The organism is Methylobacterium sp. W2 (assembly GCF_020662345.1).
Taxonomy (GTDB): domain Bacteria; phylum Pseudomonadota; class Alphaproteobacteria; order Rhizobiales; family Beijerinckiaceae; genus Methylobacterium.
Window position 1 is genome coordinate 54,752 of sequence record NZ_VMOA01000015.1, and the last position, 57,671, is coordinate 112,422.

The window sequence follows — 57,671 nt, forward strand, 5'->3', positions numbered from 1 at the left end:
ACGAAGGTGCGGTGGGGCCGCATCTTCAGCAGCATCCATTAGGACGATCGATCGTGGGTGAGGAGGCGCGTCCTTCCAGCCGGGCGCGTCGCGCACCGCGACCGAAGCCCGGCCTGAACGTGCTCGAGGAGCGGATCGGCCATGTCTTCGCCGACCGGGCCCTCCTGTCCCTGGCCCTGACCCATGTCAGCAAGGCCGGCGGCGGCGGACGGGTGGGAAGCTACCAGCGCCTCGAATTCCTCGGCGACCGCGTGCTCGGCCTCGCCATCGCCGATCTGCTCTACGAAGCGTTCCCCCAGGCCGATGAGGGCGACCTGTCGCGGCGTCTCGCCGGGCTCGTGCGCCGGGAGACCTGCGCCTCGGTGGCGACGGCCTGGGATGTGGGACCGCATCTCGCCTTGGGCCCGGGCGAAGTCCAGAGCGGCGGCCGCCGCAACCAGACGATCCTGGCCGATGCCTGCGAATCGATCCTCGGCGCGGTCTTCCTCGATGCCGGATACGAGGCGGCGAAGGCCATCGTCCTGACCGCTTTCGCGCCCGGCACCGACACGGCGGCGCCGCGCGGACGCGACGCGAAATCCGCTCTTCAGGAGTGGGCGATGGGCCGCGCCCTGCCGATCCCGGTCTACGACGTGGTGGAGCGGTCCGGCCCGGACCATGCCCCCGTCTTCCGGATCGCCGCGCGTGTGGAGGGCCTGGAGCCCGGATACGGCACCGGTCCTTCGAAACGCCTCGCCGAGCAGGAGGCCGCCCGCCTCGTCCTCGACCGCGAGGTTCACGGTGTGAGTCAGCAGGCTGGCACGACCCCCCTCAATGGAATGGAGACGTCGGCGGACGTCGGTGAAGAAAGCGACTCCGATGCCTGACGACCACAACGATTTCGACGACGAGGACAATCTGCCCCCTCAGGCCGCGCTGCCCGAGATCAAGCCGCTGCCGGTCATTCCGGCGGATTCGAGTGCCGGGTTCGTCGCCCTGATCGGCGTGCCCAATGCCGGCAAGTCGACTCTGCTCAACAGTCTCGTGGGGACCAAGGTCTCCATCGTCTCGCGCAAGGTCCAGACCACGCGGGCGCTGGTGCGCGGCATCGTCATGGAGGGCAGCGCCCAGATCATCCTGGTGGACACGCCCGGCATCTTCGCGCCCAAGCGCCGCCTCGACCGGGCGATGGTGCATTCCGCCTGGAGCGGCGCTGCCGATGCCGACGCGATCTGCCTGCTGGTCGATGCGCGTAAGGGTGTGACCGAGGAGGTCGAGGCGATCCTCGCCCGCCTGCCCGAGGTGCGCCGCCCCAAGGCCCTGATCCTCAACAAGATCGACCTGATCCCGCGTGACCGTCTGCTGGCCCTCGCCGCCTCGCTCAACGAGCGCATCGCCTTCGCCCATACCTTCATGATCTCCGCCCTCAACGGCGACGGCATCGATACGCTGCGGAAGACCCTGGCCGGGATGATGCAGCCCGGCCCCTGGCTCTACCCGGAGGACCAGGTCTCCGACGCGCCCCTGCGCATGCTCGCCGCGGAGATCACCCGCGAAAAGCTCTACGACCGGCTCCACGAGGAACTGCCCTACCGCTCCACCGTAGAGACCGACCAGTGGGTGGCCAAGACCGATGGTTCGGTCCGGATCGAGCAGACGATCTTCGTGGAGCGCGAGAGCCAGCGTTCCATCGTTCTCGGCAAGGGCGGACAGACCATCAAGGCGATCGGGCAGGCGGCGCGGCGCGAGATCGCCGAGGCGGCCGATCAACCCGTCCACCTGTTCCTGCACGTCAAGGTGCGCGAAAACTGGGCCGACGACCCGGCGCGCTATCGCGAAATGGGACTCGAATTTCCACGCGGATGACGGCAGGCCCGATGTGGCACGGCATGATTCGAGGTAACCGATGCGCATCTCGTGCTGCGCTGCCGCATAAATCACAGTATCGTCTTGCGGAAGGGCGTGGTTCTCGAAGCGTGGGTGCAAGTGAACGGCTTGCTTTGAACGATTCCGTACAGAAGAGCTTGGCAATGACTTGACAGGCTGTTGCCAACCGATTCGCTCGATTTTGCGAATTTAGCGGATGCGGCGAAGATAACCTTTCCAACGAGGCCATCGCCGGCTACCAATCGCGAAGCCGCATTCGGTTCCGAGTCGCGGAACCCTCTATCTTCCTCTCAACGCCCGACTCTCGAGGCGCGCGTGCTGTCGCGCCGGATCCGTCAATGATGCCTTCTCCCTCCGTCCCGGATGCCGTCTATGGTTCACCTCCCGCCGAACTCGCCGACGTGTCCGCAGGGGCGGCTCAACTCTCGCCGCTGATCCCCGGATCGGTCCGGCTCGAGGACATTGCCGAAGGCAGCCTCGAGAGCGTGACCATGCTGGCCCCGGCGGGGACGATCGAGCGGCGCTACGCCCTGTCTCTCTCTCTGCGCGCCCTGCGTCCGGGCGGTCGCCTGCGCGCGCTCGCGCCGAAGGACAAGGGCGGCGCCCGCCTCGGTCGCGAGTTGAAGGAATTCGGCTGCGAGCCGGCCGAGACGGCCAAGCGGCATCACAGGATCTGCGACGTCGCCCGGCCCGCCGCGATCATCGACCTCGACGAGGTGATCCAGGAAGGCGCCCCCCGCCACATCGACAACCTCGCTCTGTGCACGCAGCCCGGCGTCTTCTCCTGGGACCGGCTCGATCCGGGCACGGCGCTGCTCCTGGCCAACCTGCCGGCCCTGTCCGGCCGGGGCGCCGATTTCGGCTGCGGGATCGGGGTTCTCGCCCGTGCCGTCCTCGCCTCGCAGGGCGTCACCGCGCTGACCCTGATCGACATCGACCGACGCGCCGTGGAGATGGCCCGCCGCAACGTGGGCGATCCCCGCGCCGACATCCGCTGGGCCGATATCCGCTCCACCGATGTCACCCTGGAGCGTCTCGACTTCGTGGTGATGAACCCGCCCTTCCACGACGGCGGGACCGAGGATCGTTTTCTCGGCGAGGTCTTCATCCGCCGCGCCGCCGAGACGTTGAGGCCCGGCGGCACGCTCTGGCTCACTGCCAACACGCACCTGCCCTACGAGGCGCCCCTGAAAGCCGCCTTCAAGGCCGTTACGCTGAAGGCCTCGGCCGGCGGCTACAAGATCTACGAAGCCCGCAAATGAGCGCGGCTCTGTGAGCAAGAGTCCGAGCCTCAGGCTCGATCGCCTGCTGGCGAATCTCGGTTACGGTTCGCGCCGGGAGATCGGCCTTCTCGCCAAGGCCGATCTCATCGTGCTCGACGGGGCGCCGCTGCGCGACGCCAACCAGCGCATCGCCGTGACGCCCGACCTGTCCGGGCGCATGGTCGTCGATGGCGATCCCCTCGATCCGCCGCCCGGCCTCGCTTTGATGATGCATAAGCCGCTGGGCGTGACCTGCTCCCACAAGGAGGTCGGTCCCCTGGTCTACGGCCTGCTGCCGGAGCGCTGGCGCCGGCGAGATCCGGCCCTGTCCACCATCGGCCGTCTCGACAAGGAGACCTCCGGCCTCCTGCTGCTCACCGATGACGGGGCTCTCCTGCACAAGGTGATCGCCCCGAAATCGAACGTGGCCAAGCGCTACCGCGTGGCGCTCGACCGTCCGCTTAAGGGCGACGAGGTCATGGTGCTGGGCAGCGGCTCGATGCTGCTCGACGGAGAGGACAAGCCACTCCTTCCGGTGGAGATGGAGGTCGAGGACGAGACCCACGTGGTCGTGACCCTGCATGAGGGACGCTACCATCAGGTCCGCCGCATGTTCGCGGCCCTCGGCAATCACGTCACCGCCCTGCATCGCGACCGGATCGGCGGCCTGACCCTGCCGGACGACCTCGAAGCCGGCGCGTATCGCATCCTCACCGAGGACGACATTCGTGCCGTCCTGGGCGCGCCCTCGCTAGCCTGATCGATTGACCAGCGCCGCGAGCGCGACTGAACTCCCATCGTCTTGCCTCGGCGGATATCCTCTGCTAAGGCCCCGCCCATTCCACACGCGGAGCCGGCCTCATGCCTGAATGAGGCGTTTCCGGTGATCGTTCCTTTCGAGGGGCGTTCGCTTCCTCCGCGGCGGCATCAACCGGAAGAGAAACAAGATCATGGCCGTTGATTTCACGATGCGTCAGCTCCTCGAAGCGGGCGCCCATTTCGGACACCAGTCCCACCGCTGGAACCCGAAGATGCAGACCTACATCTTCGGTACCCGCAACAACATCCACATCATCGATCTGGCCCAGACCGTGCCGGCCCTTCACCAGGCCCTGCAGGCCGTGAGCGACACCGTCGCCAAGGGCGGCCGCGTGCTGTTCGTCGGCACCAAGCGTCAGGCCGCCGACACGATCGCTGAGGCCGCCAAGCGCTCGGCCCAGTACTACGTCAACTCCCGCTGGCTCGGCGGCATGCTGACCAACTGGAAGACCATCTCGGGCTCGATCGCCCGTCTGCGCAAGGTCGACGAGACCCTCGAAGGTGGTGGCCAGGGCCTCACCAAGAAGGAGCGCCTGATGCTGTCCCGTGAAAAGGACAAGCTCGAGAAGGCGCTGGGCGGCATCAAGGACATGGGCGGCGTGCCCGACCTGCTGTTCGTGATCGACACCAACAAGGAGCAGCTCGCGATCAAGGAGGCCCAGCGCCTCGGGATCCCGGTGGCGGCCATCGTCGACACCAACTGCAACCCTGACGGCATCACCTACGTCGTCCCGGCCAACGACGATGCCGGCCGCGCGATCTCGCTCTATTGCGACCTCATCGCCCGCGCCGCCATCGACGGTATCTCGCGTGGCCAGGGCTCCAGCGGCGTCGATCTCGGCGCCTCCGAGGCCCCCGTCGCCGAAGAGCTCCCCCAGGAAGAGGCCGCCCTCTCGGTGGAGTCCGGTGCTCTCGATCCGGCCGACGTGGCCGCCCTCGTCGAGTCCACCGAGCATTTCGAACTGCTCTCCGCTCCCCGCGGCGCTCCGGACGACCTGTCCAAGCTCCACGGCGCCGGTCCGCAGATCGTGCAGAAGCTCAACGATGCCGGCGTGTACCATTACTGGCAGATCGCCGCGATGACCGACGCGGAAGTCGCCAAGGTCGATGCCGACCTGAAGCTCAACGGCCGCATCAGCCGCGACGGCTGGGTCGATCAGGCCCGTGGCTTCGCCGAGGCAGCTGCCGCCGCCTGATCGCACAGGCATCCCGGCAACGGGATGCCGCCGCAGACGTCGAACCCATCCACGAAGCCCGGCGCTCCCCCTAGCGTCGGGCTCCTTTATCATTTGAGACAGACCCGAAGAAAGGACTCGCCATGGCCAACATCACCGCCGCATTGGTGAAAGAGCTCCGCGAAAAGACCGGCGCGGGCATGATGGACTGCAAGGGCGCACTCAACGAGACGGACGGCGACATCGAAGCCGCGGTCGACTGGCTGCGCAAGAAGGGCCTCGCCAAGGCCGCCAAGAAGGCCGGGCGCGTCGCCGCCGAGGGCCTCGTGGCCGTCGAATCGTCGGGCCATCACGCCGCCATCGTCGAGGTGAATTCCGAGACCGACTTCGTCGCCCGCAACGACAGCTTCCAGGGCTTCGCCCGCGAGGCCGCCAAGCTTGCCCTCGACACCGACGGCTCGCTGGAAGGCCTTGAGGCCGCGCACTTCCCCGGCGGCTCCACGACGATCAAGGAGACGCTGTCGAGCCTCATCGCCACCATCGGCGAGAACATGACCCTGCGCCGCGTCGCCAAGCTCGACGTGACCAAGGGCGTGATCGCGTCCTACGTCCATGCCCAGGTCGCCGACGGCCTCGGCAAGATCGGCGTGCTGGTGGCTCTCGAATCGGAGGGCGACGTGGACGTCCTCTCCACCCTCGGCCGTCAGATCGCCATGCACGTCGCGGCCACCAACCCGGTGGCCCTGGACGCGGCCGGCGTCGATCAGGCCGTGCTCGAGCGCGAGAGCAACATCCTGCGCGAGAAGAACGCCGGCAAGCCGGACCACGTCCTCGCCAAGATCGTCGAGAGCGGCCTGAAGAGCTACTACAAGGAGGTCACCCTCCTGGAGCAGCCCTTCGTCCATGACGGCTCGAAGACGATCACGCAGGTGCTGAAGGAAGCCGAGGGCAAGGCCGGCGCGCCGGTTAAGCTCACCGCCTTCGTGCGCTACGCCCTCGGCGAGGGCATCGAGAAGGAAGAGGCGCCCGACTTCGCCACAGAAGTCGCGGCTGCCGCGCGCGGCTGACGCCGTCTTCCAGCTGGATCGATACTCATCTCGTGGAACGGGCGGTGGCAGCGATGCCGCCGCCCGTTCTGCGTTTCCCGGACGACAATCGTGCCTCGTCTCTCCACAGGACCGGAATGCACCCGACAGGATGACAGCTAAGACCGTCCTGCCCCTCGACCTTCGCGACCGCCTTGCGATAGACAGCGGGCGCTTCCGATTGAATCGTTCGGCCTTGCGCCGGTGCTCGAGGGGACTGGCGCCATGCCGCAGACCAAACCGTTTCGCCGCGTGCTCGTGAAGCTGTCGGGCGAGGCTCTGGCCGCCCCCGACGGGTACTGGCTGCATCCCCCGCTCCTGGCGGCCCTGGCGGACGATATCGCCAAGACCCTGGAGGCCGGCTTCCAGGTCGCCCTGGTGGTCGGGGGCGGCAACATGATCCGGGGCGCGCGCATCTCGTCGGCGGGCTGGATCGACCGCGCCACCGGCGATTCGCTGGGCATGATCGCCACCGTGATGAACTCCCTCGCCCTGGAGACGGCGCTCAATGCCGCCGGCGTGCCCGCCCGCACCATGTCCGCCGTGTCGATGCCGACGATCTGCGAGACTTATGCGCGCCAGCCGGCCCTGCACCATCTCGACAAGGGCCAGGTGGTCGTCCTCGCCGGCGGCACCGGCAACCCGTATTTCACCACCGACACCGCCGCCGTCCTGCGCGCGGCCGAACTGCGCTGCGGAGCCGTGCTCAAGGCGACGCAGGTGGACGGGGTCTATTCAGCCGATCCGAAGAAGGACCCGTCGGCGGTGCGCTACGATCGCCTGACCCATGACGATGCCATCGCCCGCGATCTGAAGATTATGGATACCGCCGCCTTCGCCCTGGCCCGCGAGAGCCGCATCTCCATCGTGGTTGGCTCGGTCCACGCTCCGAGTTCGGTGACCGCGATCCTCACCGGGAACGCCCCTTCGACGCATGTCGTGCCCTGACGGCACCTCATCTCAAGTATCGGCCTGGCTGTGCCGAGTTGATGCGCGGCGGTCTTTCAGTCGATCGCTTGCATTCGCCATCAGGGTTTCTTGAGGATTTTAGTTCGTCCTGTGAAAGGGAACGCCTGCCGCTCGCCCGAAGCGGCTACCGAGCATAGTCGATGCCCCTGTCGCAGATCGTTTTCTATAGCCGGAATCTCGTGAAGCTGACGGGCGGTTCGATGCGCGACATGGTCAGGGACATCCTAGCCTCCTGCAGTCGCTACGATCGTGCGTCGGGCATGACCGGAGCCCTCGTGTTCAACGAGGATTTCTTCCTCCAGGCCATGGAGGGCGAGTCATCGACGATCTCGGAGCAGCTCTGGAATCTGGCAGCGGACAGCCGTCACAGCGGGATGGTCCTCGTCTCGGCCGCCCCGGTGCAGCAGCGTTCGTTGGGGGGATGGACGGTGGGCTATGCCGGCCGTTCGGAGGTCCTCAACGCCCTCTATCTCCAATACGGTCCCACTGCGAAGTTCGACCCCACGGAGATGTCGGCGGCGGCCATCATCGCCCTGCTCCGGGCGTTCACGGAGCTCGATGCGAGCCATTTCGTCCAGCGCTCCGGCCAGCCGGGGATCGTGGCGATCAAGCCGGTCGCGCGATAGTCCGATCCCGAACCCGGCTCGCACCGGCGATTTGATCCGCCGCGGCTGCGAACGCCATTTGCGACCTGTCGGATTTTGGTTCATTGAGGCCGCACGCACGGGCCCCGGCGGCCCCACGCCCTTTCTCCCCAATTTCGTCGGGACACACAGTATGGCGACCCCAGAGTTCGACCTGAACGATATCAAGCGCCGGATGCAGGGCGCCGTGAGCGCCTTGTCGAAGGATCTCGGCTCCCTGCGCACAGGACGCGCCACCCCGAGCATTCTCGATCCGATCAACGTCGATGCCTACGGGTCGTCGATGCCGATGGCCCAGGTCGCCACGGTGAGCGTGCCCGAGCCGCGCCTCCTGTCGATCTCGGTCTGGGACCGGAGCATGGTCGCCGCCGTGGAAAAGGCCATCCGTGAATCCGATCTCGGGCTGAACCCTCAGACCGAAGGCCAGACCATCCGCCTGCGCGTGCCGGAGATGAACGAGCAGCGCCGCAAGGAAATGGTCAAGGTCGCCCATAAATACACCGAGGAGGCCCGCGTCGCGGTCCGCCACGTCCGCCGCGATGCGCTCGACCATCTCAAGAAGCTCGAGAAGGACAGCGCCATCAGCGAAGACGACGAGAAGCGTCAGGCCACCGAGGTGCAGAAGGTGACCGACCAGCACATCGCCGAGATCGATGGCGTTCTCGCCACGAAGGAAAAGGAAATCATGCAGGTCTAAGTTTCGGACGGGTATGGAATCGACGGAATCACGGACGGGGAGAAGCGCGTTGGGTCGCTCAGAGGGCGCGCGTCAGATCGAGGTATCTGCGGCCGGGGATAGGGATGCGGCCGCCGCCACGGTCGGCCTCGCCTCGCGCGATGCCGCGCCGTCGGGGTCCGGCTCGTCTCCCGCTACCCGTCCGGCGACGCCCGCCCATGTGGCCATCATCATGGATGGCAACGGCCGCTGGGCCGCGCGCCGCGGTCTGCCGCGGGTCGAGGGGCATCGCCGCGGCGTCGAGGCCGTCCGCCGCGCGGTCCGCTCCGCCATCGACCTCGGCGTCTCCTATCTGACGATCTACAGCTTCTCTTCCGAGAACTGGCGCCGGCCGCCGGCCGAGATCGCCGATCTCATGGGCCTGCTGAAGCTGTTCGTGCGGCGCGACCTCGCCGAGCTTCACGGCAACAACGTGCGCGTCAAGATCATCGGCGCCCGCGAGGGCTTGAGCGCCGATATCGCCGCATTACTCGATGAGGCCGAGGCGCGGACCCGCGGCAATACCGGTCTCACCCTGATCATCGCCTTCAATTACGGCGGGCGCCAGGAAATCCTGCGGGCGGTGCGGACCCTGGCCCAGGCCGTGGCCGACGGGCGGATGAGCCCCGCCGAAATCGGCCTCGAAGCCATCGCCCAGGCCCTCGATACCACCGGCATTCCTGATCCCGACCTCGTCATCCGCACCTCCGGTGAGCAACGCCTGTCGAACTTCCTCACATGGCAGACGGCCTACGCCGAATACGTCATCGTGCCGGAATTCTGGCCGGATTTCGATCACGCCTGCTTCCATGCGGCCATCGACGAGTACCATCGCCGCGACCGCCGCTTCGGCGGCCTCAGCGGCAAGGCCGGGTGATGGTGTCGCCCGGCGACGCGGCATCCGCGCCGAGGCGTGGCCCCCTCGGCGGCCGCGAGTTCCAGCTTCGGACCGCGTCGGCCATCGTGCTGGCGACCATCGTGCTCACCACGCTGTTCCTTGGCGGCTGGGCCTTCGCAGCCATCTGGCTCATCGCCGGCATCGTCTTCGCGGGCGAATGGATCACGATCAGCCGGATCGCGCCGCTCAGGCTCACCGTGGCGCTCACGGGCCTGGGGTTGGCCGGCCTCGCCCTCTGCCTGCGTCTGGATGCGTCGCTGCCGATCTGGCTCGCGGTCACCATAGCCGCCCTCGTGGCGCTCCTCGTCACCGTGCGGGATTCCGGCGGGCGGGGTCGCGTCGTCATCGGTTTCCTCAGCGCCGCCGTGCTGGTCCTGGTTCCCCCGGCCCTGCGCGACGACCCCGCCATCGGCATCTTCGGCCCGGCCTGGATGTTCGCCGTGGTCTGGTCCACCGACATCGTCGCCTACATCACCGGACGCACCTTCGGCGGGCCGAAGCTGATGCCGTCGGTGAGCCCCAAGAAGACGTGGTCGGGCTCCCTCGGCGGCCTCGCGGCGGGCATCGCCGCCGGCACCCTGCTGGCGATGGCCGCGCGCTCGCAGGGGTGGAGCAGTCTCGCCGACGCCCCCCTCGCCGTAGTCGCGCTCACCGCCGCCGCCGCCTCCATCCTGAGCCAGGCCGGCGATCTCGCCGAATCGGCGCTGAAACGACATTACGGCGTGAAGGATTCGGGCCGCTCGATCCCGGGCCATGGCGGTGTCATGGACCGCCTCGACGGCTTCTTCGCCGTGGCCGTCCTCGCCGGCCTCTATCTCATCGCCCACCGCTACGCCGTGGTCTGAAGGAATCGATCCGTTGACCCATACCGTCACCATTCTCGGCGCCACCGGGTCCATCGGTCGTTCCACAACGGATCTGCTCGCGCAGCACCCGGAGCGGTTCCGGATCGGCGCCCTCGTGGGCGGTCGCGACGTCGTGGCCCTCGCCAAGCTCGCCCGCGAGATCGGGGCCGATTTCGCGGCGCTCGCCGACGAGAGCCAGGGGTCGGCCCTGCGCGAGGCGCTGTCCGGCACCGGCATCGCCAACGGGGCGGGGGAGGGCGCCGTCCTCGAAGCGGTCGCTCGTGACGCCGACATCGTCATGGCGGCGGTGAGCGGCGCGGCGGGTCTGCGCCCGACCCATGCGGCCCTGCGCCTCGGCCGCACCGTGGCGCTCGCCAACAAGGAGAGCCTCGTCTGCGCCGGCGACGCCTTCATGCGCGACGCCGCGCGGTTCAAGGCGACGCTGCTGCCCGTCGATTCCGAGCACAACGCCCTGGCGCAGGCTCTCGGCGACGGCCGGGTCTCGGACGTGACCAAGATGACCATCACCGCCTCCGGCGGCCCGTTCCGCACCTGGACGCGGGAACGCATCGCGGCCGCCTCGCCCACCGAGGCCGCGGCGCATCCGACCTGGTCGATGGGGATGAAGATCAACATCGATTCGGCGTCGCTTATGAACAAGGGCCTCGAACTCATCGAGGCGCATCACCTGTTCGCCATCGAGGCCGAGCGCCTCGACGTGATCGTGCATCCGCAATCGATCGTGCACGGCCTCATCACCTGGCGCGACGGCGCCGTCACGGCCGGTCTCGCCATGCCGGACATGCGCGTCCCCATCGCCCATTGCCTCGGCCTCGGCGACCGCCTGACCATCGAGCGGGGACGTTCCCTCGATCTCGCCTCCGTCGGCAGCCTCACCTTCGAGGCGGCGGACGAGGCGCGCTTCCCCTGTCTGCGCATCGCCCGCGCCGCGCTCGCGGAGGGAGGCGCCGCACCGACGGTGATGAACGCCGCCAACGAGATCGCCGTGGCCGCCTTCATCCGGGGCGAGATCGGCTTCTACGGCATCGCCGAACTGGTGGAGCGGGCCTGCGAGCATTTCGCGGCCGAGTACCGAAATGCCCCCGCCGATGTGGACGAGGCTTTGGCCATCGACGCCCATGTCCGCGCCTGGAGTGCCAAGGCGCTCCCATCGGCTGCCTGAGCGTCCGTCAGAACAACGCGAAGCGCGGTTTCGCCGTCATCAGCCAGACGATGCCGAGTATGGCGGCGAAGGCGGGAAAACCGCAGGCGAACCAGATCCGGTACAGCCTGTGATAGCGCGGCGGCAGGGGCATCCCCGATGCCGCCGCAGCCCCGGCGAGATCGCGCAAGGTCATCTGGATCCTGACGACGGGTAGCCAGAACAGGCCGATGACCACGTAGAGGGCGAGCGACAGGGCGATCCATCCCTCGGACAGGGGCCAGCCCACCGCGCGTGCCAGGAGCCAGCCCGTCAGTGGTTGGATGACGGCGGCTGTCGCCGTGAAGAGTGCGTCGGCGACGACCACCGTCCCCGCCACATGGGCGATCAGGTCGGGCCGTCCCGTGCGATGCGCCATCGTCATGAAGAAGGCGATGCCGGTCCCGGTGCCGAGCAGGATCGTCGCACCGATGACGTGCAGCCAGCGCAGGAGGTCGACATGCTCCATTGGGGTCAACGCTCGTCGGCCAGCGCGTAGGCTACGAGGGCCAGCATCGCCCCGGGCAGGGTCTTGAGATAGGCGCCGAGGGGATCGAGCCAGAGGCCGGCGGCGATGGCGGAGCCGAAGAAGAGGTAGATCCCCGTCATCGCCGCCATGCCGAGGGCGGCGAGCGGCATGGTGCGCCTCACCAGGATCGCGGCCCCCAACGCCAGGTCGACGAGGATGCCGGCGAGCACCGTGACCCGCGCCGTCACCACATCGATACCGTGGGCGGTCATCGCCGCCATGGCGGCGTCGAGATGCGTCAGGGCGATCAGCCCCGAGAGCAGCCAGAACAGCGAGAGCGTCGCGAGGATCGCCGGCTTCAGGAGCCAGAGCCGCCCGAACCAGCGTTCCTGCACCCCGGATGGCATGCGCCGAAGGTTCTCCGACAGGGAAGAGAGCGGCGAGCCCGCGACCCGCTCCCAGGCGGACGGGTCTCCACCGATGCCGGTCTCGATCTGGATCAGAGCCGTGGTGCGGATCGGAGTCCGCCAGCCGAGGCGGCCGACGAGATCGCCCATACGGAAACCGACCCGCAGGAACCCGGATGGGACCGGCAGCGCGAGCAGGGCCGGGGGGCGCCCGAGCCAGGCGCGGTAGGCCGCCACGATGTCCGGCAGGGTGTGCCCTTGCTGTTCGACGAGGTCGTAATGCGCCCGCGCGGCGATCCCTCCCTCCACCGCGAGGAGGACCGCCCGCGCCACATCCTCCACATGGACGGTCTGAATCGGCCGGAGAGAGGGCATGCCTACGAAGGCCACCGGAAGTGACGCCAACCCGCGGATCAGGCCGGTGGCGCCGTAGGAAACGGGCGCGAGGACGAGGCCGGGCCTCAGGATCACCCAGTCGAGATCGAGAGCGGCCAGGGCCGCGTCAGCCCCGGCCTTACTGCGCATGAATTCGCTGGGGGCATCGGGCGAGGCTCCCACGGCCGAGATCTGGACGATTCGCCGGATGCCTACTTGCTGGCAGCAGGCGAACAGGGCGCGCATGGCGACCGCCTGAACGGCGCGGACATCGTCGCGCGGGCCGTCCTGCAGGGCGCCCGAGCAGTTCACCACGGCGTCGAACCCGGTCAGGACCATGGTCCAATCCGCCGGCTCGGCGAGCCTCGCGATATCGCGTTCGATCCAGTCGGCATCGGGATGACGGTGTCGCGCTGACCGGACGTCCCGTCCCAGGCCCGTCACCGCATGCCCGGCGGCGAGGCAGCGGCGGACCACCGCCGAGCCGATGAGGCCGTAGCCTCCCAAAACCAGGATTCGCATCTCTCGGTGACCTGCCGCTCCGGTCGCGTCTCGGGCCACCCTTGCCCGGCGCGCCTGAATCAAGCGTGACAGTCCGTAATGCGCCGGCCCGTCAATCCTCGGCTCCGTAGGCCGCAAAGAACACGCGGATGGCCTCGCTCACGCGCGGTGCGATCTCGGCTTGCGTCACCGGCCCGCCCGCCGCGAAAAGCAGGCGCGTCAGCAGCCCGGCCTGGCACAGATGCAGGAAGTGCTTGGCGGCGAGCTCGGTATCCGCTTGCCGCAACCGGCCCGCGGCGACCTGCCGGTCGAGATAGGCGGTGAGCCGCGCCACCCCCTGCGCCGGCCCGGCCTCGTAGAAAGCCTGCCCGAAGCGCGGAAACTTCTCCGTCGCCCCGATCACCATGCGGATGATCGCCACGTGGTCCGGGCGGATCATGTGGACGAGGTAGGTCTCGCCCAGCCGGGTGAGGACCCCGCGCACGTCCGGATCGTCGGCATCGAGCTGGAACAGGGCTTCGGCGAGGCCGCGCTTCTCCTCCAGTGTCAGCGCCTCGAACAGAGCCTCCTTGCTGTCGAAATAGACGTAGAGCGTGCCCTTGGAGACGCCCGCCGCCTTGGCGATCTCGCCCATGCTGGCGCCGTCGAAGCCCGAGGCCATGAAGACCGAGCGTGCACCGTCGAGGATCTGCCGGCGCTTATCCGTTTCCGCCACGGATCGTACGCTCGCCTTATCGCCCGCCAGGCTTTCCTCGCCTGCTACCATCACGCCCCCCGATTGACCGAACCGTTCAGTCATTCTACCTAGGGGCAATCCGCGGCCTCGGTCAATCCGCGGCCAGAATTGACCGAACGGTTCGGTCAATTCTTATCTTTCGGGGCGGGATCATGTCTCTGCGTGACGATGACGGGCACAGCGATGCGCCCTCGGGTGCCGTCCCCTCCGACGATGCCGAGCCGCTGGCGGCGTCGCCGGCGATCCCCGTCGTGGCCGGACCGCCTGTCGCGCCGCCGGCCGGAGCGGTCGCAGCGCCTCCGAAACGGCGTCCGCTGCGTAAGGCCGTTCTGGCGAGCCTCGCCGTCCTCGGCCTCGTCGGCGGCGGCTACAAGGGCTATGAATGGTGGAATGTGGGACGCTTCTTCGTCTCCACCGACGACGCCTATGTCCAGGCCGACATCTCGATTCTCGCCGCCAAGGTTCCGGGCTATCTCGCCGCCGTGCCGGTGATGAACGGGCAGGCGGTGAAGAAGGGCGACGTGATCGCCCGCCTCGACGACGGCGATTACCGCCTCGCCGCCCAAGCGGCGCACGACAAGCTCCTGACTCAGCAGGCGAGCATCGTCCGTATCGGCCGGCAGGTGGAGGCCGCGCAGGCCCAGATCCTCCAGAGTGCCGCGCAGATCGATGCGGCCAGGGCCGATTCCATTCGCGCCGCCGCCGATTACGCCCGCCAGCAGCAGCTGGAGAAGGTCGATTTCGTCGCCAAGTCGCGCATCGAGCAGGCGCTGGCCGACCGCAACCGCACCGAGGCTACGGTAAAGGGCGCCGAGGCGAACCTCGCCATGATGAAGGCCAATGTCGAGGTTCTGCGGGCTCAGGGCCGGGAGGCGGAGGGGCTCGCCGCCGAGCTGAAGACCGCCGAGGAGAGAGCCGTCCGCGATCTCGCCTTCACCGTGATCCAGGCCCCCTTCGACGGCATCGTCGGTAACAAGGCCGTGGAGGCGGGCGCCTATGTTGCGCCGGGCTCGCGCATCGCCGCCCTGGTTCCCCTGGAGAGCGTGCGGATCGACGCGAACTTCAAGGAGACGCAGGTCGAGCGGATGCATGCCGGCCAGCAGGTCCATATCGCGGTGGACGCGTATCCCGGTCGGAACATCGTCGGCGAAGTCGAATCCCTGTCGCCGGCCTCCGGCTCCGTCTTCAGCCTGCTGCCGCCGGACAACGCCACCGGCAACTTCACCAAGATCGTCCAGCGCCTGCCAGTGCGCATCCACGTGCCGGCCGACGTCGCCCGTAAGGGGCTGCTGCGTCCGGGCCTCTCCGTTACCGTACGGGTCGATACCCGCGACGGGGGCGAGCCCGTCCGCACGGCCTCCCGGCATTAGGCGCCGAGCATGGCCGCGTCCGTCGCCGCTGCGCCTGCCGCCGAGCCGCCCCTCGATCGCCGCCGTATGGTGGCCTTCGTCTGCATGGTGTTCGGGATGTTCATGGCGATCCTGGACATCCAGATCGTCTCGGCGTCGCTGGCCGAGATCCAGGCCGGGCTCTCGGCCTCAGGCGACGAGATCCCCTGGGTCCAGACCAGCTATCTCATCGCCGAAGTCATCGCGATCCCGCTCTCCGGCTTCCTGTCGCGGGTGATCTCGACCCGCTGGATGTTCGTGGTCTCGGCCGGTGGCTTCACCCTGATGAGCCTGATGTGCGCGACCTCCACCTCGATCAACGAGATGATCCTGTGGCGGGCGCTGCAAGGCTTCATCGGCGGCGGCATGATCCCCACCGTCTTCGCCTCGGCCTTCACGATCTTCCCGCCCTCGAAGCGCTCCATCGTCTCGCCGATGATCGGCCTCGTGGCGACGCTCGCCCCCACCATCGGCCCGACGGTGGGTGGCTACCTCACGGATGCGTTCGACTGGCACTGGCTGTTTCTCATCAACGTCGTGCCCGGCATCGTCGTCACGGTCTCGACCTACCTGCTCGTCGATTTTGACGAGCCGAACCTCGACCTGTTCAAGCGCTTCGACTGGTTCGGCCTCGCTTTCATGGCCGCCTTCCTCGGCTGCCTGGAATACGTGTTGGAGGAGGGGCCGAACCACGACTGGCTGCAGGACGAGGCGGTCTTCGCCTGCGCCATCATCTGCGTCGGCGGCGGGATCGCCTTCTTCTGGCGCGCCCTCACGGCGGCCGAGCCCATCGTCGACCTGCGCGCCTTCTCCGACCGCAATTTTGGGGCGGGCTGCGTCTTCAGCTTCGTCCTCGGCATCGGACTCTACGGTCTGACCTATCTCTACCCGGTCTATCTCGGACGCGTGCGCGGCTACTCCGCCCTGCAGATCGGCGAGACGATGTTCGTGTCGGGCCTGTGCATGTTCGCCACCGCGCCCATTGCCGGGCGGTTCTCCGGCAAGGTCGATCCGCGCATCCTCATGGGGATCGGCTTCACCGGTTTCGCCGCCGGCACCTGGATCGTCACCGGCCTGACCAAGGACTGGGATTTCTGGGAATTGCTGCTGCCGCAGATCCTGCGCGGCTGCTCGCTGATGCTGTGCATGATCCCGATCAACAACATCGCCCTGGGTACGCTACCGCCGGCGCGGATGAAGAACGCGTCCGGCCTCTACAACCTCACCCGCAACCTCGGCGGGGCGGTGGGCCTCGCCCTCATCAACACCGTGCTCAACGACCGCTGGGACCTGCATCTCGCCCGGCTGCACGAGCGCTTCACCTGGACGAACACCACCGTGCTGGAACGGCTCGACTCGACGCGCCGCCAGTTCGATGCGCTGGGCCTCGACGGCAACGCCATGGCCCTCAAGGCGATGATGAATACGGTGCGGATGCAGGGTCTGGTGATGGGCTTCACCGACGTCTTCCTGGTCCTCACATTCCTGTTTCTCGCCATGGCCTGCGCGACGCCGCTGATCCGCCGGCCGCGCACCGCCGCTCCGGCGGGCGGCGGCCATTGAAACCACTGCTCCGGCCGGGCCCTTAACCGTCCACCGAGGAAATCGGGGACGGGCGAGCCGCATGCGACGATCTCGCCGGCCTCTGCCGGTTTGCGTTCGCTCCACCGCGATCCGATCTGCTATGGACGCATGTTGGCCCCTCGCGGGGCCCTGAGGATCGACGAATGGATTTTCTAGCTTCGATGGGGGGGACGGCCTCCGGCTTCTTCGGGTCGGTGATCCCCTTCGTCATCGTGCTCAGCATCGTGGTGTTCGTCCACGAGATGGGCCACTTCCTCGTCGGCCGCTGGTGCGGGGTCGGCGTCCACGCCTTCTCCCTCGGCTTCGGCCCCGAACTCTTCGGCTTCAACGACCGCCACGGCACCCGCTGGAAAGTGTCGGCGATCCCGCTCGGCGGCTACGTCAAGTTCCACGGCGACGCCAACGGCGCCAGTGTGGCTGATCCTGCGGCCCTCGCCCGGATGACGCCCGAAGAGCGCGCCACGAGTTTCCCGGCCCAGAGCCTGGGCAAGCGCGCGGCCATCGTCGCCGCCGGCCCCATCGCCAACTTCCTCCTCGCCATCGCGCTCTTTGCCGGGGCGATCTATGTCTCCGGCCGCTACGAGCTTCCGCCGCGCATCGACGGCGTGATGCCGAACAGCGCCGCCGAGCGGGCGGGCTTCCAGCCCGGTGACCTCGTCACGTCCATCGACGGGACGCAGGTGACGAACTTCCTCGACATGCAGCGCACCGTCTCCGGCAGCGCCGGCGCCAGCCTCGCCGTCACCGTCGACCGCGGCGGCGAGACCAAGACCCTGACCGCAATTCCCGATGCGGTGGAGGAGCGCACGCCGTTCGGCAAGCACCGCCTCGGCCGCCTCGGCATCAAGGGACCGAACGGCGCCGACGCCCAGGTCCGGCATTACGGTCTCGTTCAATCCCTCGGGCTCGGCGTGTCGGAGACCTATTTCGTCGTCGATCGCACCATGAACTACCTCGGCAAGCTGGTGACCGGGCGCGAATCCGCCGATCAGCTGTCGGGGCCCATCGGGATCGCCCGCGTCTCGGGCGAGGTCGCCAAAGTCGGCGGCGTCGGCGGGCTCATCGGCCTCGTGGCGCTGCTGTCCGTATCGATCGGCCTGCTTAACCTTTTCCCGGTTCCTCTCCTCGATGGCGGGCACCTGTTGTTCTACGCGTTCGAGGCCGTTCGCGGCCGTCCCCTGAGCGAGAAGACCCAGGAGATCGGCTTCCGGATCGGGCTCGCGCTGGTGCTGTTCCTGATGCTGTTCGCGGCCTGGAACGACATCCTGAATCTCGGCGCGTCCTGGTCCGGACGGGGTTCCTGACCGGGCGCTATCGTCTCGGCGGTGGCGCTGGGCGCACCTCTCGCAAGGTTGTGGATTTCTCCGTAACGCCCTGATCGAACTCGATAATCGAAAAGCCCGCCCGGTTCTCGGGGCGGGCTTTTTGCTGCAAATTGACGATTGATTCACCTTATCGAGCGATGAACGGGAACCGTTAAGTGACCGGAAGGCCACGTCTCCCCAAAATCCCCCCTACAGCCCAGGTCCGAGCGTTTGCTTCGCTCGGGAAACTCGGTAGAAGCTGAGCTTGGGACCAGGTGACGGGACGGTCGGATAACGACCGCCTGTCTGCGGGTGCAAACCCGGACTGTTAATAAATAGAGACGGGCGATTACATGATGTCGATGACGGGGAAGCGCCGGCGGAAGTCGGCCGAACGGACCATCGTCCTAGTCGCTGCCGCGGCCGCAGGGCTGGTTCTGGGCGGTACGGCTCAGGCGCAGCAGATCGTCGTCCAGGGTAACAAGCGCGTCGATGCCGACACGATCCGCTCCTACGTGACCGGTACGGCCTCGGGATCCCCTGAAGAAGCCCGCCGCAACCTGCTGGCGAGCGGCATGTTTTCCGACGTCAAGGTCTCGCGCAGCGGCGCCGGGACCGTGGTGACGGTGCGCGAGAACAACCTTATCAACCGCGTCGTGTTCGAGGGGAACAAGAAGGTCGAGAAGGGAACGCTCGAAGCAGAGGTCGAGGCCAAGGCCCGCGGCGGCTTCAGCGAGGGCATCGTCCAGGCCGATCTTCAGCGCATCCGCGAGATCTACCGCCGCGCTGGCCGCGGCACCGCCAAGGTCAGCTTCCGCACCGTCGATCTGCCCAACGGCCGCATCGACCTGATCTACGTGATCGAGGAAGGCGACAAGACCGGCATCAAGGCGATCAACTTCGTCGGCAACAGCGCCTATTCCGAGAGCAAGCTGCGCGAGCTGATGAGCTCGTCGGAAATGAACTTCCTGTCGTTCATCAAGACCTCGGACGTCTACGATCCCGACCGGATCACCAACGATCTCGACCTCGTGCGTCGCTACTACCTGAAGAACGGCTATGCCGACTTCCGGGTTGTGAATGCCGATGCGCGCTACGTCGAAGGCGAGGGCGATGCCGGCTGGGTCATCACCGTGACGGTGGACGAGGGTCAGCAATACACCGTCGGCGCCGTAGCCATCGATTCGCGCCTGCCGGGTGTCGACACCCAGGTCCTCGACGGCGAGGTTCGCGCTTCCGTGGGCGACGTCTACAATGCCGAGGACGTGGAGAAGACCCTCTCCGGCGTGACCAACCAGGTCGCCCGCCAGGGCTTCCCCTTCGCCCAGGTCCGCCCGACCGGCCAGCGTGACCGCGCCACCCATACCGTGGCCCTCGGCTTCGTCGTCGAAGACGGCCCGCGCGTCTATGTCGAGCGCATCAACATCCGCGGCAACACCCGTACCCGCGACTACGTCATCCGCCGCGAACTCGATCTCACCGAGGGCGATGCCTATAACCGCGTTCTCACCGATCGCGCCGAGCGTCGCCTGAACGGTCTCGGCTTCTTCAAGAAGGTCCGCTTCTCCAACGAGCCGGGCTCGTCGGCCGACCGCGTGATCATCAACATCGATGTCGAGGATCAGCCCACGGGCTCGTTCTCGGTGGCGGGCGGCTACTCCACCCAGGACGGCATCATCGGCGAAGTCTCGGTCTCCGAGTCGAACTTCCTCGGTCGCGGCCAGTATGTCCGCGTCGCCGGCACCGGCGGCCAGTACTCGCGCGGCGTCGACTTCTCGTTCACCGAGCCGTACTTCCTCGGCTACCGTCTCGCCGCCGGCTTCGACGCCTTCTACAAGTACAGCGACCTGACCCGTTACTCGCGCTACGAGACCACCGTCTATGGCGGTCAGATCCGCGTCGGCCTGCCGATCACGGAAGAGTTCGGCATCACCCTGCGCTACTCGCTCTACAACACCGAACTGACGATCCCGAACAGCACGAAGCGCCCGTATAACGACTGTTCGAACCCGATCCCTGGTTTCACCACCGTGAACCCGGCGGGTACGATCGATCCCGTGTCCGGCCTCAATACGAGCGGTCTGGCGTCCTACCCGAACAACTGTGCTTTCAATGGCGAAGCCTCGATTGCATTGAAGGGCTCGACCGGCAACACGCTCACTTCGCTTGCCGGCGTGACGCTCGCCTACTCGACGCTGGACAATCTCGCCCAGCCGCGGAACGGCCTGTATGCCGAACTCAAGCCTGAAATCGCAGGTCTCGGCGGTGACTCGAAGTTCTTCCGTGTGGCCGGCGACATGCGCTACTACAAGGAATTCTACGAGGACGTGGTCGGCTTCGCCCGCTTGCAGGGCGGCCATATCTCGCCGCTCACCGACGAGAAGCTGCGCATCACCGATCAGTACTTCCTCGGCCCGTCGCTCGTTCGCGGCTTCGCGCCGAACGGTATCGGTCCGCGCGACGTCGGCAGCGCCGATTCCCGTTCGAACGCCGTCGGCGGCACCACCTATTTCGGCGGTACGCTCGAAGTTCAGTTCCCGATCTACGGTATTCCGCGTGATCTGGGCCTGAAGGGCGCCGTCTTCGCCGATGCCGGTACCTTGTTCGGCTATAACAGCCGCACGCAGTTCAACGTGAACGGCGACTCGATCATCAACGGCATCGCCCCCGGCGGGGCCTGTGCCTATACGGCACTTGGCGCCGGAGCGATCACCGTCGAGCCGGAATGCCTGAACGTCCGCGACAAGATGACGATCCGCTCCTCGATCGGTGCGTCCATCCTGTGGAACTCGCCGCTCGGTCCGATCCGCTTCGATTACGCCTACGCTCTGACCAAGGACGAAGGCCAGAAGATCTACAATGCTCAGGGCGACTACCTCGGTCGCGTCGGCAAGGATCAGCTCCAGGCCTTCCGCTTCTCCGGCGGTTCGCGCTTCTGAGCCAAGACGCACGGGCTTCCTTTTCCGAAGCCCGTGCGTTGTCGCATCATGTCTGATCCCATCTTCTTCGCATCCAGCACGGCCCTCAGCCTCGGCGACATCGCCGGGGCTGCAGGCATTTCGCTCCCTGAAGGCGCGGACCCTCACGCAATGGTCGGCGGCGCGTCCCCCTTGGAGACCGCAGGCCCCGGCGACCTCGCCTATATGGACAACGCCCGCTACGGCGATATTTTGGCGCAGACGAAGGCGCTGGCCTGCCTCGTCTCGCCGCGCTTCGCGGCCAAGGTGCCGCCGACCACGGTGGCACTGGTCACGCGCGATCCGTACCGGGTCTATGCCGGTCTGCTGGCGCGCTTCCATCCGGAGGCCATGCGGCCCCAATCGCAATTTTCCACCGAGGGCGTCTCGCCCGGAGCCCATGTCCACCCTAAGGCGCGTCTCGAAGACGGCGTGATTGTCGATCCCGGCGCCGTGATCGGTCCCGGGGCCGAGATCGGCTCGGGCACGGTCATCGGCCCGAACGCCGTCATCGGCCCCCATGTCCGCATCGGCCGCGACTGTTCCATCGGGGCGGGGGCGACTCTTGCCTACGCCCTCGTCGGCAACCGCGTGATCCTTCATCCGGGCGCGCGCGTCGGCCAGGACGGGTTCGGCTTCGCCATGGGGCCGGGCGGGCATCTCAAGGTGCCCCAGACCGGCCGCGTCATCGTGCAGGACGATGTCGAGATCGGTGCCAACACCACGATCGATCGCGGCGCGGGCCGCGATACCATGATCGGGGAGGGGACCAAGATCGATAACCTCGTCCAGATCGCCCATAACGTGGTCATCGGCCGGCACTGCGTCATCGTCTCGGGCGTCGGCATTTCCGGCTCGACCACCCTGGAGGATTACGTGGTCCTCGGCGGTCAGGTCGGTGTGGTCGGGCATCTGCGGATCGGCATGGGTTCGCAGATCGCCGGATCCTCGAACGTCAACCGCGACGTACCCCCCGGAAGCCGTTGGGGCGGCACGCCGGCCAAACCCGTGCGCACCTGGTTCCGCGAACTCACCGCTCTCGCGCGCCTGGCGGAACAATCGGGCCGTGACGGGAACGAGTGCGCCAAGGATTGAGCCGGAACCGTTTCCGGCCCGGGTTGACCGGCGCACGACTCTCCGAGACTTGCATCCGTTGGCGTTTATGCCGATGACGACGTTCGGTTTTCTTCCAAAGTTTGAGGCGAGGCGTCAGGGGCGCCGGGGCGCCATGGGATTGTTCGATCGATGAGTGACATGCCGAAAGATCTGGGCTCGGCCGACATCCAGAAGATCCTGGAACTTCTGCCCCATCGCTACCCGTTCCTGATGATTGATCGCATCATCGAGATCGATGGGGACCGCTCCTGCATCGGGATCAAGAACGTCTCGTTCAACGAGCCGCAATTCACCGGGCATTTTCCGGGCCTGCCGGTGTTCCCCGGCGTCCTGCTGATCGAGGGCATGGCCCAGACCGCCGGCGCCATCTGCTGCCAGCACATCAAGACCGACGAGATGCAGGCCAAGCAGGTGTTCTTCATGACCATCGACAAGTGCAAGTTCCGCAAGCCCGTCGTGCCCGGCGATACGGTGCGCTACCACATGACGAAGATGAACCAGCGCCGGACCATGTGGTGGTTCCGGGGCCAGGCGCGGGTGGGCGACACCCTCGTGGCCGAGGCCGAGATCGGCGCCATGCTGGTGACGGAGTGAGTGCTTTGGCCGAAATCCACCCGAGCTCCGTCATCGAGGTTGGAGCCACGATCGGCGAAGGCGTGCGGATCGGTCCCTTCTGCCATATCGGGCCGGATGTCGTCCTGGGCGAAGGCTGCGAACTCATCAGCCACGTGGTCGTCGCCGGGCGCACCGGAATCGGTCCCCGTACCAAGCTCTATCCCTTCGCCTCCATCGGTCACCCGCCGCAGGATCTGAAGTTTCGCGGCGAGGCCTCGACGCTCTCCATCGGCGCCGATTGCCTGATTCGCGAAGGCGTCACGATGAATCCCGGCACGGCCGGTGGCGGCCTCGAGACCGTCATCGGCGACAAATGCACCTTCCTCGCCAATTCCCATGTCGGGCACGATTGCCGGGTGGGTGACGGGGTCGTGTTCTCCAACAACGTCATGCTCGCTGGCCATTGCAGCGTCGGCGACTATGCGATCCTCGGTGGCGGTGCTGCCGTGATCCAGTTCGCCCGTGTCGGAGCCCATGCTTTCGTCGGCGGTCTCTCCGGGCTGGAGAACGATTGCATTCCCTACGGCATGGCGCTGGGCAACCGCGCCTATCTCTCGGGCCTCAACATCATCGGCCTGCAGCGCCGGGGTTTCGCCCGCGAGGACATCCATGCCCTGCGCCGGGCCTATCGCCTGCTGTTTGCTCAGGAGGGCACGCTGATGGAGCGTGTGGAGGACGTGGCGGCGGAGTTCGAATCGCATCGTGCCGTGGCCGAGATCATCGCCTTCATCCGCGAGGGCGGTAAGCGCTCGATCTGCACCCCGCGCGAGAATCCGGGCTCGGCTTGACCGCGTCTCTCCAGCCGGCGTCCCTCGTCGATCCGCATCCGGAAGAACGTCTGGTTCTCATCGCGGGGGCAGGGCGGCTCCCCGAACTTGTGGCCGAATCCCTCGACCGGTCGGGCCGCGCGTTCCGGGTGCTCGCCATCCGCGGCTTCGCCGAGCGCCCGATGCGCGCACGCGCCGACGCCACGGTGGATCTCCTCGATATCGCCGGCGCGTTGAAGATCCTGGAGGCCTGGGGGCCGGCCTGCGTCATACCGGTGGGCGGAGTCTCGCGCCCCAATCCCGCCGCCATCCTCAACGCGGCGGCGGCCTTGCGCAATCGCGATGCGCTCCAAGCCATTTCGGGGGGAGGGGACGATCGGCTTCTGCGGGGCGCCCTCGTCCTGCTGGAGGATAACGGCCACCGCGTCGTCGGCATCCACGATGTGGCGCCGGACCTGCTAAGCCCGGAGGGGCAGCTCGGCCGCCTCGCGCCCGATCTCGCGGCGCAGGCCTCCATCGCTACCGGCTGTGGCATCCTCGCGGCGCTGGCCGCCTACGATGTCGGCCAGGCAATCGTCGTCGCGGCCCAACGCGCGCTGGCGGTAGAGGGGCCGGAGGGCACCGACCGGATGCTCGCCCGGGCGCGTGCCCTCGGGCGCAAGCCGTTCGGGCTCGGGGCGGCCCAGCCCGGTACCGTGCTGGTGAAACTCGCCAAGACCGGCCAGGATCTGCGGGTCGACCTGCCGGCCATCGGGCCGCGCACGGTGAAGGCCGCCGCGACGGCAGGCTGCGCCGGCATCGCCATCCAGGCCGGCTACACCCTCATCATCGACAGGGACGCCACGGTGGCCGAGGCCGACCGTGCGGGACTGTTCCTCATCGGTTTGCGGATCGAGGCATGACCATGCATCCGTCCAAACGAATCTGGCTCGTCGCCGGAGAGGATTCAGGCGATCAGCTCGGCGCCAAGCTGATGCGGGCGCTGTCGGACCTCTCCGGCGGGCAGGTGACGTTCGGTGGCGTCGGCGGCGAAGCCATGGCGGCGCAGGGCTTCGTCTCCCTGTTTCCCCTTGATGACGTGGCGGTGATGGGCTACCTGCCCGTGGCGGCACGCCTGCGCACTCTCCTGCGTCGCATCCGCCAGACCGTGCGCGACATCGTCGAATCGCGCCCTGACGTCCTCGTCATCATCGACAGTCCCGGTTTCACCCATGCGGTCGCGTCGCGGGTGCGCAAGCGTCTGCCGAGCCTGCCCATCGTCGATTACGTCTCCCCCAGCGTCTGGGCGTGGAGGCCCTGGCGTGCGGCGAAGATGCGGCCGTTCATCGACCATGTCCTGGCGCTCCTGCCCTTCGAACCAGAGGCGCATCGCCGGCTCGGCGGCCCGGACTGCACCTATGTCGGGCATCCGCTGATCGAGCGCTTGGCCGAGCTGCGCCCGGATCCCGCAGAGGCTGCGGTGCGGGAGGGGATGCCGCCGACCCTCGTGATCCTACCGGGCTCACGCCGTTCGGAGATCGAACGGCTGATGCCGGTCTTCGGCGCCACCCTGGACCTTCTTGTGCAGCGATACGGGCCGATCGACGCCGTGCTCCCGGCGGTCACCCGGCATCGCGCCATGATCGAGCGATCGGCCCTCTCGTGGTCTCGTCCGGTGACGATCGTGCATGGCGAGGCTGCGAAATACGCGGCCTTCCGGCGATCCCGCGCGGCCCTGGCGGCCTCGGGCACGGTCACCCTCGAACTCGCCCTGGCCGGCGTGCCGATGGTCGTGGCCTACAAGGTCTCGCGTCTGGAGGAGGCGGTAGCGCGGCGTCTGATCCAGGTGCCGACCATCGTGCTGCCGAACCTGATCCTCGGCGAGAATGCCATGCCCGAGTTCATCCAGGCCGAATGTACCCCCGGCCGCTTGGGCGAGGCCCTGCTTCCGCTCCTCAAGGGCGGCGCCGCGCGCGACGCGCAGGTGCGTTCGCTTCAGCGCATCGATGGCTCGATGCGCCTCGCGGGCGATGACGAGCCGAGCCGCAAGGCGGCGAGAATCGTGCTGTCGGCGGCTCGCCCTGCGGTCAGCGGACCGTCGTCGACGTAGTGGTTTTCATCCTGGCGCCCCGCATGATTTCCGAGGCCTGGAGGGCACTGGGCGGGAGGGCCCGGTCGTCCGCCCCGCGTGTCGAGGACAGGGACGGCATGTCCGGTCTTCTGGTGCCCTCGTCGCGTCCGAAAGCGTAGCCGGCATTCACGCCGGCATAGAAGCCGGTGAAATCCTCGGCCTGCGCTTGCCCGACGAAAGCCATCGGCAGGCACAGGCTGATCGTCACGAAGACGGCACGCATCGCTGTTCCCTGCACCCGGCATCGTCCCTTCGGATCGTCTCGTTCGGAGACCGTCATACGGTTTCCCCAGATGACGCTGGATACGAAAAACGGCGACCCGAAGGCCGCCGTCGATTCGTCTCTCAATCGGGAAGGCCGCGTAACCGCGGTCTTCCCTAAAAGCTTTCTCACCGATCAGTAATCGGCGTTGATGCTCTGGGCCTCGCGGCCCTTCTGGCCGTCGATCACGCTGAGGGTGACCTGCTGGCCTTCGGCGAGGGACTCGAGTCCGGCGCGCGACAGGGCCGAGCGATGGACGAACACGTCCTTGCCGCCGTCATTGACGGAGACGAAGCCGAAGCCCTTGGCCGGATCGTACCACTTCACGGTGCCGCTCATCTCGACCGATGGGCCGCTAGCGAAACGACCACCGCCACCGCCACCGCCGCCGAAGCGATCGTTGCCGCCGCCGTAGCTGCCGCCACCGCCGCCGCTGAAGCGATCACCGCCACCGAAACCACCGGCGCGGGGTGCGGGCGCACGACGCGGGGCCTCGGCCTCGGCCGTCGAGGTATCGACGCTGGTCACGTCCGTGACCTGCGGACCCTTCTGGCCCTGCGCGGTATGAACGGTCAGGCGCGTGCCGGGAAGCAGGTCGGCATGGCCCGCAGCCTCGACTGCGCGGATGTGAAGGAACGCGTCGCCGGAACCGTCAGCCAGTTCGACGAAGCCGAAGCCCTTCTCCTTGTTGAACCACTTGACCGTCGCGTCGCGCTCCGGTCCAGAGGGAGCGGCTGCTGCACGGGCCGGACCACGATCGAAACCGCCGCCGCCACCGCCATATCCACCGCCGAAGCCACCGCTCGGGGGTGCCTGATCCGGCCAGCGAGGCTCGGCACCACCCTCATCGAAGCCGCGCTTCTGCGGCCCCCTGAAATCACGACCACGTCCCATCGAAAGCTCGCAAAAACCGTCCGCCGACCATCTGTCTTTGAATACCGGGTGCGCGCCGTCCCAGACGGGCACTTCACCACACTATCATCACTCTCAGCAGCGGTGACCAAGAATAACGCCTTAGTCCTGACTGAATCTTGGCTCTCTCGCAAGGCTCTTCTCGCCGGACTCTGCAAGGTTCCGCGGATTTCCTGCGACAATTTACGTGCTCCGTTTTGCCTCCGGCTTGCCTTCGCCGCAGAGGGCCATTGCGTACAGGATGCGCAAACGCCATGCGGATGAACGACTTCGCGTTCCGAAATTTTCCCGGTCGCGTTAGGAGAATGCACATCGATGGCCGCTAGGATGCGCGCAGGCGCCTGCGAAAGCCGGTGGCCCGGAACCCCTGGCCGATGATCGCAACCCCGTCATTTCCGGATCTTTCGGCCCTCGTCGTGGATGAGAGTCTCTATATTCGCCGAATCGTTCGCGACATGCTGATGCGCGTGGGAATCAAACGCGTCCTCGAAGCACCGGACGGTGCCGAGGCGCTGGGCGTGCTGGCGGAGAGCAAGCCGGACATCACGATCCTCGACTGGGATCTGGCCATCCTGTCCGGGGAGGAGTTCATCCGCCTTGCCCGCACGCCCACCACGTCGCCGTCGCCCACCGTTCCGATCATCCTGATGCTGGCGCAGCCGCGCCGCAACGTCGTCGACCGCGCCATCTCCCTCGGGGTCAATGAGATCATCGCCAAGCCGTTCTCGCCCAAGACCCTGTGGTCGCGCCTGGACGAAGTCATCAACCGGCCGCGGCCGTTTTCCCAGGTGAAGAGCCTGCTGCGCCCGGTCCCGAGAACGACGGCAGCCGGCAAAGCTCTCTGACGCGATCTCGGATCGAGGCTTTGCACTGACGCCCAAGGCCTGTAGGCTTCTTATTGCATGATGGCCGATCTATCCCGGTCGGGCCACGATCGAGGATGCCGGCTAGGCCGATGAGGGAAGAGAGCGCCGCCATGATGCCGGCCCGCCCCATGGCCGGCCCGCCTTCACCGAGCGCTCCCGCCCTGCCGGATGCGGGTCGACCGCCCGTGGTGGGCTACCGTCCCGGGCGGCGCAACACTTATGCCGCCCTCGACCTCGGCACGAACAATTGCCGCCTGCTGATCGCCGAACCCGCCTCCCACGGCTTTCGCGTGGTCGATGCGTTCTCCCGCATTGTCCGCCTCGGTGAGGGGCTGGGCACGTCCGACCGTCTCAGCGAAGCCGCGGTGGAGCGCACGCTGGAGGCTCTGCGCGTCTGCCGCGCCAAGATGGAATCACGCGGCGTCGCCCGCGCCAAGATCATCGCCACGGAAGCGTGCCGGCTCGCCGTCAACGGGGCGGATTTCGTCACGCGGGTGCGCGACGAGGTGGGGCTCGATCTCGAGATCGTCGACCGGCAGACCGAAGCCTATCTCGCCGTCACCGGCTGCGCGGCCCTGGCCGACCCCTACTCGGAATCGGTGGTCATCTTCGATATCGGCGGCGGCTCCACCGAGATCGCCTGGCTCGACGGTGCGGCCACCAACCCTTCGGCGGACCCCACCTTACGGATCCGCGCCTGGGATTCGCTCCCCGTTGGCGTCGTCACCCTGGCCGAGCGGCACGGAGCGGCCGATGTCACCCGCCTGACATTCGAGGGCATGGTCGAGGAGGTCGCCGACATGCTGTCGCGCTTCGCCATCCGCGCCGCGCCGGCGGCCAATGCCCGGCATTTCCATCTCCTCGGTACGTCCGGAACGGTGACGACGCTGGCCGCCATGCATCTGCGACTGGCACGCTACGAGCGCCGCCGCGTCGACGGGTTGTGGATGAGCGACGGCGAGGTGAGCGACGCCATCGACGATCTGCTCGACACGCGCCTCGACCAGAGGGCAGACAATCCCTGCATCGGCCGGGATCGGGCCGATCTCGTGCTCGCGGGTTGCGCTATCCTGGAAGCAATCCGCCGGGCATTCCCCTCCGAACGGCTACGCATCGCCGACCGGGGGCTGCGCGAAGGTCTTTTGATGAACATGATGCGCGAAGACGGCGTCTGGCGCCGCGGAGGCTACCGTTGACCGACAGGCGGGGTGCGGGCGGCGGGTTGCGGGGCGATCTCAAGCAGCGGGTCAAGACGGGGCGCGGCCGCACCGCCTCTCAGAAGCGCTGGCTCGAACGGCAGCTCAACGATCCCTACGTGGCGCGGGCCAAGCGCGAGGGCTACCGCTCGCGCGCGGCCTTCAAGCTTCTCGAGATCGACGAGCGCTTCAAGATCTTGAAGCCGAACCAGAAGATCATCGATCTGGGCGCAGCACCCGGCGGCTGGTCCCAGGTCGCCGCCAAGATCGTCGGGCCGAGCGGCCGGATCGTCGGCATCGATCTCCTCGAGATCGAGCCGATGGTCGGCGTCGAGTTCATCACCCTCGACTTCCTCGATCCGGATGCGCCGAAGCGGCTGATCGATCTTCTAGGCGGGCAGGCCGATATCGTCATGTCCGACATGGCGGCCAACACCACCGGGCACAAGCAGACGGACCACCTGCGGATCATCGGTCTGGCCGAGACCGCCGCCGAATTCGCCCGCGAAGTGCTGGCGCCGGGGGGCACCTATCTCGCCAAGGTCTTCCAGGGCGGGACGGAGGGCACCCTGCTCGCCGACCTAAAGCGCGACTTCACCCTGGTGCGGCACGTGAAGCCCTCGGCGAGCCGCGCCGATTCGAGCGAACTCTACGTGCTGGCCACCGGGTTTCGCGGTGCCGTCGCCGAAACCGCCGAGGACGACGCCTGATACCGGACGGCGATGAGTTGTCTCATGGCCGTCTGCCCATGCGACTGCACCGCGCTGCTCGGTCTGAGGCGGCGCGGCTACAGTCCCTGCGGAATCAGGATCGGGTAGCATCGCGCCCCCGCACCCGCCGCCAGGACCTCGACCGCACCCACGGTGGAGGAGTCGCCGGCCACATGCACGACGTCGGTGGTCTTCAGGCCGGTGAGATGCGCGGTGAGGGGACCCGGACGGACATCCGGGGGGCGCTGCCGCGTCCTGTCGGCGACGAGGGTGATCCGTGAGACGCCGGTGGCCCTGAGCCAGTCGAGCGACGGGCGCATGTAGAGGTCGAGGGGGTCGCTGGCGCCGATCACCACGACGATCTCGCGCTGTGGCTCGATGTAGCGCGCCGCCCGGGCGATCGCCCAGATCGGCGCGAAGCCGGTCTCGCGGCCGACGAGTAGCAGGCGACCGCCGCCGGGGCGATAGTAGCCGCGGCCGACCGGACCCTTGATCTTGACCGGATGGCCGAGAAGGATCTCCTCGCCGAGGGCATGGGCGACCGCGTCGCAGGCATGCCCGACACGCAGGTGGAAGACGAGTTCGTTGAGCTCCGTCGTGCCGTCGAGGCGCAGGGTCGGGCTCACGTCGATCGGGTCGAAGCCTTCGAACGTGGCGGTTACCTGATGGCCGGGCTCGATGGCGAGACGGCGCGTGATCGTGACCACCACCTCGACCACATGGGCACCGAGCGGAACGATCTGAGTCACCGTGCCGACCCGGCGTGCCTGGGCGGCCGGCTTCACCTCGGCGAAGACGAGGCTCTCGGCCGCCTTGGAGGCGCGGGGCGTGGAGAGCTTGACGGGCTCCGCACGGTGCAGGCGGGCCTGGGCACGGCGCGAGGAAGGGCTGGCGCCCTGGCCGAGGAGATGGGAGCCGTGCAGGCCGGTGGTGGGGGCGATCACGCCATCGGCAAGGGCGGCTTCGAGCGGCGTATCGCCGGTCGAGACCCGCACGGCCTTGCCGTTGACGACAAGCGAGCAGCGCGCGCTCATGGTCGAGCCTCGAGAGGTGAGAGAAGTCGAAAGGAAGCCGGAATCGGGTGACGTGCGCCGGCCGATGGCGGAGACCTCACCGGTGTCCGTCGAGCAGCTGATCCACGAGGGCGGCCCAGCGGTCGCGCACCGCGCAGGCTTCGGGCGAGAGCGGTGCCGGCCCCGCGAGGCGCTCGATGCTGGCGCGGACGTTGGCGGCCTCTTCCCGCTCGGCGCGCAGAACCGCCTTCATCACCATGATCTCGGAGCGCAGGCGCGCGAGGTCATCGGAGGGGGCGGTCTCCTCGATCACCTCCGCCCGAGGCTCGACCGGCAACGCCACCGGTGCGATGTCCACGCGCTTCGGGGTGGGGCTGGTGCGGATCGGGCGCGCCATCAGGCGCTTCACGATATCCGAGCCGAAATCCTCGCCGTGGCCGAATTCGTCGCTTAATCGCAATGCCGCTTCGGCCATCACGCCCGCCTCCTGTCGAACGGCAGACCGTGCCGCGCCGCTCGATCCATCTCGATCGTCACGATGAGCGATCATGGTTAAGGGAGGTTTAATTCAACCGTCGCGGTTTCGCGATCAGGCCGCTTCCGGTGCCGCGCCGACGAGTTGGCGGGCCTGAAGCATCGACATCGGATCGCCGAAGGCGGTCCCTTGCGCGTATTCGCAGCCGAACTCGGCCAGGGCCTGCGCGTCGGTCTCGTTCTCGGCGCCGTCGGCAATGATCGCGAGGCCGAGTTCCTGGGCCATCTTGACGATGGAGCGCAGCATCACCGAGTGCCCGGCCGCCATCTGGCGCACGAAGGTCGGGTCGATCTTGATCGTGTCGAACGGGAAACGCTGGAGATAGGACAGGGCCGAGTAGCCGGTGCCGAAATCGTCGAGGGACAGGCCCGCCCCGAGATCGTGGATGCGGCTCAGCATCTGGGCCGCGTATTCCGGGTTCTCCATCACCAGCCCTTCGCCGAGTTCGAGCTTGAGCGAACCGGGAAGCACCCCAGACCGCGCCATGATCGTCTTCACGTCGTGAAGCAGGTCGTGTCGGAGGATCTGGCGCGAGGACACGTTCACGCAGGCGAAGATCGGCGGATCGACGTCGAGGGAGCGCTGCCAGGCGGCGAGTTCGAGGGCGGTGCGCTCCAGAGCGAAAATGCCGAGATTGACGACGAATCCGCACTCCTCGGCGATGGGCATGAAGGTGGAATGCGGAATACGGCCGAGCTTGGGGTGGTCCCAGCGCAGAACCGTCTCGAACCCCGCCACCGTGCGATCCTCGAGGCGGACGACGGGCTGGAACAGCACCTTCATCTCGTTGCGGTCCAGGGCGCGGCGCAGGTCGGCCTCGAGCATCAGCCGGTCGCTGCGTTCGTTGCGCATGGAGGCGCGGAACACTTCGGTGCGGTCGCCGCCGTTGCGCTTGGCCTGGATCATCGCGATCTCGGCGTTCTTGAACACGTCCTCGCGCTTCAGGGCGGCACCGGCCTCGTGCAGGACGATGCCGATGGAGACGGTGAGGAAGATCTCGCGGTCGGCATAGGTGATGGGCGTGGCGATGGCCCGGCGGATCATGTCCGTGAAGGCGATGATGCGGTCGGGCTCGCGCTCCGAGAGCAGGATCAGCCCGAACTCGTCGCCCGCGATGCGGGCGAGGGAATCCTGCGGACGCAGGAGCCGGCCGAGACGGCGCGACAGGGTGAGCAGGATCGAATCGCCCGCCGAGAGACCGATGGCGTCGTTGATCGCTTTGAACCGGTCGACGTCAAGGAGGATCGTCGTCGGCTTCAGGCGCGCGTCCTGACTCGCGAAGGCGAGGGCGGCGTCGAGGCGGTCGTTGAATAATTCGCGATTGGGCAGGCCGGTGAGGCTGTCATGGATCGCGTCGTAGAGAAGGCGCTCCTCGGCCGTCTTCACCTCGGTGACGTCCGAGATGGTGCCGACGATGCGGATGACCTCGCCGTCCGGGCCGATCACCGGCCGGGCCTTCAACCGATACCAGACATAGAGGCCTTCCGTAGAGCGCAGGCGGAAATCGTGGACGATGCGGCCGCGCCGCTCCTCGATCACCGTGTCCAGGGCGGCCGAATAGCGGTCCACGTCGAAGGGATGGACGAGGCCGAGCCAGTTCGAGGCCGGCCCTTCGAGGGTGCCGCGCTTCAGGCCGAGCTGGTTCTCGATCTCCTGTCCGGCGAAGACCCGGTCCGCCGGCACGTCCCAATCGAACACCACGTCGCCGGCGCCCGTCAGGGCGAGGGCGCGCCGCTCGGTGTCCGAGACCAGGGAATGGGTCATGCCGCCCCCGGTGAAGGCGTGCTGCATCACCGTGAAGCCGATGAGCATGACGATGAGGACGAGACCTCCGATGAGGGCCGGCTGGACGAGGTCGCTGCCGATCTGGCCGGTGATGGCGAAGCCCGCGGCCACGACCCAGACGAGGAGCAGGAACCAGGTCGGCACCAGCAGGATCGCCCGGTCGTAACCGTTATGAATGGCGAGATAGACGATCAGCAGGAGGCCGACGCCGGCGACGGCAGCGATCGAGATGCGGGCGACACCCGCCGCCACCGGCGGATCGAACACCGCCAGACCCACGAGGCCGGCCAGGAACGCGAGCCAGAAGAAGGCCACATGGCCGTAGCGCACGTGCCAGCGGCTCAGGTTAAGATAGGCGAACAGGAAGACGAGGAGCGTCGCACCCAGCACCGCCTCGGCGGAGGCCCGGTAGACCCGCTCGGCCACTTCGGTGACGGGAAAGACCCGCTGCAGGAAGCCAAAGTCGATACAGGCATAGGCGAGCACGGCCCAGGCGAGGGCGGCGGCCGCGGGAAAGATGATCGCGCCCTTCACCACGAAGATGATCGTGAGGAACAGGGCGAGCAGGCCGGCAATGCCGATGATGATGCCCTTGTAGAGCGTCAGGCCGGTGGATTTCTTGCGGTAGGCTTCCTGGTCCCAGAGATAGACCTGGGGCACGTTCGGTCCGTTCAACTCGGCGACGAAGGTGACGGTGGCGCCGGGATCCAGGGTGATCACGAACTGGTCGGCTTCCGGGTTCTCGTCACGCTCGGGCCTGATGCCCTGGCTCGCCGTGATCGCCGCGATGCGCGAGCCGCCGAGATCCGGCCAGATCACGCCCGAGCCGACGAGACGGAAATGGGGCGCCACGAGGACCCGGTCGATCTGCTCGTCGGTGTCGTTGGTGAGCGCGAACACCATCCAGTCGGGCCGAGCGCCGCTGTCGCGGGCCTTCACCACGATGCGGCGGACGATGCCGTCCTTGCCGGGGGCGGTGGAGATCTGGATCAGGTCGCCGTCCGAGCGGTAGCGCTCGATCATCGGTGTCAGGTCGATCGCCGGAGCGTCGAGGGTGACGCGCACGGCTTCCACGGCCGAAGCCGGCGCCCCCGTTCCGAGGAGGCCGATCAGGACCGAGACAAACGCGGTGAGGACGAGGAAGGATCTGCGCAACGGGCGAGTGTTCCGGCCGGGCGGGCACTGACGAGGAATACGGCTCAGCTTGTGGCCCAGTCGTACCGGCGGGGGGGTCCACGGACAAGGCGAGCGGTCTGCCCGACTTCGAGGCACCCACTGCTTCTTGGCGTAGCGCCGAGAAGTTTTGGATCGCGTCCTTTTGCGGCCAAAACAAGCCGGACACGCTCCTGAGGCTGGGAGCCGGAGCCCGAAACACTGCCAGGGGCGACAATGATCGGTATGAAAGCAGACCTACGGCAATGTGCCGGCCGTCCGATGTGTCGTCCGGTGGCCTGACCCTCGATGCCAGGCCACCGGAGCGGAAGCGCTCCTCACTTTGCCTGGAGCACGCCCTTCATCTTCTCAAGGGAGGGCAGCTTCTTGATCGGGCCGATCGCGGCGAGCGTCGGGGCGCCCGAGAGCAGGCGCAATCCCGCCGCCCTGACGTCGTCCACGGTGACGGCATCGATCTTGGCGATGACCTCTTGTGGCGGGATCACCCGGCCCCAGGCGAGCATCTGCCGGGCATTGCGCTCGATCCGGCCGCCGGGGGTCTCCAGGGCGGACAGCAGCGCCACCTTCACCTGCGCCTTGGCGCGGGCGACCTCAATGGAATCGGCATCGCGCGCCGCCGTGGCCGTGGCGGCCAGTGTCACGTCGACGAGTTCGGCGAGATCCGAGCCGGACGTGCCGGCGCCGATGCCGAACAGGCCGCAATCGACGAAGGACCAGTGGAACGCCTGGATCTCGTAGGCGAGGCCACGGGTCTCGCGCACCTCGTGCCAGAGCCGCGAGGTGAGACCGCCACCGAGCACCTGCGCGAACATGTGCAGGGCGTAGTAGCCTTCGTCGCGGAAGGAGAGGCCGGGCAGGCCGAGAACGAGATTGGCCTGTTCGAGCTTCTTCTGAATCCGTTTCTCGCCGCCGACATAAGTGCCGGGGACCATCTCGGGAGCGACCGTCGCCGGCATGCCGCCGAAATGATGCTCGGCCGCCTCCACGATGGCCTCATGGGAGATGGCGCCCGCTGCGGCGACGACGATGCGGTCCGGGGTGTATTCGCGGGCGAGATAGGCCTCGATCGCGTTGCGGTCGAAGCTGGCGATGGTCTGCGGCGTGCCGATGATCGGACGGCCGATCGGCTGGTCCGGAAAGGCCGCCGCGGTGAAGGCCTCGTAGACCACGTCGTCGGGCGTATCCTCGATGGCGGCGTATTCCTGCAGGATCACGCCCTTCTCGCGGGCGAGTTCGCCCGCGTCGAAGACCGAGCGGGTGAGGATGTCGCCGATGACGTCGAAGGCGACGCCGGCATCCTCGCCGAGGACGCGGGCGGTGTAGCTGGTGCCTTCCGCGCTGGTGGCGGCGTTGATGTCGCCGCCGACATTCTCGATGTCCTCGGCGATCCGGCGGGCCGAGCGGGTCTCGGTCCCCTTGAACGCCATGTGCTCGATGAGGTGGCTGAGGCCGCCCTCGTCAGGCCGCTCGTGGCGCGATCCGGCGCCGACCCAGACGCCGAGGGTCGCGGTGGCGACCCCGGGCATCGTCTCCGTGGTGACGGTGATGCCGTTGGAGAGGCGGGACACCTTCAGGCCGGGAGACGCGCCATGGGTCGCGAAATGCTGGTTCATGGGTTCTCAGTTCCCCGCCGTGATGCGCGAATGGCTGCGGATGAAAGCTTCCACCGCCGCCTGATCGTTGGCGACGCGGGTGAAACGCTCCTTCCGATCCAGCAGATCGGCGAGGTGCGGCGGCAGGACGGGGCGAAGGCCGCCCGTCGCCTGCGCGACCGCGTCCGGAAACTTCGCCGGATGGGCGGTGGCGAGGGCGACGACGGGGGTCCTGGCGTCCTTCTCGAGAAGGCGCCGGCCGGCATGAACGCCGATGGCGGTATGCGGATCGATGACCATGCCGATCTCCCGGTGCACCCGTGCGATCTCGGCGATGACGGCCTCTTCCGGAACGGACGCGGCGTCGAACTCGTCGCGGACGGTCTTGAGCAACGCCTCGTCGAGATGGAATCCACCCGATTGCTTCAATCCGGCCATCAGCCGCGAGAGGCTCGACGCGTCGCGGCCCAGGGCCTCGAACAGCAGGCGCTCGAAATTCGAGGAGATCTGGATATCCATGGACGGCGAAGTGGTCGGCTGGACGCCACGAACCTCGTAGGCACCGTGCTCGAGAGTGCGGGCCAGGATGTCGTTGGCATTAGTGCCGATCATCAGGCGCTCGATGGGCAGGCCCATGCGCTTGGCGACCCACCCGGCGAGGATGTCGCCGAAATTGCCCGTCGGCACCGCGAAGGAGACCGGGCGATGCGGCGCGCCCAGGGCCACGGCGCTGGTGAAGTAATAGACCGCCTGCGCGGCGACCCGCGCCCAGTTGATCGAGTTGACGCCGGAAAGCCGCAGCTCATCGGCAAAATCCGCGTGCTGGAACAACGCTTTTACGATGTTCTGGCAATCGTCGAAATTGCCGTCGATGGCGATGGCGTGGACGTTGTCCGCGCCCACCGAGGTCATCTGGCGACGCTGCACCTCGGAGACGCGGCCATGCGGGAATAGGATGAAGATGTCGACCTGATCGAGGCCGCGGAAGGCCTCGACGGCGGCGCTGCCGGTATCGCCGGAGGTGGCACCGACGATGGTGGCGCGCGAGCGGCGGGACCGCAGGACGTGGTCCATCAGCCGGCCGAGGAGCTGCATCGCCACGTCCTTGAACGCCAGCGTCGGACCGTGGAAGAGCTCCAGCAGGAACAGGTTGTCGTCGAGCTGCACCAGCGGGCACACCGCCGGGTGGCGGAACGTGGCGTAGGAATCCTCGATCATCCGGTCGAGATCGGCATCCGCGATCTCGCCGTCGATCAGCGGCCGCAGGACGAGCTTGGCCGCGTCGGCGTAGCGTTGTCCGGCGAGCCCGGCGATCTCGTCGCGGGAAATCTGCGGCCAGCTCTCGGGCAGATACAGACCGCCGTCGCGGGCGAGGCCGGCGAGGAGAGCATCAGAAAAGCTGAGGGGCGCCGCGGCGCCGCGGGTCGAAACGTGTAGCAAAGGGGCCTCCGGGAAGGGGGTCGGTCTACACGAAGTGGATGGCGCTGTCGAAAGCCGGAAATTCCCGACATCCGGGATCACGCTTCGCCGATAGGCGAAGGAAGCGGCGCCGCTTTGGCGAAGCCCTAATCGATCAAGCTCCGCCGACCTCGTCGAGGAACCGTTCGATCGCGCGCTCCGTCCGAGCCTTCGTCCGCGCCTCCGCGATGTAATTTAACCCCGCTTCCGACACCGCCTCGGCATAGGCTTCCTCGGTGCAGAGGCGTCGGATGGTCTCGGCCAGATCGTCCAACGTCTCGGTGAGAGCCGGATACGGGGCCGGAAGGTCCTCTTCCAGGTCGCCCCAGAGCAGGCCCGCCAGCGGAACGCCGGCCGACAGGCACTCGTGCTGCGCCAGGCCGAACCCGGCCCAGGGCGGGAGGGGACTGACGTAGCAGGAACACGAGCTCTGCAACTCGTCCTTTGCACGCCGGTCGAGAAAGCCCCCAACCGTATCTTGCCCGTACATGACGATGTCGACGGATCGCTGCTTGGCCAATTCGATGACCTGATGGGTCAAAGCCAGATCGTAGCGATCGCGCGTGTTCGGCCGGGACTTCATCGTCCAGGCACGATCCGCGCTCCATCGGTAGCGCCGCTCGGCCTCGTACCAGGGGGCGATTACCCAGGACGGTTTGTGCAGCAGCGCCGGATGATGGGTTCGCTGAAGGGCCAGGACCTTACGGGACAAGGTGATGACGCCGTCCACCTCGTCGATGAGCTTCGGCGGAAGAAGCCCCGCACGCCCATTGTGGATGATCCAGATATGGGCGGCATCGGGTAGCCGCCTCCTGGCTTCCTCGAGCTGCAGTGGAGTGGTCACGAGGACGGCCGCGACGTTCTCGTCGCTTCCGTCCCAGGACGGAACCTGGAGCAGGGCCGATTCCGCCAAGCCGTCATGGTCGCCGAGCTTGGCCGCTTCCATTTGCCACCCGGCGGCGGATGCCCAGTTGTTGAGGAGCGTCGGCGATTGCAGCGCCGCGACGACGCGTGGCACGCCCGTGCGTCTCTCAGACGCGATGGGACGTCGGAGGAGCGGCCGGGTCACCTCCTTGCGCCGAGCGGCGGGCTGCCCGGCATCGAGATCCGAACTGGAGAGATGGTTGGCGAGATCGATCTCGAACGACCGAACGTGATCCGACTCGCTGTGCCCGAGACGGAAGACGACGAATACCTCGTTCGAGAAGGCGAGCGTGGCCCTTCCAAAACTGGCGGCGAGCAGACGCACCGGAATCTGCTCGATCAGGCCCTTGTGGCAAACCACCTGCTGGACAGAGGGGATGTCGTCGAGGTCCGAGAAGGCGATCAGGTCCGGGCGATATTCCTTGAGCCCGTCCGGTGCCGCCGTTGCGGCAAGCAGCGCTTCGTCTTCGTCCAGGAATGCGATGAGGGCCGCCCAATACGGATCCACCGGCTGTGCTCCGCTCATCTCGACCTCATCTCCCTCGATCCGGCAAGAGCGCAACGTCTCCCACAGAATTCCTGCCGGGCCGTCGTGCCCGGAGCGAGGGCAGGTGGTCACGGTCAGTTTCGTGAGGCACTCTTAGCCGCGAACGGGGCGCCCTGCATCCATGGGATGTCGTGTTTTCGGGAGGGAGGGGCCAAAGCCATCCGCGCCCGTCGTTGCCTAGGCGTTGTCGCCGGGTGCCTTGACGAGGCGGCAGCCATTGATCCGCCAGGCGCCGTCATTCTGCTTCTCGAGGCTGTAGAGCGCCATCCAGTCGACGCCGTTCTCGTCCTGCAGCTTCATCCCCAGGGTAAGCCCGTCCTCTCCGCTCTCCTCGACACGGTCGATGCTGAAGCTGCGGGCGCGGTAGACGGCGGCATATCCCTTCCGCACCATCTCGATGAACGTCTCCGGTGAGGCGAACATCCCCTGGATCGAAGGGGCGGCCTGGGCATAGGCGGTGGCCGCGTCGTCCTTGCGGAACGCCTCGATCTGCCGCTCCACCGTCGCCCGCGCCTCCGACTTCGCCGCATCGTCGGCGGCTCGGGCCGGTGAGACCCACTCAAGCGAGAATAGGCAGAAACAGGCGATCAGGAGGGAGAGGACGGTGCGCATGGACCACACTCCGCGAAGGGGGCGACCGGACGCAGGATAGCGCGGTGCTTCCGGCCGGCAAGAGCCGACCATCCTGCGCACTCTGTCGGCTTCCGCTACGCACCCGCGTTCCTCGCGGTGCCGTCACGCTCTTCCGACAGACGTTTCCACGCGAAGACGCCGAAGACACCGAGGAGGCAGGCGGCGATGCCGAACCACGTGAAGGCATATTGCATGTGGTTGTTGGGAAGATCGACGCGAAGCTGTCCTCCCTTGGGCCAGCCGCCGGGATTCGGCGTGGCATCCGCCTCGATCAGATAGGGCATCACGGTGATGCCCCTGGCGGCGGCGATGCCGTTGACGTCGCGATGGAACCACTCGCCCTTGGCGGGCTCCGGCGGCGGCACGAATATGGTCCGTATCTCCGGACCGCGCAGCATCCCGGTGATCGTGACCGATCCCGCGACTTGTCCCGCCGCACGCCGCGCGGCGTCCTTCAGTTCGGTGGGCACGAAGCCCCGGTTGACGAGGACGAGGCTGCCGCCATCGTCCCGCTTCAGCGGGGTCAGAACGTAGAACCCCTGGAGCGCCTTGCCCGGTACGGCACCCGCCGCGAGACCATGGACCAACGTCTCTTGGTCGTTCAACAGCATCCCCGTCACCCGCACGCGCTCGAACTCGTCCCGCGCGGGATTCCAATCGTCCCGAGTCGGGAGAGGGGCAGGGGGCTCGGAGCGCGAGCGGGCGACAATGCGGCCGATCAGGGCCTCCTTCTCGCCCTTGCGCTGCAACTGCCACACGCCGAGGCTCAGCAGGATGGCGAGGCAGATCAGCGAGGCGATGGCGGGCGCGGCCAGCGCCCGCACGGCGCCCGGACGAACAGGCTTCGGCATCAGCGAAAGCGCCCCTCCTCGGCTTTGTTGGCGAATTGAAGCGCCGCCAGCATGCCCTTGAGGGGGCGCACGAGAGCGAGGCTCAGGCCCACCGACAGGGTGATGGCCACAAGGGCGTGGACCCAGATCGGCGGTTCGAAGGTGATCTCCATCCACAGGGCCAGTCCGACGACGACGATGCCGACGATGGACATGACGAAGAAGGCGGGGCCATCGCCGGAATTGAAGTTGGAATAGTCGAGGCCGCAGACCTCGCAGGACGGCCGGAACGTCAGGAAGCCGTCGAACATCGCGCCCTTGCCGCAGCGGGGGCAGCGGCAGCGCAATCCGGTGGGAACTGGCGGCGGTAGCGGCCGAGGTGAGTTCACGATGCTTGCTCCTCGGCGACGGGTAAATCCGCCATCCGCCCCATATGGGATTCGCGGCGAGTCATGGCACGAAAAAGGGCGGCTCGCGCCGCCCTGATTCTCATACCTGTGTCGCTTCGCCCCAATGAGGCGTGATCAGCGTCAGTGAGCCGCCGTGCCGGCGCCCCAGACGTAGATCGAGGCGAACAGGAACAGCCAGACCACATCGACGAAATGCCAGTACCAGGCGGCGAACTCGAAACCGAGATGCTGCTGGACCGTGAACTGGCCGAGATAGACCCGGTAGAGGCAGATCGCGAGGAAGATCGTGCCGATGATGACGTGCGCGCCGTGGAAGCCCGTCGCCATGAAGAAGGTCGCCGAGTAGATGCTGCCCGAGAAGCCGAAATGCGCGTGGCTGTACTCGTAGGCCTGGCAGGCCGTGAACAGCACGCCGAGGATGATCGTCAGCCACAGGCCGTATTTCAGGCCCTTGCGGTCGTTGTGCAGCAGGGCGTGGTGAGCCCAGGTGATCGTCGTGCCGGAGGTCAGCAGGATCAGCGTGTTGAGGAGCGGCAGGTGCCAGGGATCGAACGCCTCGATGCCCTTCGGCGGCCAGGTGCCCCCGGTGAAATCCAGGCGCGTGGTCTGGATCGGGTCGGCGGTGTAGAGCGCCGCCTCGAAATAGGCCCAGAACCAGGCGGCGAAGAACATCACCTCGGAGGCGATGAACATGATCATGCCGTAGCGGTGGTGAAGCTGGACGACGCGGGTATGGTCGCCGGCATTGGCCTCGTGAACGACGTCGCGCCACCAGGAGAACATCACGTAGAGCACGCCGATCGTGCCGGCGCCGAAGATGTAGGGACCGGGGCTGAGCGTGCCGATCTGCAGGCTCTTCATCCAGAACACGGCGCCGAACGCCATGAGGAAGCCGGAAAAGGCACCCAAGAGCGGCCAAGGGCTCGGGCTCAAGATATGGAAGTCGTGATTCTTGGCGTGCGCCTCGGCCATCTGAACTCTTCTCCTCACCCCGGGCCCAATGCCGCGAGCGGCTTTGACCTTCTGAACGTTCGGCTACACCGGAACCCTTAATCGGGACGGCGCAGTGTTGTCACGCTTGAGACCGCAAAAAATCCGGCGCGTCGAAAACGCGTCCCGCCAAATTATGCGACGGCCTCAAAAATTGGTTTTCGCACCCTTGCCGTCCGTCGTCGCGAGGGCGGCCGAGGGCTGGCCGTTCTTCGACGCGAAGTAGGTGTAGGAGAGGGTGAGTTCCTGGAGGTGCGCCGTGTTCGAATCGGCGCGCACGGTCGGATCGATGTAGAACACCACCGGGAAGTCCATCGTCTCGCCGGGCTGCAGCGTCTGCTCATTGAAGCAGAAGCACTGGATCTTCACGAAGAAGCTGCCCATCAGCCCCGGCTGGACATTGTAGGTCGCGATCCCCGTCGAGGGGGTCGTGCCCGTATTCTTGACACGGAAGAATACGGTCTTCGTCTCGCCCAGACGCGCCTCGATCTTCGGCGTTTCGGCGACGAAGCGCCAGGGCAGGGTCGAAGCGACGTTGGTGTCGAAATGGACCACCATGCTGTCGTCCACGGCGACCTGTGTCGGAGCGAGCCCGACCCGAGGCGTGCCGTCATAGCCGGTGGCCTTGCAGAACATGTCGTAGAGCGGCGCCGACGCGAAGGCGAGGCCGACCATCCCCACTGCCAGACCCGCACAGGCGAGGGCGGTGACCGAAGCCTTGCGGTTCGGCGTGCTGCTTCGCTTGGTTGGCATGTCGGTCATGATGACGTCCGACTCTCTTCGCTGAACCGTTCGGTCGATCGGGTCACAGCGGGCGATTGAGGATCTGCGGTCCGAGCTTGGCGATGGTCAGGGCATAGAAGATTGCCACGAGCACGAACAGAACCGTGGCGATGGCGATGGAACGCCTGCGCTGGCGCTGCTGCTCCTCGGGCGTCAGACGCCGCGGCGGCGTGGATTTCTCCGGCATCGCGGTCACGCGAGCACCGCGCGGTAGAGCCCGAGGCCCTGCTCGGCCAGGACCGCTGAGAACAGCAGGAACAGGTAGAGGATCGAGAAGCCGAACATGCCGAGCGCGGCCTTGCGCTCCGCCTCGCCCTCGCGGTTGCGGTAGACATGGACGCTGAAGGCCAGCATTCCGAGGCCGCCGATGAAGGCGGTGACGCCGTAGAGCCATCCGCCGAAACCGAGGAACACCGGGGCGAGGCCCACCGGGAACAGCACGATCGAGTAGTAGATGATCTGGCGGCGTGTGGATTGCGGCCCGGCGACGTTGGGCATCATCGGGATGCCCGCCTTGGCGTATTCGCCGGCCTTGATCAGGGCCAGCGCCCAGAAATGCGGCGGCGTCCAGATGAAGATGATGAGGAACAGGATCGTCGATTCGATGCCCACCGAACCCGACACGGCGGCTTGACCGATCATCGGGGGCAGGGCGCCGGCGGCGCCGCCGATGACGATGTTCTGCGGCGTCGCCCGCTTCAGCCACATGGAATAGACGACGGCATAGAAGACGATCGTGAAGGCCAGGAGCGAGGCGGCGAGCCAGTTCGAGGCGAGGCCGAGCACCAGCACCGAGCCCACGGACAGGACGATGCCGAAAGCGAGAGCCTCGCCGGGCTGGATGCGGCCGCCGGGAATCGGGCGGGTCGCCGTGCGGGTCATGACCGCGTCGATATCGGCGTCCCACCACATGTTGAGGCAGCCGGAGGCGCCGGCACCCACCGCGATCATCAGGAGCGAGATCACGCCGACGACGGGCTGGATGTGAACGTGCGAGACCACCATGCCGACGAGGGCGGTGAAGATCACCAGTACCATCACGCGCGGCTTCAGGAGTGCGAAGAAATCCGCGACCTCACCACCGACCATCATCGGGGTCGGCGCGAAATCGTGCGGCTCGGCGGCAGCGGAGACGCTGTTCGACAGGCTCGTCATGGGGTCCCGATACTGTTGTCGGTATGGCCGGAATTCGGATCACGCCGTCTCTGGCGCCGCCCTTTGCGGGATGTCGCTCGGTGAAGAGGGGCATCCGGTAAAGAGCGAGGACCGCTCGCGCGATCCTCGCAATCCCTAGTGTCATTTTAGAACAATCGCAATTTCGAAGGCGATCGCGATCGTGGAGACGGCAGCGTCTTAGTGACCGTGGTCGTCGACGATGGTCGGCAGCGTCTCGAACTGGTGGAAGGGCGGCGGCGAGGACAGCGTCCACTCGAGGGTGGTGGCGCCTTCGCCCCAGGGATTGTCGGCGGCGCGGACCTTAGACCGGAAGGCGAGGACGACGCCGATGAAGAACACCACCATGCCGAGAGCGAAAATGTGCCCGCCCCAGGTGGAGACCTTGTGCCAGCCGGCGAAGGCTTCCGGATAGTCAGCGTAGCGACGCGGCATGCCGGCGAGACCGAGGAAGTGCATCGGGAAGAACAGGATGTTCGCGCCGATGAAGGCCAGCCAGAAGTGCAGCTTGCCGGCCCATTCCGGGATGACGTAGCCGGTCATCTTCGGGAACCAGTAGTAGACACCGGCGAAGATGATGAACACGGCGCCGAGCGACAGCACGTAGTGGAAGTGGGCGACGACGTAATAGGTGTCGTGCAGGTACTTATCGACCGCCGAATTCGCCAGCACGACGCCGGTGACGCCGCCGACGGTGAACAGGAAGATGAAGCCGACGGCCCAGTGCATGGCCGCGGTGAAGCGGATCGAGCCGCCCCACATCGTGGCGATCCAGGAGAAGATCTTCACGCCGGTGGGCACCGCGATGACCATGGTGGCGAAGACGAAGTAGGATTGCGTCTGGAGCGACAGGCCGACCGTGTACATGTGGTGAGCCCACACGACGAAGCCGACGACGCCGATGGCGACCATGGCGTAGGCCATGGCGAGGTAGCCGAACACCGGCTTGCGCGAGAAGGTCGAGATGATGTGGGAGACGATGCCGAAGGCCGGCAGGATCATGATGTAGACTTCGGGGTGGCCGAAGAACCAGAACAGGTGCTGATAGAGCACCGGATCACCACCGCCGGCCGGATCGAAGAAGGTCGTGCCGAAGTTGCGGTCGGTGAGCAGCATCGTGATCGCGCCGGCGAGGACCGGGAGCGACAGGAGCAGCAGGAACGCGGTCACCAGCTCGGCCCAGGCGAACAGCGGCATCTTGTGCAGGGTCATGCCCGGCGCGCGCATGTTCAGGATCGTGGTGATGAAGTTGATGGCGCCGAGGATCGAGCCGGCGCCCGAAAGGTGGAGGGCGAAGATCGCGAAATCCACTGACGGGCCGGGATGGCCGGACGTGGAGAGCGGCGGGTAGACGGTCCAGCCGGTGCCGGCACCGCTGGTTCCGGGGGCGCCTTCGACGAACAGCGAGCAGACGAGGCTCGCGAAGCCGGCGACGGTGAGCCAGAACGAGATGTTGTTCATGCGCGGGAACGCCATGTCGGGCGCGCCGATCATGAGCGGGACGAACCAGTTGCCGAAGCCGCCAATGAGCGCCGGCATCACCATGAAGAACACCATGATGAGACCGTGGCCGGTCACGAACACATTGTAGGTGCCGGGATTCGAGAAGTACTGCAGGCCGGGCTCTTCCATCTCCATGCGGATGCCGAAGGAGAGGAACGCGCCGATGATGCCCGCGCAGAACGCGAACAGGAGGTAGAGCGTGCCGATGTCCTTATGGTTGGTCGACAGGAACCAACGGGCGAAGAAGGACGGCGTATGGGAGGCGTGGGCGTCGTGATGCCCTGATTGTGCTGTGGCGGTTGCCATCGTTGCAGACCCTGTTCAGGTTTCTCTAAATCTCTCGATTTGCGAATGAACCGGCCCGATCAGGGGCCGGTCCAGCCGGTGCCGTCGGGCGGCGCCGGAAAGAGCCGCTACTTGGCTTCTGCGAACTTCGAACCGTCGTCGAGGCGGGCGAACTTGGTCTTCCCCTCGGCGAGCCAGGCGGCATAGGCCTCGTCGCTCACGACCTGGACGGTGATGGGCATGTAGGCATGGCGGGCGCCGCAAAGTTCCGAGCACTGGCCGTGATAGGTGCCCTCGCGCTCGGCCTTGAACCAGAACTGGTTCAGGCGGCCGGGGATCGCGTCGATCTTGAAGCCGAAGGACGGCATCGCCCAGGAATGCAGCACGTCGGCCGCGGTCACCTGGATCTTCACGATCTTGTTCACCGGAACGACCATGTCGTTGTCGGTGCCCAGAAGCTTGGGCTGCTTCTCTTCGTCGATGTTGGCGTCGAAGGTGAAGCCGCCGCCATTCTCCACGGCCGGGTATTCGTAGGACCAGTACCAGGCATGGCCGATCACCTTGATGATGACGTCGGCCTTCGGGTCGGAGAGCTGGGTGCGCAGCAGGCGGAACGAGGGGATGGCGACCGCCACCAGGATCAGCACCGGGACGATGGTCCAGGCGATTTCGATCATGGTGTTATGGGTGGTCTTGGACGGGACCGGGTTCGCCTTCGCGTTGAACTTGAAGATGCAGTAGACGATCAGGCCCAGCACGAAGGCCGAGATGCCGAAAGAGAGCCAATGCATCCCCTGCTCGAACGTGTGGATGTCCCGCGCGTTCTCGGTGACGGCGACCTGACGGTCCATCTGCCACGGCTCGGGCTGGCCGATGCCGGCCGCCAGAGCGGCTGTAGAAACGAGGGTGGTGCCGAGCGCAGCAAGAGCGCCCGCAGCAAGTCCCCATGATGACCGGTGTTGCGCCTGCGTGGTCCGCATGTGCCTCTCGTGGCTCCCCTTTGGTATCGTTCTACGTCGTCCCGCAGCGTCTTGCGACTTTTGACGTCGCGCGCAAGTCCTCGCTCAACGGGAAAGGCAAGCCTCGATCACGAAATTCGGGCCGGCATTGCCGGTGTCAGACCACATGGAGGTCGGCGGCGCAACCGCAACAGCGTCGCATGGATGGAGCTTTCCCCTTAGTCCAGGCTCAGGCGAGCCCGAATGACCGGCGGGGTTCAAAGTGATTTTGCCGGGCGGCGAACTTAAATTGATCTTACCGCCGTCCTCGGGGCTGAATCCCTCGCCAGTATAGCGCCGTTCCCGCTATGGAGAGGGCCTGATCCTATGCGGGGATGCCTTGCTCACGCCAAGTGTCGAACGCGCCGGAGGCCGGATTTCGGGATGAACACGACAAGGTCCCGGCGGTGATCGAGCGTCTCGAATTCCTCCTTGCCCTGGCCCGCGAGCGGCATTTCGGCCGGGCGGCGCAATTCTGCAACGTGTCTCAGCAAACCCTCTCGGCCGGGGTGAAGCAGCTCGAAGAGCGGCTCGGCGTCCTGCTGGTGGAGCGCGGATCGCGCTTCCAGGGGTTCACCCCCGAAGGCGAGCGCGTCCTCGATTGGGCGCGCCGGATCGTCGGCGACGCGCGCGCCATGCGGGAGGAAGTCGCCAGCTTGCGCCGGGGGCTGTCCGGTACCCTGCGGCTCGCTGCGGTTCCCACCGCGACGCCCATCGTCGCCTCGTTGACCACGCCCTTCCGTGCCCGCCACCCCGACGTGCGGTTCTCCGTCCACTCGACGACCTCCGGCGAGATCGGCCGGCTGATCGCCGACCACGAGATCGATGCCGGAATCACCTATCTGGAGAACGAGCCGCTCGGGAAGGTCATCGCGGTGCCGCTCTACCGCGAGCGCTACCGCCTGCTCACGGCCATCGACGGCGTCTACGGCAAGAGGGATTCGGTCAGCTGGGAGGAGGTCGGTCGTCTGCCCCTGTGCCTGCTCACGCCGGACATGCAGAACCGCCGCATCATCGACGGCCATCTCCACAATGCCGGGCGGGACGCCGCGCCCCTGCTTCAGTCGAACTCGATGATCGTGCTGCTCACCCATGTCCGCACCGCGAAATGGGCGAGCGTGATGCCGGCGGTCCTCGCCGACAGCTTCCGCCTGAGCGAGCGAGTCCGTTCCGTCCCGATCGGGGAGCCCGACGTCAGCCATATGATCGGGCTCGTGGTGCCGGAACGGGACCCCATGACGCCTCTCTGCGCCGCCCTCATCGTCGAGGCCCAGGCGATCGCCCCGACCGTCGCCGACGACATCGCTTCGCTCTAAATCTCTTCCTCTCAACTCACTCGTCACACTGCCCTTTTGCAGTGCACAATAGAATTATAACAAAAAAGCATTGTCGAACGACCGAACCGCGCGATTGATTCACGGTCGGAGATATACCACCTTGGAACGAGAAGAAGTTCACCGGGTAGGAACAATGCTGCAGCACGAGCCCTGGAGCGCGCAGCGTGCGGCCGGCATCATCGCCGACCATACGCATCTCGAAGGCGCCACGCTCCCCATTCTCCACGCCTTGCAGGAGACCTTCGGCTACGTCGACGAGGGTGCGGTGCCGCTGATCGCGGATGCGCTGAACCTGTCCCGCGCCGAGGTCCACGGCTGCATCACCTTTTATCACGACTTCCGCCGCGCTCCCTCCGGCCGGCACCAGGTGAAGCTGTGCCGGGCCGAGGCTTGCCAGGCCATGGGCTCGGATGCGCTCCACGCCGACATCCTCGCCCGCCTCGGCATCGATTGGCACGGGACGACGCCGGACGGTCAGATCACCGTGGAGCCAGTCTATTGCCTCGGCCTCTGCGCCAACGGTCCGGGCGCTCTGGTCGACGACGAGCCGCTCGCGCGCCTCACCGCCGACTCCCTGGAATCGGCCCTCACGGAGATGAAGTCGTGAGCATCACCATCTATGTCCCGCGCGACGCCGTCGCCCTCGGTCTCGGCGCCAACCGTGTGGCCCGCGCGATCTTTGCCGGTGCCGAGCGCCGCGGCCTCGACGTCACCATCGTCCGCACGGGTTCGCGCGGGATGCTGTGGCTGGAGCCCATGGTCGAGGTCGCGACCCCGGAGGGCCGCATCGCCTACGGTCCCGTCACTCCCGGCGATGTCGACAGCCTCCTCGACGCCGGCCTTGTGAACGGCGGTGAGCATGCCCTTCGTCTCGGCAAGCCCGAGGAGATGCCTTACTTCGCTCGACAGCAGCGCCTGACCTTCCATCGCTGCGGCGTGATCGATCCCGTCTCGGTGGAGGATTACCGGGCGCATGGCGGCTATAACGGGTTGGACGCCGCGCTGAAGCTCGATGCCGCCGGCATCGTGGCGCAGGTGCGCGATTCCGGTCTGCGCGGTCGCGGCGGTGCCGGCTTCCCCGCCGGCATCAAGTGGAACACGGTGATGCTCGCCCAGTCCGAGCAGAAATACGTGGTCTGCAACGCCGACGAGGGCGATTCCGGCACCTTCGCCGACCGCATGATGATGGAGGGCGATCCCTTCAACCTCATCGAGGGCATGACCATCGCGGGCATCGCGACGGGCGCCACGCGGGGCTACATCTACCTGCGCTCGGAATATCCCCAGGCCTTCGCGACGCTGAAGGAAGCGATCGTCAACGCCAATGCCGCCGGTTATCTCGGCGCCAACGTGGCGGGCTCGGGCAAGGCCTTCCACCTCGAAGTGCGCTTAGGGGCGGGCGCCTATATCTGCGGCGAGGAGACCTCGCTGCTGGAGAGTCTGGAGGGCCGTCGCGGCATCGTGCGCGCCAAGCCGCCGATCCCGGCGCTGAAGGGCTTCCTCGGCCAGCCGACGCTCGTCAACAACGTGATGACCTTCACCGCCGTGCCCTACATCCTGGAGCACGGCGCCAAGGCCTATGCCGATTACGGCATGGGCCGCTCGCTGGGCACTTTGGCGATCCAGCTCGCCGGCAACATCAAGCATGGTGGCCTCATCGAGTTCGCCTTCGGCATCACCCTGCGCGAGATCATCGAGGATTTCGGCGGTGGTACGCAGAGCGGCCGTCCCGTCCGGGCGGTCCAGGTCGGCGGCCCGCTCGGGGCCTACTTCCCCGACCATCTCCTCGATACGCCGCTGGATTACGAAGCGATGGCGGCCAAGAAGGGCCTCGTCGGCCATGGCGGCATCGTGGTGTTCGACGACACCGTGGACATGGCCAAGCAGGCCCGCTTCGCCTTCGAGTTCTGCGCGGTGGAATCCTGCGGCAAGTGTACCCCCTGCCGCATCGGCGCGACGCGCGGCGTCGAGACCATGGACAAGGTCATCGCCGGCATCCGTCCCACCGAGAATCTCGCCGTCGTGGCCGACCTTTGCGACGTCATGACCGATGGGTCGCTCTGCGCCATGGGCGGGCTCACGCCGATGCCCGTCATGAGCGCGATCACCCATTTCCCCGAGGATTTCCAGCAGCGCGGACCGATGTCCGTGGCCGCTGAATAAGGAGGCGCGACCCATGGCCCTCATCAAAGAGATCGATTACGGCACCCCGATCCGGGTGAACGAGCAGACCGTCACCCTCACCATCGACGGCATGAACGTCACCGTTCCTGCCGGCACCTCGGTGATGGCGGCGGCGATGCACGCCGGCACGCAGATCCCCAAGCTCTGCGCCACCGATTCGCTGGAAGCCTTCGGCTCCTGTCGCCTCTGCCTCGTGGAGATCGAGGGGCGGCGCGGCACGCCCGCCTCCTGCACCACCCCGGCCGAGAACGGCATGGTGGTTTCGACCCAGACGGACAAGCTCGCCAAGCTCCGCAAGGGCGTGATGGAGCTCTACATCTCCGACCACCCCCTCGACTGCCTGACCTGCGCCGCCAATGGCGATTGCGAATTGCAGGACATGGCTGGCGCGGTCGGCCTGCGCGACGTGCGCTACGGCTATGACGGTGCCAACCACGTCAAGCCGTCCTCGGACCAGTACTTGGCCAAGGACACATCCAACCCGTACTTCACCTACGATCCCTCGAAGTGCATCGTCTGCAACCGCTGCGTCCGCGCCTGCGAGGAGACGCAAGGCACTTTCGCCCTGACGATCTCGGGCCGTGGCTTCGACAGCCGCGTCGCCGCCGGCCCCACCGACTTCTTCAACTCCGAATGCGTGTCCTGCGGCGCCTGCGTCCAGGCCTGCCCCACGGCGACGTTGCAGGAGAAGTCGATCATCGAGCACGGTCAGCCGGACCATTCCGAAGTCACCACCTGCGCCTATTGCGGTGTCGGCTGCTCGTTCAAGGCCGAGATGCAGGGCACCCGCATCGTCCGCATGGTCCCCTACAAGGATGGCAAGGCCAACGAGGGCCATAGCTGCGTCAAGGGCCGCTTCGCTTACGGCTACGCGACCCATAAGGACCGCATCACCAAGCCGATGATCCGCGACAAGATCACGGACCCCTGGCAGGAAGTGTCGTGGGAGGTCGCGATCGACCGCGCGGCGTCCGAGTTCAAGCGCATCCAGGCCCAGTACGGTAAGGATTCGGTGGGCGGCATCACCTCGTCGCGTTGCACCAACGAGGAAGCCTACCTCGTCCAGAAACTCGTGCGCGCCGCCTTCGGCAACAACAACGTCGATACCTGCGCCCGGGTCTGCCACTCGCCCACCGGCTACGGCCTGATGTCGACGCTCGGCACTTCGGCCGGCACCCAGGACTTCGCCTCGGTGGCGCATTCCGACGTGATCCTCGTCATCGGTGCGAACCCGACGGACGGCCATCCGGTCTTCGGATCGCGGATGAAGAAGCGTTTGCGTGAGGGCGCCAAGCTCATCGTCGCCGATCCGCGCAGGATCGACCTCGTGAAGTCGCCCCATATCGAGGCCGATTACCACCTGCCGCTGAAGCCCGGCTCCAACGTCGCCTTCATCAACGCCATGGCTCACGTCATCGTCACGGAAGGGCTCATCGACGAGGCCTATGTCCGCGAGCGCTGCGACCTCGGCGACTTCGAATCCTGGGCTCGATTCATTGCTGAGGAGCGTCACTCGCCCGAGGCCCAGGCCGACAAAATCGGCGTGAATCCCGAGGACATCCGGGGCGCCGCCCGCCTCTACGCCACCGGCGGGGCTGCGGGCATCTATTACGGTCTCGGCGTCACCGAGCACAGCCAGGGTTCGACCATGGTCATGGGCATGGCCAACATCGCCATGGCCACCGGCAATATCGGCATGCTGGGCGCCGGCGTGAACCCGCTGCGCGGACAGAACAACGTCCAGGGCTCCTGCGACATGGGCTCGTTCCCGCACGAGCTGCCGGGCTACCGACACGTCTCGGACGATGCCACCCGCGAGACCTTCGAATCCCTGTGGGGCGTCCAGCTCGACAAGGATCCGGGCCTGCGCATCACCAACATGCTCGACGAGGCCGTCGATGGTGCCTTCAAGGGCATGTACATCCAGGGCGAGGACATCGCCCAGTCCGATCCGGACACGCACCACGTCACCGCCGGCCTGATGGCGATGGAATGCATCGTCGTGCAGGACATCTTCCTGAACGAGACGGCCAAGTACGCCCACGTCTTCCTGCCGGGCGCGTCGTTCCTCGAGAAGGACGGCACCTTCACCAATGCCGAGCGGCGTATCAGCCGCGTGCGCAAGGTGATGCCGCCGCTGGCCGGCTACGGCGATTGGGAGGGCACGATCCTGCTCTCCAACGCGCTGGGCTACCCGATGAACTACTCGCATCCCAGCGAGATCATGGACGAGATCGCCTCGCTCACCCCGAGCTTCAAGGGCGTGAGCTTCGCCAAGATCGACGAACTCGGCTCGATCCAGTGGCCGTGCAACGACGCCGCCCCCAACGGCACGCCGATGATGCACGTCGACCGCTTCGTGCGCGGCCTCGGCAAGTTCATGATCACGGAATACGTGGCCACCGAGGAGCGCACCGGCCCGCGCTTCCCGCTCATCCTCACCACCGGCCGCATCCTGTCGCAGTACAATGTCGGCGCGCAGACCCGCCGCACGGAGAACTCGCGCTGGCACGAGGAGGATGTCCTGGAGATCCACCCGTTCGACGCGGAAGTGCGCGGCATCGTCCACGGCGATCTGGTGGCCCTGGAGAGCCGCTCCGGCGACATCGCCCTCAAGGCGATCGTCTCCGAGCGGATGCAGCCGGGCGTGGTCTACACCACCTTCCACCACGCTAAGACCGGCGCCAACGTCATCACCACCGACTTCTCGGACTGGGCTACCAACTGCCCCGAGTATAAGGTGACGGCGGTGCAGGTGCGGCGGACCAACCGGCCGTCGGATTGGCAGGCGAAGTTCTTCGAGGAAGACTTCTCGCTCACGAGAATCGCGACCCAACTGAATGCTGCCGAGTAGACGAGACGAATCCGAAATCGCTCAACACGATGCGTCGGCTCCCACGAGCCGGCGCGTCCCAACCCTGGTCGTGGCCTACGAGGATCCCGCGGCCCGCGAGGGGCATCGCGATCTCGCGGTCGAGATGCCGGTCAACCTCGTCTATGGCAGCGTGCCCTACGCCGTCATGATGACGACGCCATCCGACCTCGTCGATTTCGCCTACGGTTTCAGCCTCACCGAGGGCATCGTCGAAGCCGCCGACGAGATCCGGTCGGTGGAGGTCGAGAACGGCGAGGGCGGTCTTCGTCTCGTGGTTGATCTCGCACCGGGGCGGTTGCGCGAGCACCTTGCCCGGAAACGCGCCATCTCCGGGCGTACCGGATGCGGTGTCTGCGGCATCGACGATCTCGCATCCCTGCCCAGGGCCGAGCCGCGCGTGCACGAGGCTGCTCAAGTTGAGATCGGGTCGATCCAGCGGGCTCTGCTCGCCTTGGGCGACGCGCAGGTAATCAACCATGCCACCCGCGCGGTTCACGCGGCGGCCTGGGCGGATCTCGGGGGCAACCTTCTCGCCGTGCGCGAGGATGTCGGCCGCCATAACGGGCTCGACAAGCTGATCGGCGCGCTGATGCGGGAGCGGACCGACTCGCGCGGCGGGTTCGTCGTCATCACCAGCCGCTGCTCGTTCGAGATGGTCGAGAAGGCCGCGACCTTCGGTGCTGCGGTCCTGGTGGCGATCTCGGCCCCGACATCGCTGGCCATCGACCGGGCGCGCCTGCACGACATGACGCTCTGCGCCATCGCCCGGTCGGACACCCTCACGGTCTTCACCGGCCGGGAACGCCTTCTCCTTGCCGCCGAGCGCTAGAGGCGCACCCGGCCCCCTTCACCCGTCGACCAGAGCCAGTCCCATGAGCGCCCTGACCACCAACGACAAGCTCGTCCGCATGGCGAACCAGATCTCCGGCTTCTTCCGATCCTATCCGGATGACGAGGCGGTCGCTGGCATTCACAAGCACATCGTCGCGTTCTGGACGCCGAAGATGCGGCGTGCCCTCGAAGCGCATGGCCCCACGGAGGGAAGCGGTCTCGATCCGCTGGCGCTGAAGGCGATCACGACGTCCCCCGACCAGAGCGACAGCCCAGTTCGGGCGGCCACGAACGATCCACACCTCCAGGGTGCAGGCGCCAGCGACGCCGGCTAAAACGGCTCTTCGGGCAAGCTTGACAAAAAAGCGCCGAGCCTTCCTCGCTCGACGCTTTCCTTCGAAATGGTGGGGGATCGAGGTGCCGGCTACTCGGCCGGACGGTCGCCCTGCTGATCCTTGTCGGTCGACCCCGGCACCACCGTTGCGCCGCCGATGACCCGAACGGCCTTCCTGTCCGCCGGCGGGTCGCTCCAGGTCTGAGCCTTGGCGGATGGCGCCTGCGCGGCGTCGCGGCGGGGCTGATTCGCGGCGGGCGTCGATGGTTCGGCCTTCGGCTGCTCGATGGCGGCGACCGGCGGCGTGGTGGTCCGAGTGCCGGACGCTGCGTCCGGGGCGGACGGCGAGGGGGATTCCGGCGCGAGCCGGGGCGCGGCCGGTTTCGCCGGCGGGGCCAATCTGGTGATTTTGCGGGCAGGCGGTGCTTCCGCCGGGCGTCTCGCCTCGCCGGTGCGGGCATCCGGGTTCAGGCCCAACGGATTGCGGTCGGAGGGTTCAACGCGGGTGGTGGACTCGGGACGCACCGCCACGTCGTAGCGCGGTTGCCGGCCGATGCCATCTCCGTTCGGGATCCTGCCGGGAGGAACCAGCCGTTCCGCCTCGCGCATCGGTCGACGGGGCTGCTCGTCCGCCTCGGTCCAGCCATAGCCGGGCGCCGCCGGACGGGTGACCGGAACCGGTGCGGGCTGCATCGGGACACCGAGACGCTGACGGTTGAGCACGGCGCCGTCCCGTGCGTCCACGAACAGCCGAACCCTGTCGCCATAGGGGCCCGTCGCTTCGACGATATAGGCCCGGCCATCGAATCGCGGCCGTGTCACCTCTGTGAAGCCACGGTCGTTGAGGCGCCAGACCACGGCGCGGGGGGGAAGGAGCAGATCGGGCTCGTAGCCGTACTGTGCCTGGGCGGCGCCGGTCCCGAGGGCCGACAGGGTGATGAACCCCGCCAGCATGGTCAGGCTGATCGTATGGGAGCGCACAGGCGCCCTGCGGCTCGATTCCATGGTGCCTCGTCTCGATGATGTGTCGTCGTTCCGTAGCCCACTGTTGGCGCAGGTCTATGGAGGTCTCCGTGCGGTCCATCACCCCGCATGCCGCTTGTGCTTGGCAAGCCCTGTAGATCGCCCGAATGGGGCGGGATTGCGGGTGAAGCGCGGCAAGTCGCGGGCGACCGCTTTTCGCGATGGACGGGACACCTCGGCCGGTCGCGACGCCGCATGGCGCATCAAACCTGTCCAACTCGCGCGCGAGCCTCTTGCTGGAGCGTTTAAAATCTGTCACCTTCCGTAATTAGGACAGTACGGCTGTCCCATTTTCGGCAGGGCGTCCGGCGGTGAGCGATCTCGGCGGACGAGGTGCCTTCGAGAAACGTGGAAGGTCTTGAGCGGGTGTCGAATCTCACGAAAAAACGAGATTCCAAGCCGGTCGCCATTGCGGCGATCCGGGCCCGCACGGCTTGAATTCAAGCCGGCGCTGAGCCCGCGGAGAGCGGGCGCTTCCTCACCGAAGACCCTGCCCGAATCCGACCGCGTCGAGGACGGAGCCTGAGTGCCGGATGGCATTCGGGCATGAAACATGCTCGCATGCGGGCACGGACGAACGAGGCTGAGGGGTTATGAACATGGCCGCATCTGAGGTTGCCGGGGTCGTCCAGAACCCGATCCCCGCCACGCGGGACGGCGTCGCGCCGCTCGTCGTCCGCGATCACGCTCTCCCGCCCAAGCAGGGTCTGTACGATCCCGCCCGCGAGGGCGATGCCTGCGGCGTCGGCTTCGTTGCGGACATGCATGACCGGCGCACCCATGCCATCGTCGCGCAGGGCCTCCTCATCCTCGAGAACATCGATCATCGTGGCGCCGTGGGCGCCGATCCGAAGATGGGTGACGGCTGCGGCATCCTCACTCACATCCCGCATTTCCTCCTGAAGGAGGAATGCGAGAGCCTCGGCATCGCTTTGCCTGAGCCCGGCCATTACGGCGTCGGACAGTTCTTCCTGCCCAAGGACGAAGAAGGCCGCCGCATCGTCGAGGAGATCGTCGAGAAGGCTCTGCACGACGAGGGCTTGCCCTTCCTCGGATGGCGCGACGTACCCGTGGATTCCAGCGACCTCGGCGTGCGCGTCAAGGAGACGGAGCCGCATCACAAGCAGGTCTTCATCGGCCGTCCGGCCGCGATCACCGACGAGGACGCGTTCGAGCGTCGCCTGTTCATCGCCCGCAAGGTGATCTCAAACAAGGTTTACGGCCTCAACGATCCGCGCGTGAAGGCCTATTATCCGGTCTCCGTCTCGACCCGGACCATCGTCTACAAGGGCATGGTCCTGGTCACGCAGCTCGGCCATTACTTCAAGGACCTGCAGGACGAGCGCTACGTCTCGGGCCTCGCCCTCGTGCACCAGCGCTTCGCCACCAACACCTTCCCCACCTGGCAGCTCTCGCACCCCTACCGGATGGTCGCCCATAACGGCGAGATCAACACCCTGCGCGGCAACGTGAACTGGATGGCGGCGCGCCAGGCCAGCGTCGATTCCGACCTCTTCGGCAACGACATCTCGAAGCTGTGGCCGATCTCCTACGAGGGCCAGTCCGACACCGCCTGTTTCGACAACGCCCTCGAGTTCCTCGTGCAGGGCGGCTACTCGCTCGCCCATGCCATGATGATGCTGATCCCGGAGGCCTGGGCCGGCAATCCGCTCATGAGTGAGGAGCGCAAGGCGTTCTACGAGTATCACGCCGCGCTGATGGAGCCGTGGGACGGCCCTGCCGCCGTCTGCTTCACCGACGGCCGCCAGATCGGCGCGACCCTCGACCGCAACGGCCTGCGCCCCGCCCGTTACATCGTCACAGAAGATGGCCTCGTCGTGCTCGCCTCTGAGATGGGCGTGCTGCCGATCCCCGATGAGAGCATTGTTGAATCCTGGCGCCTGCAGCCGGGCCGCATGCTGCTCATCGACCTGCAGAAGGGCCGCATCATCTCCGACGAGGAGATCAAGAGCGAGCTCGCGGCGGCCAATCCCTACGCGCAATGGGTGAAGAACACCCAGATCGTGCTTGAGGACCTGAAGCCCGTCATCCCGCGCGCCTCGCGCTCCGACGTGTCGCTGCTCGATCGCCAGCAGGCGTTCGGCTACAGCCAGGAAGACCTCAAGCTGCTGATGGCGCCCATGGCCGTCACCGGCCAGGAGGCGGTCGGCTCCATGGGGACCGATACCCCGCTCTCGGCCCTCTCCGACAAGCCCAAGCCCCTCTACACCTATTTCAAGCAGAACTTCGCCCAGGTCACCAATCCGGCGATCGACCCGATCCGCGAGGAGGCCGTGATGAGCCTCGTCTCGTTCATCGGGCCGCGGCCGAACCTGCTCGACATGGAGGGCGCCTCCCGCAAGAAGCGTCTCGAGGTCCGGCAGCCGATCCTGACCAACGGCGATCTCGAGAAGATCCGCTCGATCTCGCATTTCGAGGACCGTTTCGACACCAAGACCCTCGACATGACCTTCCCGGCCGAGTCCGGCGCCGTCGCCATGGAAGGCGCGGTCGACCGGCTCTGCGACCGGGCCGAGGCGGCGGTGCGCGGCGGCTACAACATCATCATCTTGACCGACCGCGGCGTCGGCCCGGATCGCATCGCGATCCCCGCTTTGCTGGCCACGGCGGCGGTGCACAACTACCTAATCCGCAAGGGACTTCGCACCTCGGTCGGTCTCGTGGTCGAATCCGGCGAGCC

At 66.8% G+C, this 57,671-nt stretch carries 53 protein-coding genes (2 of these 53 running past the window's edge); 32 read left to right on the top strand and 21 right to left on the bottom strand.

Translation table 11 applies throughout. The annotated features are described in order from the left end of the window. From lepB to dxr, 13 genes are all read left to right on the top strand, one after another. Nucleotides 1-42, top strand: the end of a protein-coding gene (lepB, locus tag FPV16_RS10670) for a signal peptidase I (RefSeq protein ID WP_027172155.1). It extends 759 nt beyond the left edge of the window; only the last 42 of its 801 coding nucleotides appear in the window; its start codon lies beyond the left edge, outside the window; it ends in the stop codon at nt 40-42. Nucleotides 43-53: 11 nt separating this feature from the next. After that, nucleotides 54-866 (top strand): ribonuclease III, encoded by an 813-nt coding sequence (gene rnc / locus FPV16_RS10675; protein WP_227438177.1) that lies wholly within the window; start codon nt 54-56, stop codon nt 864-866. Further along, nucleotides 859-1,845, top strand: coding sequence for a GTPase Era (gene era / locus FPV16_RS10680; RefSeq protein WP_227438178.1), 987 nt, complete (start codon nt 859-861; stop codon nt 1,843-1,845). Before rnc ends, era begins: the two co-directional genes overlap by 8 nt. Before the next feature lie 359 nt (nt 1,846-2,204). After that, a complete protein-coding gene (locus FPV16_RS10685; protein ID WP_227438179.1) occupies nt 2,205-3,128 on the top strand; it encodes a class I SAM-dependent methyltransferase in 924 nt (307 codons plus the stop codon). A gap of 10 nt (nt 3,129-3,138) precedes the next feature. Then, a complete protein-coding gene (locus tag FPV16_RS10690; RefSeq protein ID WP_227438180.1) occupies nt 3,139-3,888 on the top strand; it encodes a pseudouridine synthase in 750 nt (249 codons plus the stop codon). 190 nt (nt 3,889-4,078) lie between these two features. Beyond that, nucleotides 4,079-5,143: a 30S ribosomal protein S2 gene (locus FPV16_RS10695; RefSeq protein WP_227438181.1), complete on the top strand. Its 1,065-nt coding sequence runs from the start codon at nt 4,079-4,081 to the stop codon at nt 5,141-5,143. 122 nt (nt 5,144-5,265) lie between these two features. Then, a complete protein-coding gene (gene tsf / locus FPV16_RS10700; RefSeq protein WP_227438182.1) occupies nt 5,266-6,189 on the top strand; it encodes a translation elongation factor Ts in 924 nt (307 codons plus the stop codon). Between the two features lie 243 nt (nt 6,190-6,432). Further along, nucleotides 6,433-7,155, top strand: coding sequence for a UMP kinase (pyrH, locus tag FPV16_RS10705; RefSeq protein WP_227438183.1), 723 nt, complete (start codon nt 6,433-6,435; stop codon nt 7,153-7,155). A 161-nt stretch (nt 7,156-7,316) separates the two neighbouring features. Beyond that, entirely contained in the window at nt 7,317-7,802 is a 486-nt protein-coding gene (locus tag FPV16_RS10710) for a BLUF domain-containing protein (protein WP_227438184.1), read from the top strand. 151 nt (nt 7,803-7,953) lie between these two features. Further along, a complete protein-coding gene (gene frr / locus FPV16_RS10715) occupies nt 7,954-8,517 on the top strand; it encodes a ribosome recycling factor (RefSeq protein WP_227438185.1) in 564 nt (187 codons plus the stop codon). A 49-nt stretch (nt 8,518-8,566) separates the two neighbouring features. Further along, nucleotides 8,567-9,412 (top strand): isoprenyl transferase, encoded by an 846-nt coding sequence (locus FPV16_RS10720; protein ID WP_227438186.1) that lies wholly within the window; start codon nt 8,567-8,569, stop codon nt 9,410-9,412. Further along, nucleotides 9,412-10,278 carry a phosphatidate cytidylyltransferase gene (locus FPV16_RS10725; RefSeq protein ID WP_227438223.1) on the top strand — a complete coding sequence of 289 codons (867 nt, stop codon included), beginning with the start codon at nt 9,412-9,414 and terminating at the stop codon, nt 10,276-10,278. The genes FPV16_RS10720 and FPV16_RS10725 overlap by 1 nt, the downstream gene beginning before the upstream one ends. Nucleotides 10,279-10,291: 13 nt before the next feature. After that, the gene (gene dxr, locus FPV16_RS10730) at nt 10,292-11,461 is read left to right on the top strand and encodes a 1-deoxy-D-xylulose-5-phosphate reductoisomerase (RefSeq protein ID WP_227438187.1); all 1,170 of its coding nucleotides are present in this window, start codon (nt 10,292-10,294) and stop codon (nt 11,459-11,461) included. A 7-nt stretch (nt 11,462-11,468) separates the two neighbouring features. Here the strand turns inward: dxr and FPV16_RS10735 are convergent, their stop codons facing one another. The 3 genes from FPV16_RS10735 to FPV16_RS10745 form a co-directional block, all read right to left on the bottom strand. Beyond that, on the bottom strand, nt 11,469-11,948 hold the full coding sequence (locus FPV16_RS10735) for a DUF2269 family protein (RefSeq protein WP_227438188.1): 480 nt from the start codon (nt 11,946-11,948) through the stop codon (nt 11,469-11,471). A gap of 5 nt (nt 11,949-11,953) precedes the next feature. Next, nucleotides 11,954-13,252 carry an SDR family oxidoreductase gene (locus FPV16_RS10740; protein ID WP_227438189.1) on the bottom strand — a complete coding sequence of 433 codons (1,299 nt, stop codon included), beginning with the start codon at nt 13,250-13,252 and terminating at the stop codon, nt 11,954-11,956. Nucleotides 13,253-13,343: 91 nt separating this feature from the next. After that, the gene (locus FPV16_RS10745; RefSeq protein WP_227438224.1) at nt 13,344-13,997 is read right to left on the bottom strand and encodes a TetR/AcrR family transcriptional regulator; all 654 of its coding nucleotides are present in this window, start codon (nt 13,995-13,997) and stop codon (nt 13,344-13,346) included. Between the two features lie 122 nt (nt 13,998-14,119). Here FPV16_RS10745 and FPV16_RS10750 point away from each other — a divergent pair, with 122 nt between their 5' ends. From FPV16_RS10750 to lpxB, 9 genes are all read left to right on the top strand, one after another. Further along, nucleotides 14,120-15,337: an HlyD family secretion protein gene (locus FPV16_RS10750; RefSeq protein WP_227438190.1), complete on the top strand. Its 1,218-nt coding sequence runs from the start codon at nt 14,120-14,122 to the stop codon at nt 15,335-15,337. A 9-nt stretch (nt 15,338-15,346) separates the two neighbouring features. Further along, nucleotides 15,347-16,918, top strand: a complete 1,572-nt coding sequence (locus FPV16_RS10755) for a DHA2 family efflux MFS transporter permease subunit (RefSeq protein ID WP_227438191.1) — start codon at nt 15,347-15,349, stop codon at nt 16,916-16,918. 164 nt (nt 16,919-17,082) lie between these two features. Continuing rightward, nucleotides 17,083-18,243 (top strand): RIP metalloprotease RseP, encoded by a 1,161-nt coding sequence (gene rseP / locus FPV16_RS10760; RefSeq protein ID WP_227438192.1) that lies wholly within the window; start codon nt 17,083-17,085, stop codon nt 18,241-18,243. A 353-nt stretch (nt 18,244-18,596) separates the two neighbouring features. After that, nucleotides 18,597-21,182: an outer membrane protein assembly factor BamA gene (bamA, locus tag FPV16_RS10765; protein WP_227438193.1), complete on the top strand. Its 2,586-nt coding sequence runs from the start codon at nt 18,597-18,599 to the stop codon at nt 21,180-21,182. Nucleotides 21,183-21,230: 48 nt separating this feature from the next. Continuing rightward, nucleotides 21,231-22,295, top strand: a complete 1,065-nt coding sequence (lpxD, locus tag FPV16_RS10770) for a UDP-3-O-(3-hydroxymyristoyl)glucosamine N-acyltransferase (RefSeq protein ID WP_227438194.1) — start codon at nt 21,231-21,233, stop codon at nt 22,293-22,295. Between the two features lie 159 nt (nt 22,296-22,454). Then, nucleotides 22,455-22,910: a 3-hydroxyacyl-ACP dehydratase FabZ gene (fabZ, locus tag FPV16_RS10775; protein WP_413629261.1), complete on the top strand. Its 456-nt coding sequence runs from the start codon at nt 22,455-22,457 to the stop codon at nt 22,908-22,910. 5 nt (nt 22,911-22,915) lie between these two features. Then, nucleotides 22,916-23,719, top strand: coding sequence for an acyl-ACP--UDP-N-acetylglucosamine O-acyltransferase (gene lpxA, locus FPV16_RS10780; RefSeq protein ID WP_227438196.1), 804 nt, complete (start codon nt 22,916-22,918; stop codon nt 23,717-23,719). Further along, nucleotides 23,716-24,600, top strand: coding sequence for an LpxI family protein (locus FPV16_RS10785; RefSeq protein ID WP_227438197.1), 885 nt, complete (start codon nt 23,716-23,718; stop codon nt 24,598-24,600). The genes lpxA and FPV16_RS10785 overlap by 4 nt, the downstream gene beginning before the upstream one ends. Further along, nucleotides 24,597-25,787: a lipid-A-disaccharide synthase gene (gene lpxB / locus FPV16_RS10790; protein WP_227438198.1), complete on the top strand. Its 1,191-nt coding sequence runs from the start codon at nt 24,597-24,599 to the stop codon at nt 25,785-25,787. Before FPV16_RS10785 ends, lpxB begins: the two co-directional genes overlap by 4 nt. Here lpxB and FPV16_RS10795 read toward each other — a convergent pair. Then, nucleotides 25,765-26,031 carry a hypothetical protein gene (locus FPV16_RS10795; protein ID WP_227438199.1) on the bottom strand — a complete coding sequence of 89 codons (267 nt, stop codon included), beginning with the start codon at nt 26,029-26,031 and terminating at the stop codon, nt 25,765-25,767. The two genes, lpxB and FPV16_RS10795, sit on opposite strands and share 23 nt — an antisense overlap. Before the next feature lie 174 nt (nt 26,032-26,205). Then, the gene (locus FPV16_RS10800) at nt 26,206-26,964 is read right to left on the bottom strand and encodes a cold-shock protein (RefSeq protein ID WP_227438200.1); all 759 of its coding nucleotides are present in this window, start codon (nt 26,962-26,964) and stop codon (nt 26,206-26,208) included. A 392-nt stretch (nt 26,965-27,356) separates the two neighbouring features. On the opposite strand from FPV16_RS10800, the gene FPV16_RS10805 reads away from it, so the two are divergent. The 3 genes from FPV16_RS10805 (at nt 27,357) to FPV16_RS10815 (ending at nt 29,754) form a co-directional block, all read left to right on the top strand. Then, on the top strand, nt 27,357-27,827 hold the full coding sequence (locus FPV16_RS10805; protein ID WP_027172179.1) for a response regulator: 471 nt from the start codon (nt 27,357-27,359) through the stop codon (nt 27,825-27,827). A 110-nt stretch (nt 27,828-27,937) separates the two neighbouring features. Further along, a complete protein-coding gene (locus FPV16_RS10810; RefSeq protein WP_227438201.1) occupies nt 27,938-29,044 on the top strand; it encodes a Ppx/GppA phosphatase family protein in 1,107 nt (368 codons plus the stop codon). Beyond that, nucleotides 29,041-29,754, top strand: a complete 714-nt coding sequence (locus FPV16_RS10815; RefSeq protein WP_056140564.1) for an RlmE family RNA methyltransferase — start codon at nt 29,041-29,043, stop codon at nt 29,752-29,754. Before FPV16_RS10810 ends, FPV16_RS10815 begins: the two co-directional genes overlap by 4 nt. 77 nt (nt 29,755-29,831) lie before the next feature. On the opposite strand, the gene FPV16_RS10820 is transcribed toward FPV16_RS10815, so the two are convergent. From FPV16_RS10820 to coxB, 15 genes are all read right to left on the bottom strand, one after another. Continuing rightward, nucleotides 29,832-30,788, bottom strand: coding sequence for a ferredoxin--NAD(+) reductase (locus tag FPV16_RS10820; protein ID WP_227438202.1), 957 nt, complete (start codon nt 30,786-30,788; stop codon nt 29,832-29,834). A 76-nt stretch (nt 30,789-30,864) separates the two neighbouring features. Beyond that, nucleotides 30,865-31,242 carry a hypothetical protein gene (locus FPV16_RS10825; protein ID WP_227438203.1) on the bottom strand — a complete coding sequence of 126 codons (378 nt, stop codon included), beginning with the start codon at nt 31,240-31,242 and terminating at the stop codon, nt 30,865-30,867. A gap of 114 nt (nt 31,243-31,356) precedes the next feature. Then, nucleotides 31,357-34,242: an EAL domain-containing protein gene (locus tag FPV16_RS10830; RefSeq protein WP_227438204.1), complete on the bottom strand. Its 2,886-nt coding sequence runs from the start codon at nt 34,240-34,242 to the stop codon at nt 31,357-31,359. A gap of 335 nt (nt 34,243-34,577) precedes the next feature. Then, nucleotides 34,578-35,873 carry a M16 family metallopeptidase gene (locus tag FPV16_RS10835; RefSeq protein WP_227438205.1) on the bottom strand — a complete coding sequence of 432 codons (1,296 nt, stop codon included), beginning with the start codon at nt 35,871-35,873 and terminating at the stop codon, nt 34,578-34,580. 6 nt (nt 35,874-35,879) lie between these two features. Next, complete coding sequence (gene thrC / locus FPV16_RS10840) at nt 35,880-37,292, bottom strand: threonine synthase (RefSeq protein WP_227438206.1); 1,413 nt, start codon at nt 37,290-37,292, stop codon at nt 35,880-35,882. Between the two features lie 133 nt (nt 37,293-37,425). Continuing rightward, nucleotides 37,426-38,760: a glycosyltransferase gene (locus tag FPV16_RS10845; RefSeq protein ID WP_227438207.1), complete on the bottom strand. Its 1,335-nt coding sequence runs from the start codon at nt 38,758-38,760 to the stop codon at nt 37,426-37,428. A gap of 198 nt (nt 38,761-38,958) precedes the next feature. Continuing rightward, nucleotides 38,959-39,393 carry a DUF4864 domain-containing protein gene (locus tag FPV16_RS10850; RefSeq protein WP_227438208.1) on the bottom strand — a complete coding sequence of 145 codons (435 nt, stop codon included), beginning with the start codon at nt 39,391-39,393 and terminating at the stop codon, nt 38,959-38,961. Between the two features lie 95 nt (nt 39,394-39,488). Then, complete coding sequence (locus FPV16_RS10855; RefSeq protein ID WP_227438209.1) at nt 39,489-40,265, bottom strand: SURF1 family protein; 777 nt, start codon at nt 40,263-40,265, stop codon at nt 39,489-39,491. Then, nucleotides 40,265-40,633, bottom strand: a complete 369-nt coding sequence (locus FPV16_RS10860; RefSeq protein ID WP_413629263.1) for a DUF983 domain-containing protein — start codon at nt 40,631-40,633, stop codon at nt 40,265-40,267. The genes FPV16_RS10855 and FPV16_RS10860 overlap by 1 nt, the downstream gene beginning before the upstream one ends. Nucleotides 40,634-40,774: 141 nt before the next feature. Next, entirely contained in the window at nt 40,775-41,626 is an 852-nt protein-coding gene (locus FPV16_RS10865) for a cytochrome c oxidase subunit 3 (protein ID WP_018045001.1), read from the bottom strand. A gap of 165 nt (nt 41,627-41,791) precedes the next feature. Next, the gene (locus FPV16_RS10870) at nt 41,792-42,406 is read right to left on the bottom strand and encodes a cytochrome c oxidase assembly protein (RefSeq protein WP_227438210.1); all 615 of its coding nucleotides are present in this window, start codon (nt 42,404-42,406) and stop codon (nt 41,792-41,794) included. Nucleotides 42,407-42,449: 43 nt separating this feature from the next. Further along, nucleotides 42,450-42,623 carry a hypothetical protein gene (locus tag FPV16_RS10875; RefSeq protein ID WP_227438226.1) on the bottom strand — a complete coding sequence of 58 codons (174 nt, stop codon included), beginning with the start codon at nt 42,621-42,623 and terminating at the stop codon, nt 42,450-42,452. Next, the gene (locus FPV16_RS10880; protein WP_027172192.1) at nt 42,620-43,582 is read right to left on the bottom strand and encodes a heme o synthase; all 963 of its coding nucleotides are present in this window, start codon (nt 43,580-43,582) and stop codon (nt 42,620-42,622) included. Before FPV16_RS10880 ends, FPV16_RS10875 begins: the two co-directional genes overlap by 4 nt. A 198-nt stretch (nt 43,583-43,780) precedes the next feature. Beyond that, nucleotides 43,781-45,409 (bottom strand): cytochrome c oxidase subunit I, encoded by a 1,629-nt coding sequence (ctaD, locus tag FPV16_RS10885; RefSeq protein WP_227438211.1) that lies wholly within the window; start codon nt 45,407-45,409, stop codon nt 43,781-43,783. Between the two features lie 107 nt (nt 45,410-45,516). Then, the gene (coxB, locus tag FPV16_RS10890; RefSeq protein WP_027172194.1) at nt 45,517-46,368 is read right to left on the bottom strand and encodes a cytochrome c oxidase subunit II; all 852 of its coding nucleotides are present in this window, start codon (nt 46,366-46,368) and stop codon (nt 45,517-45,519) included. A 425-nt stretch (nt 46,369-46,793) separates the two neighbouring features. On the opposite strand from coxB, the gene FPV16_RS10895 reads away from it, so the two are divergent. From FPV16_RS10895 to FPV16_RS10920, 6 genes are all read left to right on the top strand, one after another. Further along, nucleotides 46,794-47,702 (top strand): LysR family transcriptional regulator, encoded by a 909-nt coding sequence (locus FPV16_RS10895; RefSeq protein WP_018044995.1) that lies wholly within the window; start codon nt 46,794-46,796, stop codon nt 47,700-47,702. A gap of 154 nt (nt 47,703-47,856) precedes the next feature. After that, nucleotides 47,857-48,330, top strand: a complete 474-nt coding sequence (locus FPV16_RS10900) for a formate dehydrogenase subunit gamma (protein ID WP_027172195.1) — start codon at nt 47,857-47,859, stop codon at nt 48,328-48,330. Next, on the top strand, nt 48,327-49,886 hold the full coding sequence (locus FPV16_RS10905; RefSeq protein WP_227438212.1) for a formate dehydrogenase beta subunit: 1,560 nt from the start codon (nt 48,327-48,329) through the stop codon (nt 49,884-49,886). Before FPV16_RS10900 ends, FPV16_RS10905 begins: the two co-directional genes overlap by 4 nt. A 13-nt stretch (nt 49,887-49,899) precedes the next feature. Next, the gene (gene fdhF, locus FPV16_RS10910) at nt 49,900-52,761 is read left to right on the top strand and encodes a formate dehydrogenase subunit alpha (RefSeq protein WP_227438213.1); all 2,862 of its coding nucleotides are present in this window, start codon (nt 49,900-49,902) and stop codon (nt 52,759-52,761) included. Beyond that, nucleotides 52,748-53,611 (top strand): formate dehydrogenase accessory sulfurtransferase FdhD, encoded by an 864-nt coding sequence (gene fdhD / locus FPV16_RS10915; RefSeq protein ID WP_227438214.1) that lies wholly within the window; start codon nt 52,748-52,750, stop codon nt 53,609-53,611. The genes fdhF and fdhD overlap by 14 nt, the downstream gene beginning before the upstream one ends. A gap of 43 nt (nt 53,612-53,654) precedes the next feature. Further along, nucleotides 53,655-53,948, top strand: coding sequence for a formate dehydrogenase subunit delta (locus tag FPV16_RS10920; protein ID WP_227438215.1), 294 nt, complete (start codon nt 53,655-53,657; stop codon nt 53,946-53,948). Nucleotides 53,949-54,037: 89 nt separating this feature from the next. Here the strand turns inward: FPV16_RS10920 and FPV16_RS10925 are convergent, their stop codons facing one another. Further along, complete coding sequence (locus FPV16_RS10925; protein ID WP_227438216.1) at nt 54,038-54,952, bottom strand: hypothetical protein; 915 nt, start codon at nt 54,950-54,952, stop codon at nt 54,038-54,040. Nucleotides 54,953-55,563: 611 nt separating this feature from the next. On the opposite strand from FPV16_RS10925, the gene gltB reads away from it, so the two are divergent. Continuing rightward, a protein-coding gene (gene gltB, locus FPV16_RS10930) for a glutamate synthase large subunit (protein ID WP_227438217.1) crosses the window boundary here: on the top strand, nt 55,564-57,671 show its start. 2,605 nt of this gene lie beyond the right edge of the window; the window shows 2,108 of its 4,713 coding nt (coding positions 1-2,108); the start codon lies at nt 55,564-55,566; its stop codon lies beyond the right edge, outside the window.

Coding starts and splice junctions, on each gene's coding strand:
- era (WP_227438178.1), top strand. CDS start 859: ATGCCTGACGACCACAACGATTTCGACGACGAGGACAATCTGCCCCCT.
- FPV16_RS10685 (WP_227438179.1), top strand. CDS start 2,205: ATGATGCCTTCTCCCTCCGTCCCGGATGCCGTCTATGGTTCACCTCCC.
- FPV16_RS10695 (WP_227438181.1), top strand. CDS start 4,079: ATGGCCGTTGATTTCACGATGCGTCAGCTCCTCGAAGCGGGCGCCCAT.
- tsf (WP_227438182.1), top strand. CDS start 5,266: ATGGCCAACATCACCGCCGCATTGGTGAAAGAGCTCCGCGAAAAGACC.
- pyrH (WP_227438183.1), top strand. CDS start 6,433: ATGCCGCAGACCAAACCGTTTCGCCGCGTGCTCGTGAAGCTGTCGGGC.
- FPV16_RS10710 (WP_227438184.1), top strand. CDS start 7,317: ATGCCCCTGTCGCAGATCGTTTTCTATAGCCGGAATCTCGTGAAGCTG.
- frr (WP_227438185.1), top strand. CDS start 7,954: ATGGCGACCCCAGAGTTCGACCTGAACGATATCAAGCGCCGGATGCAG.
- FPV16_RS10725 (WP_227438223.1), top strand. CDS start 9,412: ATGGTGTCGCCCGGCGACGCGGCATCCGCGCCGAGGCGTGGCCCCCTC.
- FPV16_RS10735 (WP_227438188.1), bottom strand. CDS start 11,948: ATGGAGCATGTCGACCTCCTGCGCTGGCTGCACGTCATCGGTGCGACG.
- FPV16_RS10740 (WP_227438189.1), bottom strand. CDS start 13,252: ATGCGAATCCTGGTTTTGGGAGGCTACGGCCTCATCGGCTCGGCGGTG.
- FPV16_RS10745 (WP_227438224.1), bottom strand. CDS start 13,997: ATGGTAGCAGGCGAGGAAAGCCTGGCGGGCGATAAGGCGAGCGTACGA.
- FPV16_RS10750 (WP_227438190.1), top strand. CDS start 14,120: ATGTCTCTGCGTGACGATGACGGGCACAGCGATGCGCCCTCGGGTGCC.
- FPV16_RS10755 (WP_227438191.1), top strand. CDS start 15,347: ATGGCCGCGTCCGTCGCCGCTGCGCCTGCCGCCGAGCCGCCCCTCGAT.
- rseP (WP_227438192.1), top strand. CDS start 17,083: ATGGATTTTCTAGCTTCGATGGGGGGGACGGCCTCCGGCTTCTTCGGG.
- bamA (WP_227438193.1), top strand. CDS start 18,597: ATGATGTCGATGACGGGGAAGCGCCGGCGGAAGTCGGCCGAACGGACC.
- lpxD (WP_227438194.1), top strand. CDS start 21,231: ATGTCTGATCCCATCTTCTTCGCATCCAGCACGGCCCTCAGCCTCGGC.
- fabZ (WP_413629261.1), top strand. CDS start 22,455: ATGCCGAAAGATCTGGGCTCGGCCGACATCCAGAAGATCCTGGAACTT.
- lpxB (WP_227438198.1), top strand. CDS start 24,597: ATGACCATGCATCCGTCCAAACGAATCTGGCTCGTCGCCGGAGAGGAT.
- FPV16_RS10795 (WP_227438199.1), bottom strand. CDS start 26,031: ATGCGTGCCGTCTTCGTGACGATCAGCCTGTGCCTGCCGATGGCTTTC.
- FPV16_RS10800 (WP_227438200.1), bottom strand. CDS start 26,964: ATGGGACGTGGTCGTGATTTCAGGGGGCCGCAGAAGCGCGGCTTCGAT.
- FPV16_RS10805 (WP_027172179.1), top strand. CDS start 27,357: ATGATCGCAACCCCGTCATTTCCGGATCTTTCGGCCCTCGTCGTGGAT.
- FPV16_RS10810 (WP_227438201.1), top strand. CDS start 27,938: ATGAGGGAAGAGAGCGCCGCCATGATGCCGGCCCGCCCCATGGCCGGC.
- FPV16_RS10820 (WP_227438202.1), bottom strand. CDS start 30,788: ATGAGCGCGCGCTGCTCGCTTGTCGTCAACGGCAAGGCCGTGCGGGTC.
- FPV16_RS10825 (WP_227438203.1), bottom strand. CDS start 31,242: ATGGCCGAAGCGGCATTGCGATTAAGCGACGAATTCGGCCACGGCGAG.
- FPV16_RS10835 (WP_227438205.1), bottom strand. CDS start 35,873: ATGAACCAGCATTTCGCGACCCATGGCGCGTCTCCCGGCCTGAAGGTG.
- FPV16_RS10845 (WP_227438207.1), bottom strand. CDS start 38,760: ATGAGCGGAGCACAGCCGGTGGATCCGTATTGGGCGGCCCTCATCGCA.
- FPV16_RS10850 (WP_227438208.1), bottom strand. CDS start 39,393: ATGCGCACCGTCCTCTCCCTCCTGATCGCCTGTTTCTGCCTATTCTCG.
- FPV16_RS10855 (WP_227438209.1), bottom strand. CDS start 40,265: ATGCCGAAGCCTGTTCGTCCGGGCGCCGTGCGGGCGCTGGCCGCGCCC.
- FPV16_RS10865 (WP_018045001.1), bottom strand. CDS start 41,626: ATGGCCGAGGCGCACGCCAAGAATCACGACTTCCATATCTTGAGCCCG.
- FPV16_RS10870 (WP_227438210.1), bottom strand. CDS start 42,406: ATGACCGACATGCCAACCAAGCGAAGCAGCACGCCGAACCGCAAGGCT.
- FPV16_RS10880 (WP_027172192.1), bottom strand. CDS start 43,582: ATGACGAGCCTGTCGAACAGCGTCTCCGCTGCCGCCGAGCCGCACGAT.
- ctaD (WP_227438211.1), bottom strand. CDS start 45,409: ATGGCAACCGCCACAGCACAATCAGGGCATCACGACGCCCACGCCTCC.
- coxB (WP_027172194.1), bottom strand. CDS start 46,368: ATGCGGACCACGCAGGCGCAACACCGGTCATCATGGGGACTTGCTGCG.
- FPV16_RS10900 (WP_027172195.1), top strand. CDS start 47,857: ATGCTGCAGCACGAGCCCTGGAGCGCGCAGCGTGCGGCCGGCATCATC.
- fdhF (WP_227438213.1), top strand. CDS start 49,900: ATGGCCCTCATCAAAGAGATCGATTACGGCACCCCGATCCGGGTGAAC.
- fdhD (WP_227438214.1), top strand. CDS start 52,748: ATGCTGCCGAGTAGACGAGACGAATCCGAAATCGCTCAACACGATGCG.
- FPV16_RS10920 (WP_227438215.1), top strand. CDS start 53,655: ATGAGCGCCCTGACCACCAACGACAAGCTCGTCCGCATGGCGAACCAG.
- FPV16_RS10925 (WP_227438216.1), bottom strand. CDS start 54,952: ATGGAATCGAGCCGCAGGGCGCCTGTGCGCTCCCATACGATCAGCCTG.